Below are 57671 nucleotides of genomic sequence, written 5' to 3'. Positions count from 1 at the left end.
TTTTGCACAGCAATCATATTACCCCGGTCATCATACACATAACCGGTTATGTTGCCTTCCTCATCAATATCGCGGTAAGGTTCCATGTATTCCGTGTATTGATGAAATACGGAGTTACCCAACGCATCTGTTTCCTGTACGCATAAATCATTCTCGTCGTAGTGATAAGTTTTTTGTTCACCCAAAGAATTGGTTACTACATTAAAACCTTTATGATATTCAATACGCCCTTCCAGTATGCCGCCATCGCTCCAGGTGTGCACGCATCTTGCACCTGTTTTTAAACCATCATATTTCCAGTAAAAAGTTTGGCCGTTCCTATCAGTTTTTTCAACCATTAAATGATTCTGATAAACAATGGAAGTAGTTTGTTCTTTCGCATCGGTTATGGCAGTAAGATCACCAACGTCGTTGTAACCATATTCAACCATCGTTCTTTTAAAACCTTTATGCTGCGCTGCAACTTTTGTGATGCGGTTGAAATTATCCAGCGCCAATAAAATTTCACGGCCGGCCGTATCTATAATTTTATTAAGAATATAATCAGCGTTATAATAAAATTTTAGTGAAAGGCCTGCTGCGTTGGATATAGTTGAAAGTTTATAAGTATTACGCTGTGTTCTTTTGAAAGTATGCAGCAACTGGGTTTTATGATTGAAAAGTTCATACGTATTCCGGTCTTTGCAGGTAAGTGTAAGCTTCTCAAACCGGTGATAAAAACTTTCATGTTCCGAAACAATCAAAGGAAAACCTGCCGCTCTTCCATCGGGCAGTGTGATACCAATAGCGTTATCATCCTGAAATATTTGTAAGGTTTGATCGTAATTTAAATGTGTGCCATGCCCAAGTAAGCCCACATAGCCTGAATCCGAATACCATCTCCTGCTCCATTTAAGGGGTATAGGACCAGGCATTTCAAAATCAATGCCTTCGTATAACACACTTCCGTTGATAAGATTAACCGGTTCAAAGCCATGTTTACATAAGAAATCGCCTAAACTTTGTGTGCACTTGAATTTTTTAAGTACACCATGATTCAAAGCGGTTAAAGCTTTTTTTATCAATGCACCGCCCACCTTCATCAATGCGCTAAATCCATACGACATTACAAGCGCCATCAGCATTCCCATTAAATCGGGAACATACGGTCCGCCAACAATTACCGGCTTGCCGCCAGGTATGGGAATGGTAGCAGAAGTGGGTGCGTATAAAGATGGAACCGGCTTGAATTTTTTGCCGGCTGAAAGTGAAAGCGGAATGCCGATATCGTTACACGTCATCAGCATAAAACCGCCTGCACTGAAATAAGAGCCTTCTGCTTTTACACGCGGGCTGCCAAAGAAATTTTTTGCATCATGGCCAATCATGGGCGCCATGGCAAACGGCCCGCCCATGGGTATATGCGCCTTTGTGCCAAGCATGCCGCTGGTGCCTGAATTGCCCCTTGGGATAGAATTTACATTTACCGTTGCACCTATCTTCGGTATCCAGTCCATCGGGTCGAATACCAGGCCAATAAAAGGATGCGGCACAGGAACCGGCGCACCTAATATCACTATCATATGCACGTCAATTCCTATAACCGGTAATAAATGTTTATTCGCGGGCAGCATAATTCATAATATCTATTGTACAACAAATGATTCGCGCATTTTTATGGATGATGCGCCAGGCTTTTTAACTTGCTCTCTCCAGTCGTCGCCATAAATTGTTTTAAACTCGTTATCGGTTTGTTTGGCTTCTTCCCATTGCTGGTTATCTTCCAGCCATTTTGCATAATCATAAGCTATAACAGCAAAACTGCTGTTCTCCAGTTCTTCTTTCTGCATAAAATTTTTAATGGAATAAGCTTTTTTTAAAAGCTCCTTATAACGAAGCGGCTCATTTTTTTTGCTGAGATTATATGCCTGCCAGTAAGGCGTTAGTGCCATTGCCGCCAATTGATACTCCATCGCAAGATCGCCTTGTTTTTCATAAGCGGTTATAGCCTCTTTCATTTTTTTCTGAGCCTGTTTGCTGGCGCCTGTATATCCGTAAAACTGTATGATGAGCGGCCTGCAGGTTGCTGCTTCTGTTTGTAAACCCTGCTTTGCAATGGTTAAACCTGAAGATAATAATGCATCAATTTTATCATGCACTTTAAAATTAAACAGCATGCCCGCATAAATGATATGCGCAGTGGCAAACATGCTTTTTATACCGCTTCTTTGTGTTACAGTTAAACCTTTTTCACCCCATTTATTTAGTTGTGTTATATCCTTGTGCTGAACGGCCTTGCCCATCTCCAGCATGCATTCCCTGAATTGTATTTCGGGCGAATTAGGATCACCCATTTTGGTGATTTTACTAATGGCCCCATCAAGATCGAGATTGATGTGCAATGATTTAGTTACATCGGGAAATCTTGTAAACACATTGTCAAAAAAATATTCGCCAATATGATCAAAAAGCATAAAGGTTATGCTATCAGGAATATCTTTCTTTAAAAGAGAAGCCAGCCAGCGTTTCAAACCTTCCATGTCGTGAATACTGTACGGGAATAATGCTACTACAAGCCGCATATTATTGCCTATCATTTTTGCATGAAAGGCCGTAAGCATTTTTATAAGCTGATCAGTTTGATCTGTATTATTGTGTTCAGCTTTTTCCGCCAAAAAGCTTTTAGCATTCCAATCAGTAGTCTTCTGGGCTGCCGTTAGTTTCTGCTGTGTTTTTTCATCGCTTTCATAAATATCAATCCAATCTTTTATCAGGTTGAAGGCATAGGTTCTTTCATTTTTGAAAGGCGTTAACATGGTTACGAGCACTTCGGGTAAAGCGCCATGTTCAGTTGATTCAAGCTTCAAAAATCCTTCGAATAATCTTGCCTGGTCTGGCTGAATAAGCCAGCGTGCTATTTTTATCTGAGGGCAAGGAGAAACTTCATCTATCCATTTTTGCTGTATTTGATGAATGAGTCCGGCTATTGGATTATGTTCAGAAGCCATATGCTTTAATTAAGATTTACGACACCGCCTTTTACGTTGGTCATAGCAGAACCTTCCACATCTACCGTGGCGCTTTGAAGTTTAAGATTCGCATCGCCTTTTACAGTTGTAGCAGGTGAAGCCACTTCAACTGCAGCGCCGCTTTTTACATCAACTTTCGAATCGCCGTTTACTTCTGCAGTAGCGCCTTTAACGGTTGCTGCCGTGCCTTCTGCTTTAAATGAAGCCGTGCTTTTCATTTCAGCTTTTGTGCTGCCGCTAACGGTGATTTCAGTGCCTGATATTTCAATCTTTCCGCCGGAATCCATTGTTATTTTTGAACTGCCGCATTCAAGTGTAATGTTTGATGTGCAGTTGACATTTATTTTACCGCCGCCGTCAAGTGTAACTTTATTACCTGCAGCATCAATAATATTGATTGCATCGCCATCCAAACTAACAATGCTGCCGGAAAGCGCAGTAAGGCTTTTTACTTTATTGCCCTGGCCACCGCCACCGCCCGTTTTTCCATGAAACATACTGCCTAATACAAAAGGCCTGTCAGGATCATTATAGCGGAAACAAACCAGCACCTGGTCGCCGGGTTCGGGAACCACTACAAGGCCGCGGTTTTTTGCGCCGCCTTTGCCGCCGCCGGCATCGGGCGTCATCACACGCAGCCAGTCCGTCATTTCATTGCCGGCCTGCTGCCATAACATCTGTACACGCACCCGGCCCATATTATCGGGGTCTTTGTTATCTTTTACTGTTGCAATCTGCGGTTCAGCTAAGGGCACTATTACATTGTCAACAGGTATTACATCTATGCCTGAAGGGATGCCTTCAAAACTGTTATAATATTTTCCGTTGCCGGAAACATGATGTTCTATAGCCGTTATTAAGAATTTGCCGCCATCTTCTTTTTTAAAATCGGCGCCGGATAAAACAGATACCTTTAAATCGGCAACAGCGCCAATGCATACGCCAGGATTATCGCTGGTGGCATTGAGCACTTCAAGATTGGCAGCCATGGCCGTTTTCTTTTGCTTCAAAAAGCTGTCAAGATCAGATTTGCTTTCTATTCTTTGTTTGACAGGCAGGCTAACCGGCTCGGAGAAAATTTTATTCGATTCGTTTAAAACAAAGCTGGCATATTCATCAAGGCCATCAATAGTGGAAGGCGCATCGGCTGTAATAAGTTTATCATCTTTTGACAGGTAAGAATAACCGCTGAAAGTTAAGGGCAGAATCTGCAGCTTCATTTGCATGCTGCGCACATCAATCCCGTAAATTATTTCAATATTCGGCGAACCGGAAGGCTTGCCGAAATATAATTTTTGCCCATCATAATAAAACCATTCACCAAACTGTGAAGACAGCCGGTTTAAAAAATGAAAAGCGCTTTCGCGGTATTGGGAAACATAGGGTATCGGCGTTTTATATTGAGGGCTGTTGTTTACACTGCAGTTTACCTGCGATAAACTGCCGGTTAATGCATCAACAACCTGCTGCAGTTTTTTATTGTAAAAAGAATTGAAGTTCTGGCCATTTTCCAAAAGTATGGTCGGGCTATATCCTTTTATTACAAGATCGCTGGAGAAATTATCAGCCTGCTCAATATCAATGCCGCAAACGAGGCCGTGAAATTCATAGGCAATTTCAAGTGTATTGGCATAGAGCAATTTTATAACCGCAGATTTACCGATAAGCTTTTGCGCATTACTTAAACTGAAGGAGCCGGTTTTCTCAAGCACATCATATTTTATCCGGATAGAAAAAGTATGGTGCTCATTAAATTTCTGGTTAATCGTTACAGTGCTGTAATGTTCTATTTTCTGATCTTCAATTTCTATATCAGCAATTACTTTCTCCATAAAGAATGTTACGGTGAGTTAAAATAAATGCAGGCTGCCATTTCAAGCGAAATGCTGCAGAAGCCTTAATACAAATAAGCTGATTCCTCTCATGCAAAACCATGAGAGGAATTTAAAAGATGTGGTAACCAGGTTTATGAAGGCCAATCGTTTTTGTGTTCTGCATTGCCCATTTTAATTGTTTGTGCAGAAACTGCAAAGTCAATTTGCATAGGTTGTTTGCCCGTAACATCAATGCCTTCTTTAAAATAAACGAAATACCCTTTTTCCCAGGATAATTCTTTCATTTTGGCATCTTCATCGCTTTTCTTAAAAGTTATGTTGCCGTCTACGGGTTTAAACTGGTTTACCAGCGATTCAACGATAGAAGTATCGTCGGTAGATTCCACTGTAAGATTAATGGTGCCTCCGTAAACGCCGGAAGAAGGCCTGCCCTTTGAATCAACGTCTCTACGTAATTCATAATCGCATTTGAGTACATCAAACTCTTTACTGCCGATTTTCAAGGTTGCTTTGAAAGCCATAGGTTATTTTTTAGAAGTTAATAATGGAATGAATCGGGAAATTCTTTGACAGGGAAACCATTCCCGGTTATTATATCACATATAGCCTGCCGCTGAATATATATTATCCTTTAATAAAGAAAAAAGCCCCGCACAATGTGCAGGGCTTTTAAAAATACCTGTATTAATTTATGCCATTAAAATAAGCTCAGCCTTATACCCAACTGGCTTGTCCATCTTGAACTGTTGTAAACGCCATCGCTCAGGTCATACACTTTGCCATCCCTGCCGGTAGGCGGCGTAAAAGTAAATGTGGGTGTAAGATCTGTGGGTGAAACATAACCTTTCATATTCAAAATAGCCGCCTGGTCATTAGACATAAAATATTGCTTGCCCCAATTCCTGTTTATCAGGTTGGTGAGGTTAAATATGTCGTAAGTAAGCTGTAGTTGGTATGTTTTACCGCCAATCTTTAAGTTGAAATCCTGTTGCAGTTTAAAGTCAACAATATTTACAAAAGGCAATCTTGCACCATTTCTTTCCGCATATTCACCACGATGTTTACTGAGGTATTTGTCGTTTCCGATATAATCATTAAACATCTGCCATTGCTGTTCCGGTGTATAATCGCCGTTTTGAACAAATGTAATTTCAGAAGCGCTTTTAGGAATGTAGATAAGGTCATTCGATTCACTGTTGTCATAATCACGTACCATGCCGTTTGCCATTACAAAGCTGTAAGGCGATCCGCTCTGTCCGTTATAAACCAATGACACGGTAGTAGCCAAAGCTTTGTTTGCATAAGTAAATTTCTTTGACACATAAGCAAAAATGCGGTGACCAAGATCAAAATCGCTGCGGGAAAGACCCATGTAATTCCTTCCGTTAACCGTTTCCATATAACGCCATTGTGAACTGTTTTGTGAGCTTGTTCCTTCATTCAATATCATGGAACGGCCATAAACATAATTTACATTAGCAGAAAAACCGTTTGCCCAGTTTTTATTGAGCGTAGCTGAAATATTATAAGAATAACCTTTTTTGCCATCATTATTTGAAAGCAGGTAAATACCGGTGTAAGGTGTGCTGCCATCTGCACGCACGCCTATTGATTGCGGGAAACTTCCGTTAAGTGAATATACATTTCTTTGATCTGCACCCGCAGATTTTTCTGTTGGCGGAAGTATATCCACACGGGTATATTTTATTTCGTTGATATTAGCCGTATATATTCCTTCAATGGTAGCCCTCCAGCCTTTGCCAAACGTTTTATCTACTGCCAATGAAGTTCTGAATACCTTATTCATTTTAAAATCTTTTGAAATAAGGTTGATTTCACCTGAAGGCACTGATACGGTTGCGCCAAAATCAGCAGCCGTATATTGATCAAATGCATCAGGCCTGAATTCCACATTACTGCCGCGAATACCGGCTATGCTTATACCATTGTTGTTATACACACCGCCAGGCCAAACAAGCGGCACACGGCCACTGAATGTACCAAGGCCGCCGCGGATAGTAAGTCCTGATTCAGGAATTTTATACGTAAATCCTACGCGGGGATTAATAGCCAGCTTGGGACTTGAAATCTGCCCTGATTTTGCACCTTGCAGGTCATAATACTGTGATATTTTGGATAAGGCTGTATCATTAAAGAATTTATCTTTCTGCGGTGTGGTAAGAAAACTGGTATTATCGAGCCTTACGCCAAAGGTTAATGTAAACCTGTTATTCACTTTAAATTCATCTGAAGCAAAAAGCCCTAAACGCAAGGTATTAAACTCGGCGGCAGCATTTACAGCAGCATCGCCGGTTACACCCGGATCAACCAGCGAATATGACCTGTTGTAAGTTGCAGCATTGCCTGCATAAAAATCATCAAGGCTATTAAAGATGTAAGAGCCATAGTTCTGCCTGATGAAGATGTTATAGGAATAACTCAACTCATCATCCGTTCCAAATGATAAAGTATGTTTGCCCTTGAATATTTTATACACATCAAACAAAGCATAATTATTTTGCTTTAAAAGATTGGCTGTAGAAAATTCTTCTGTTCCAAAATAAACATTATTGGAACCATCCTTTATTTGTACACGTGGAAATGCGCTACCCAGCGGCCCCCTGTCGTCTTTTACATTGGTAAAAGTGAGTAAAAGCCTGTTGCTGTTACTATTGCTGAAACGCGAATTCAATTCAACAGAGCCGGAATTGGTTTTATTAGGCATTACATAGCCTGCATTATAAAAATTAATAGTGCTGCTGCTGCTGCGGCTAACATTGTTTCTAAAGCCATCGGTGTGCCGGAAACTTACACTTAATTTATTGGCATCGTTAATATTCCAGTCAACTTTGGCAACCACCCTGTTTGCCTGAACCTTTTCCGGATTATCTAAATAACTGCCGGGGTTATAATTATAAGTCTTCTGCAAATAATTTGACAAATCCTGTATTTGAGCGCCTGTTATAGCGCCGCTGTAAGGGTCAATTTGGGGCTGCGGCCTTTCATCACGCTGCCATTCAACATTCGCAAAATAGAATAATTTGTTTTTGATGATGGCTCCGCCAACACGGGCGCCATAAGTTTTATTGCTGAAATCAGGAAGCTTTGTTGCATCCGCTTTATCGGCGCCCGGTGTTTTGCCTGACAGGTTTTGATTTCTGAAGAAATAGTAAACAGAAGCCTCTTCATTATTGGTTCCGCTTTTTGTAATAGCGTTAATACCGCCGCCTGTAAAATTACCAAGCGAAGCATCATAAGGAGAAACCACCACCTGGAACTGGTCTATTGCATCAATAGAAATGGGTGCAATACCAGCCTGGCCGCCATTTGTGCCGCTGGCTGCCAGCCCAAATGCATCATTATTTACAGCGCCATCTATATAAAACGAATTGTAACGGTTGTTCTGGCCTGCAATTGAAATACCGCCGTCTGCAGTTACTTTGGCCTGTGGTACATAACGCAGGTAATCACTCATATTACGGCCAACCGTTGGCAGGTTAGCCATTTTATCCCGGCCGATATTTGTTTCATCGCCGCCAGCTGCACCTGTTTTCTGATTGCTGTAAGCAGATACAACTACATCATTTAAAGTTGTACTTTGCTGGGAGAGCTTAAAATCGAGGTTTAAATATTCACCTAATGAAAGGTAAACGTCATTTTTTTCAGAAGAAGTATAACCTACATAATCCACCTTTACGGTATAAGGCCCGCCGGAACGCAGGTTAAATAAACCATAATCCCCTTTATCGGATACCATCGTTTTATACACGGTTCCTGTGGGTACATGGGTGGCTGTAACCGTAGCACCCTGAAGTTTAGCATTGTCTGTAGAAGTAACAGTGCCGGTAATATTACTGGTAGTTACCTGGGCTTTTACGAAAAAGGGGGAAAGCAGTACCAAAAGAATTTGGAAAGTTTTTCTCATTGCGCTTGAATTTTGCCGCAAAAGTAATTCTTGTAAGAAAGAAAAAGTTGTGTATTTTTTACATAATAATTTGATAACACACTTCCGGGCTTGAGTTTGATTTAAATTTAATAGTTTACGCATGTAACATTTACCAAATGTTTACAAAAAGAAAATAATTTCTTCACACAGGCATTACAACCGGGTAATATTTGATTTCAACCTTTGAAAAACCCGATTTCATGCAAAAGCGAAACCTCGAAATTGCTGTTTTAAGCGATCTTCATTTAGGTACTTATGGTTGCCGTGCACAGGAAGCTGTCAATTATCTCAGAAGCATTCAGCCCAAAATTCTAATATTAAATGGCGATATAATCGACTGCTGGCAGTTTTCCAAACATTACTTTCCTCCCAACCACATGCAGGTTATCAAAGAGATTTTTTCCATGCTCTCCAGAGGAACGCAGGTGGTGTATATAACCGGCAATCATGATGAAGTATTAAGGCGGTGGAGCCCTTTAAACATGGGCAATTTTTCATTGACCGATAAATTATTGCTTGAGATAAACGGCAAGAAAACCTGGATATTTCATGGTGATGTTTTTGATGCCACCACAAAAGGCAGCGCCAAACTGCTGGCAAAACTTGGCGGTAAAGGTTATGATCTTTTGATACTGCTTAACAACTTTATAAACTGGTGGCTTGTTTTGGCCGGCCGTGAAAAAATGAGCTTCAGTAAAAGGGTAAAGAACAGCGTAAAGAAGGCTGTGAAATGGATATCCAACTTTGAACAAACTGCCGCCGAGCTGGCCATTGAAAAAAATTACGACTATGTTATTTGCGGCCATATTCATCAGCCGCAAAACAAAATCATTCAAAACAAAGCAGGAAAAGTTACTTACCTGAACAGCGGCGACTGGATTGAAAATTTAACAGCACTTGAATTTGATAAAAACGAATGGAAGATATATCAATATAATGCCAAAGAATACGCTGCACAAAATTTTAGACCCAATACGCAAGAAATACCCGAGCTGAATGTAATCAGTAATGAAGTAACCATGTTTATTAATTCACTTAATTTCCCGGTTAATAATAATCCCAGGAAAAAAACAGGATAATTATAAGAAGCTGTTTGAATTATTTTACTAAGATTGATGATGAATAACGGTCAGACGCTTCAGCAAACTGTTTAATTCATATTTGCTATTTGAAAAGCGTCAGAGCGGTAAGTGATGACAGTGTTTGCTTTTTTATTAACTCAAACCACTTCTAAGTGAAAATTTTTTATGCGGTTCAGGCCACAGGCAACGGGCACATAGCAAGGGCCATAGAATTATTGCCTTATTTACAACAATACGGAACGGTAGATATTTTTTTAAGCGGCAACAACAGCAGCCTGCAAACCGGTTTGCCCGTGCGTTATAAAAGCAAAGGGGTGAGCCTTTATTATACTCAGGGCGGCGGCCTCGATTATATAAGGATGATGAAAGAATTTAGTGCGAGACGCGTGTGGAAAGAAGCGAAAGACCTGCCTGTTGAAAACTATGATTGTGTGCTGGTAGATTTTGAAAGCATTGCGGCATTAAGCTGCCGGCTTAAAAAAGTTTCCTGCATAGGCTTTGGCCACCAGGCAAGCTTTCAATCGGCAAAAGTGCCGAGGCCTGCAATAAAAAATATAGCAGGCGAATGGATATTGAAATACTATGCACCGTCAACTGTTTATACCGGTTTGCATTTTAAACAATACGACCATTTTATTTTTAACCCGGTTATTAAAGATGTTATTTTAAAAGCAGAACCGGATAATAAAAATCATATCACAGTTTATCTTCCGCAATACAATGATGACCTGCTGGTAAGTTATTTCAGGCAGTTGAAAGACGTGCCGTTTCACCTTTTTTCCAAAACTGCAAAATCACTGTCAATCCAAGAAAATATAATCATACAGCCGGTTAATAATAATGCGTTCAATAAAAGTATAATTAATTGCTTCGGTGTAATTACCGGCGCCGGCTTTGAAACGCCTGCAGAGATTCTTTACCTCGGCAAAAAGCTTTTATGCATTCCCATTAAAGGCCAGTACGAACAAAAATGCAATGCTGCCGCTTTAAAAGATTTTAATGTACCTGTTATTGAAAGTATTGATGAAAACTTTGTTGAAACAATCATAAACTGGTTGCAGCAGCATAAGCCAAAACAATTGCAGCTTACACATTCAACGGAAGATATAGTAGCATTTGTAATGCAGCAGGCAAAGAGATTAATCCATTAAATCCTATAAATGCATGTACTTCTATTCCACCGTTACACTCTTCGCCAAATTCCTTGGCTTATCCACATCATAACCTTTGGCAACACCAATATAATAGGCCAGCAATTGCAAAGGAATTACGCTCAGCATGGGCGCAACAATTTCATCCGCTTCCGGTATCATAATAAAATCATCAGATAGTGTTGGTGAAACGGTGTCGCCTTCTGTTATAATGGAAATAACCTTTCCTTTCCGCGCTTTTATTTCCTGCATATTGCTCACAATTTTTTGGTGATATGCATCTTTTGTCGCCACAAAAACAACAGGTAAAGTTTCATCCACCAGCGCTATCGGCCCATGTTTCATTTCAGCCGCAGGATAACCTTCAGCATGTATATAAGAAATCTCTTTCAGCTTTAATGCGCCTTCCAGTGCAACCGGAAAATTATAACCGCGGCCGAGGTATAAAAAGTCCTGGGCATCTTTATATTTTCCGGCAAGTGTTTTAATGTTCTCATTCTGTTCCAGCACGGTTGCCACTTTATCAGGAATGGCCATTAATCCCTTGCATAACACACGATAACGTTCTTCATCAATCGTTTGTTTTTGATGCGCGATTTTTAATGCAATCATTGTTAATACCGCCAATTGCGCTGTGAATGCTTTAGTGCTGGCCACACCAATTTCAGGGCCGGCATGTGTATAAGCGCCTGCATGAGAAACGCGGGCAATGGATGAACCCACAACATTTAGTACGCCTAAAATAATAGCGCCCTGCTCTTTGGCCTTTTCAATTGCCACCAATGTATCGGCTGTTTCACCACTTTGTGAAATAGCAATAATAACATCGCCTTTATTTATCACAGGATTGCGGTATCTAAATTCCGATGCATATTCCACTTCCACCGGTATGCGGCAAAGCTCTTCAAAAATATATTCGGCCACTAAACCTGCATGCCAGCTCGTGCCGCAGGCTATCATAATAATGCGCGAAGCATTCATTATTTGCTCAGCATATTGCTGAATGCCACTCATGGTTATCGTTCCCTTGTCTGCATCAAGGCGTCCGCGCAGGCAATCATAAATAGTTTGCGGTTGTTCAAAAATCTCCTTCAGCATAAAATGGTCGTAGCCGCCTTTTTCAATAGCGGCCAGTTCCATGTCAAGTTTCGTTATAAACGGCGTTTGCTTTTCATTGCCCAGGTTCTTTAATATCAGTTCATCGGCACGAACAATGGCAATTTCATAATCATTTACATACACCACTTCTTTTGTGTATTCAATAATCGGCGAAGCATCGCTTGCCAGAAAATGTTCATTCTTTCCAATGCCGATTACCAGCGGGCTGCCTTTGCGTGCGGCGATAATGGTATGAGGGTCATCTTTATCAATCAATAAAACGCAATAAGCGCCGGTAATTCTTTTTAAAGCATAGCGCAGCGCTTCTTCCAGCGTGCCTTCATTATTCTTTTTAATATCTTCAATAAAATTCAGCAGCACTTCAGTATCGGTATCGCTTTTAAATGTGTAACCCTTTTTCAGCAACTCATTTTTTATCTGCGCATAATTTTCAATAATGCCATTATGTATCATGGCAAATTTGCCGCTGTTGCTCACATGCGGGTGCGCATTGCGGTCGCTGGGTTCGCCATGCGTTGCCCAGCGTGTATGGCCAATACCAATATGCCCGCTCACATCTTTTCCAATCAGCAATTCTTCAAGGTCGGCAACACGGCCCTGCTTTTTATATACTTTCAAACCGCCATCAATTAATGCAACACCGGCGCTGTCATAACCACGGTATTCCAGGCGTTTCAAGCCTTTCAGCACCACAGGATAAGCATCTCTTGAACCGATGTAACCAACTATTCCGCACATAATAATTAAATTTTTTTGCCTGCAAATTATTTGATGAATACTTATGTAACCAGCTAATGAACTTCGGTTGAGCACGGTTGTGTCACTCCCTTGTACTACATATTTTTATGGAAGCTTAGGCGCGCTGTTCATAGTTGCCTGTATATAATTAATTCAAACAAGTGCTTAGCATTATATTTGAAAAAAATAATCAACACGAAAATATGCAATCATCACCGGAAAAATTTCCTAGCATAATTTTAGAAGACGAACGTGTTTTATTAAGGGCGCTTGAAGAAAACGATTACGAGAATTTATTGCCTTTTGCAATGAATGAAAAAGGGCTCTGGTTTTATTCTTTGGTAAGGCCGGAAGGTGAAGATGGTTTAAAGAGATATATAAATATTGCACTTAATGAAAAGGCTGCGGGCAAAGAATTTCCTTTCATTGTTTTTGATAAAAAAGCAAATGAATATGCCGGCAGCACAAGGTTTTATGATATAAATTTCCCTTATAAAACAGTACAGCTTGGTTATACCTGGTATGGGAAAAAATTTCATGGCACAGGTTTGAATAAGCATTGTAAATTTTTGCTGCTGCAATTTGCTTTTGAAAAACTGGGCATGGAAAGAGTTGAATTTCGCGCCGATGCAAGGAACGAACGAAGCATTGCCGCTATGAAATCCCTTGGCTGCAAGGTAGATGGTATTCTACGCAGCAATATGCCCACCATGGAAGGTGATGTGCGGCGGGATTCGATTGTATTAAGTATTTTAAGGAAAGAATGGTTTGATGCAGTAAAAGAGCAGCTAAAAAAGAAACTTTAAATTTAATAATAACTTATGGAAAATGTAACCGGTATTGGCGGCGTATTTATTAAGGCAAAAGATCCTGATGGCCTGGCCAAATGGTATAAAGAAAACCTGGGTATTGATTTTATGGAAGGCAATTATGCGGCGTTTCCATGGACAAATGAAAAGCCAGATAACCCCGGCACTACGGTTTTCTCTTTTTTTAAAGAAAGCAGCGAATATTTTAGCCCGTCGCAAAGCCAGTTCATGATTAATTTTCGCGTGAAAGATCTGCACACTTTGCTGCACTCATTAAAAGAAAAAGGCATTTGGGTGGCCGACAAAACAGAAGATTACGATTATGGAATTTTTGGCTGGACAATGGATCCCGAAGGCAATAAAATTGAACTGTGGCAACCAAAAGATGAATCATAATTAAGTATTCATGAAGATAACCAAAACGGAAATTTATAAGTACAGCATTCCTATGGTGCCCTTTACCATTGCAACCGGCACCATGCATTTTGCACAGAATATCTTTATCCGCATTCATACCGATGAAAATATAGTTGGCGTGGGTGAGTGTTCGGCCTTTCCTATGATTGTTGGTGAAACACAAGCCACCTGCTTTGAAATGGCAAAAGATTTTGCGCATTTATGGAAAGGCAAAGATGTACTTGACATTAATGCAAGAATGCATGAGCTGCATGCATTCACGGCATATAATTACACCATTAAAAGCGCCTTTGATATGGCGTTGTATGATATAGCTGCAAAGCATTCCAATCTTCCTTTATATAAATTTCTTGGCGGCACAAAAAAGAAAGAATTAAAAACGGATGTTACTGTTGGTATCAATTCACCGCAGCAAATGGCATTGCAGGCAGAAGCATTTGTGGAGCAGGGTGTAGAAATTTTAAAGGTGAAACTTGGCAAAAATGCGGCACATGATATGGAAGCCATTGGTTTAATAACAAAAACCGTTGGTAATAATATAAAGCTGCGCATTGATGCTAACCAGGGCTGGCATTATGAAGATGCTTTAAAAGTATTAACGGCATTCAAAGATTATAATATTGAATTTTGTGAACAGCCCATGCGCCGTTATGATGATGATAAATTACCAAAGCTGGTGCAGCTTTCGACTGTAAAAATTATGGCGGACGAAAGTGTGTTTGATCATTATGATGCCGAACGAATAATAGCCGCCAATGCCTGCAGTTATGTGAATATAAAATTTGCTAAAAGCGGCGGCATACTTGAAGCTATAAAAATCAATGAAGTTTGTGAAGCTAATAATATTCCCTGCATGATGGGTGGCATGCTCGAAAGCCGTGTGGCCTTAACAGCCTTTGCACATTTTGCTACGGCGCTTGATAATGTAAAGTTTTATGACATGGATACATGCCTGCTTGGTCATAAAACAGATCCGGTTACCGGCGGCGTAACCTATAATAATTTTTGTGTTGAACTGCCGGATGGAATTGGCATTAGCGCAGATGTGGATGAGGGGTTTTTGAAAGGATTGGAAAGCACAATAGTTTAATTAATAAGGGAAGACGATTTTATCTTCCCTTATTTAATATATCATATTATACAGCGGGTTCCTCCACCAAATCAAGTTCTACTCTTAAATTATCAATAATAAATTCCTGGCGCTGCTGTGTGTTCTTGCCCATATAATATTCAAGTAACTGCTGAATGTGTTCGCCCTGTTCCAGTATCACCGGCTGCAGGCGCATATCAGCAGCAATAAAACGTTCAAACTCTTCCGGCGATATTTCGCCCAGGCCTTTAAATCGTGTTATCTCCGGCTTACCGCCAATCTTTTTAATGGCCGCCTGTTTTTGGCTTTCATCATAACAATAGATTGTTTCTTTTTTATCCCGGACGCGGAATAAAGGTGTTTCCAAAATATGCACATGGCCGCGTTTTACAAGATCGGGAAAGAACTGCAAAAAGAATGTCATTATCAGTAAGCGTATATGCATGCCATCCACATCTGCATCGGTGGCAATTACAATATTATTGTAACGCAATCCTTCCAGCCCATCTTCAATATTCAATGCATGCTGCAATAAATTGAACTCTTCATTTTCATACACAATTTTCTTTGTTAATCCATAACTGTTCAACGGTTTCCCACGCAAACTAAACACAGCCTGCGTTTCCACATTGCGTGCTTTGGTAATAGAACCGCTGGCACTGTCGCCTTCCGTAATAAATATGGTTGAATTATTCTGCAGTTCTATAAAGGCATCTTTATTTTTTGATGGCGGTTCATCATTTAAATGCACATGGCAATCGCGTAATTTTTTATTATGCAGGTTGGCTTTTTTAGCTCTTTCATTTGCCAGTTTTTTTATGCCAGCCAGTTCTTTTCTTTCACGCTCACTTTGCTCAATGCGTTTCTTTAAAGCATCTGCTATCTGCGAATTCCGGTGTAAAAAATTATCTAATTCCCTTGATAAAAAGTCCTGCACAAAATTCTTCATGCTCGGGCCGCCTTCATACACAGTTTGCGAGCCCAGTTTGGTCTTTGTCTGACTTTCAAAAACAGGTTCCTGCACACGTACAGAAATGGCTGCGACAATACTCTGCCGTATATCCGCCGCTTCATAATCTTTCTTAAAAAAATCACGTATTGTTTTTACATACGCTTCACGAAAAGCCTGCTGGTGCGTGCCACCCTGCGTTGTGTATTGCCCGTTTACAAATGAAAATAAATCCTCACCATAATCGTTGTTATGGGAAAGTGCCACTTCAATATCTTCACCTTTTAAATGAATAACGGGATAACGCAATTCATCGGGATTGGTTTTGCGCTGCAACAAATCGAGCAAACCATTTTTACTCACATAACGCTTGCCATTTAAATTAATAACAAGACCGGCATTCAGATAACAATAATTCCAAAGCTGGTTATCTAAATATTCATGTATAAAATGAAAATTCTTAAACACCGTTTCGTCCGGAATAAAGGTTATCAGCGTGCCGTTATCTTCTGTGCTTTTTGCTTCTTTATGTTCTTTAATTAAAACACCTTTTTCAAACTCTGCTGTTTTTACTTTTCCCTCGCGAAAACTATCCACTTTAAAATAAGTGCTCAGCGCATTCACTGCTTTTGTGCCCACGCCATTCAAACCCACACTTTTCTGAAATGCTCTGCTGTCATATTTAGCACCGGTATTTATCTTGCTTACCACATCCACCACTTTACCCAAAGGAATGCCACGACCGTAATCCCGTATAGTAACGGTTTTACCCTGTATATTGATGTCGACATGTTTGCCGTAACCCATCGTGTGCTCATCAATACAGTTATCAATCACTTCTTTAATCAGCACATAAATACCATCATCCGGCGATGAGCCATCACCCAATTTACCAATGTACATACCCGGCCTCAAACGAATATGTTCCCGCCAGTCGAGGCTGCGAATACTCGCTTCCGTATAATCAAAATTCATCTCTGCCATAATATTTTCGAATGCCAATTTTCAATTGGCTAATTTTTATTGTTATGTAACCAGCAGTTGATACGTTGTGGCAGTCCGCCGCGGCGGATCACTCCCTGCAACTGCATGAATACTATTAAGCAAACCCAGTGCGGGCAAAAATAATATTACACGCACCAAAGCAATTTAAAGTTTTCAAAAAAAACGCTGTACGCATAGTAATACACGTATGTTTATAAGTTGCGCTTGCTAAAGTGGTACGAAGGTTGCAAACTTGCAGCAATCAAAGAATATTTTATGAAGAACCTCGCACTGGTTGCCGCTTTCCTGTCATGCATTTTTGTTGGTAACGCACAGCATATTAAAGTTTTAACCTCAAAAGAAAAGGTATCATTACGCGGCTTAAGCGCTGTTGATGATAATGTAATATGGGCAAGCGGCAGTAACGGGCAGGTGGCAAGAAGCACAGACGGCGGTAAAAATTTTGAATGGATAACCGTAAAAAATTATGAAACCCGTGACTTTCGCGACATAGAAGCTTTTGATGCCAATACGGCTGTAATTATTGCCGTGGATACACCGGCCCTTATTTTAAAAACAAAAGATGGCGGCAAATCGTGGGCCCAGGTTTTTCGCGATGACCGGCCGGGAATGTTTTTAGATGCCATGGATTTTGCAGAAGATGGCAGCGGCGTTGTTGTGGGCGACCCCATCAACAATAAATTATTTATTGCCATGACAACTGATTACGGCGACAAGTGGGTTCCGCTTAAGGAAACAGACAATGAATATACGGCAGCCAACGGCGAAGCCTTTTTTGCATCCAGCGGAACGAATATTAAAATGATGGGCAACAAAAATCAACCTTTTATTTATTTCGTTACCGGCGGCACCGATTCAAGATTATTTGTGAATGGTTCGCCTGCAGGGTTGAATATCGTGCATGGCAAGATTTCTGAAGGCGCAAATTCTGTTGATGTTGATCCCGCCATGAAAAAGATCGTTATTGTGGGCGGCGATTATGCAAATGATACACTTACTAAAAACAATATTGATGTGTTTACAATAGATGGCCAGCGATTGCTGCATGCGCCGGTGCAAATGCCGCCGCATGGTTACAGAAGCTGCGTAGCTTTCCTAACGTCTAATGTGCTCATTACCTGCGGTACAAGCGGTGTTGACGTTTCAATGGATGGCGGCTTAAACTGGAAGCTTATTTCAAGCGAAGGCTTTCATGCGTGTGCCAAAGCAAAAAAAGGCAAGGCTGTTTTTTTAGCCGGTAAAGATGGAAGAATTGCTAAAGTGGTGAACTAAGAAACGTATCACACGGAGGTTGCAATCTTTTTCCTAGCTGCACGCTGCACCAGCCACATTATGGTAAAGCTTGGAATAAAATCGGTGCCGGGCAATATTTCTTCCACAAAATTAAAGATGGCACCAAAGCCGCCTTTCCATCCGCCAAAGGAGATATAAAAAATAATGGCGGAAACGGGCGCCCACAATGCATCTCCAATTTCGCCTAATACGGGAATGGAATACGTGGCATAGCCAATAATATCCATCACAATGCAAAAGAGTAAAGAAGGTTGTTTCATTCGCTCCTATTTATTTCTCCAGTGGTCTCATGGAACGCCCTTAATATACATTCCCTTTGTGTAAGAAACGTTTGCCGGGGCGTTTCATACATTAAAGATGACTCAAAATTTAAAACGCCGCTGTGTGCAGGCTATTGTTTAACCAAAGGTTTTTATAAATCCGCTAGTTTAAAACAGTTTTCCATTTTTCGGTTTCCGCATATTCTTTAATAAGATCATTTCTTTCAACCAGGAAGCGGGTAAGATATTTTGTAAGTACAAGTTTATTGGCCAGCCTGCCTAATAAACCCAGCGGCGCACCAAATTCAAAAACATCTTTCATTATAACAAACCCATTTTCCTGCTTAAAATAATGATCGTGTTTTATGTATTTAAAAACGCCTTTTATCTGCTCATCCCTGAAATGGAACGGTCTTTCAAAAGCCGTAATTTTTGAAGTCAATTTTTGCTTTATACCAAAATGAGTTGCCTGCCAGGTAACCGTTTCATTTAGTTCTATCAGGCCGCTTGTTCTGCCAGCAATTGCCTTTTCTTTCGTTTGCGCTGTGGAAATGGTATGCAAATCAATGCTGCGGGAAAGATCGAAGCAAATTTCGATGGGCGCATTAACGCGGGTTTGTAAATGAATAACAGGCATACTAGAAAATTGCAGAAAAGCAAATAAAGCATTAATTGCCACACACAGAGATGATGTATGCGTAATTCGTAACTTTTATTTTTCTGTGCATCTCATGCACCCAAACTACGCTTAAAATTGTGCGTCTTTAAACAAATTCGAAAAACGGGCAAGCTTATAATTGTTTAATTTTGCGGCGTAAATCAATCACTTCATCGTTCATATACACTGAATGGAAATTACCGCAAAAACAGCCGAAGAACTACGTCTTACAGCCGAAGAATTTGAACTGATAAAACAAAAACTCGGGCGCACGCCCAACTTTACGGAGCTCTGTGCCTTCAGCGCTATGTGGAGCGAACATTGCAGCTATAAAAATTCTATTAAATGGCTAAAAACCCTGCCCCGCGATGGCGGCCGCATGCTCGTTGCCGCCGGTGAAGAAAATGCCGGCCTCATGGATTTGGGCAACGGCTGGGGCGTGGTATTTAAAATAGAAAGTCATAATCATCCATCTGCTATTGAGCCGTTCCAGGGTGCAGCAACCGGTGTGGGCGGTATTCAGCGGGATATTTTTACCATGGGCGCCCGGCCCATCGCATCGCTCAACAGCCTGCGTTTCGGCAATTTAAAAGAAAAGAAAAACCAGCGCCTGCTGGCGGGTGTAGTACATGGTATTGGTCATTACGGCAACTGTTTTGGCGTGCCAACCGTGGCCGGCGAAACCTATTTTGAGGATTGTTATGCTACCAATCCGCTGGTAAATGCGATGAGCGTTGGTATTGTGCAGGTTAATAAAACTGTAAGCGCCACGGCTAAGGGCAAGGGCAACCCTGTATTTTTTGTGGGAAGTGCAACTGGGAAAGATGGTATTGGCGGCGCATCTTTCGCCTCCGCTAATATTACAGAAGAAAGCACGGAAGACCTGCCGGCCGTTCAGGTGGGTGACCCTTTCCAGGAAAAGAAATTGCTGGAGGCCTGTTTGGAAGTAATTGATACCGGCGCCGTTGTGGGCATGCAGGATATGGGCGCTGCAGGCATTATTTGTTCCTGCAGCGAAATGAGCGCCAAGGGCGAAGTAGGTATGCGCATTGATCTGGATAAAGTGCCCACACGCCAGCAAAACATGAAAGCCTGGGAATTGCTGTTAAGCGAAAGCCAGGAACGCATGTTGATCGTGGTTGAAAAAGGTAAGGAAGAAGCTGTATTGAAAGTGTTTGATAAGTGGGATTTGCCCTGCAGCCAGATTGGCGAGGTGACCGATGACGGCTTGCTAAGCTTTTATCAAAATGGTGAACTGGAAGCACAAATTCCTGCATATGATTTAGTGCTGGGCGGCGGCGCCCCGCAATATGAACGTGGATATAAAGAACCCGGTTACCTTAAAGAAGTTGCTCAATTCAACATAAATAATGTAAAGGATATTGAAAGCAATACCGAATTAAAATCTCTTGCAGAAAAAATAATTCAATTGCCCAATATTGCCAGTAAACGCTGGATTTATGTGCAGTACGACAGCATGGTAGGCACAGCCAACGCCAGCACCAATGCACCCAGCGATGCGGCTGTTGTTTTGGCAAAAGGCACCGGTAAAGCGCTGGCCGTTACCGTTGATTGCAATGGCCGTTATGTAAAATCAGATCCGCATAAAGGCGCTATGATTGCCGTGGCAGAAGCAGCCCGCAATATTGTTTGCAGCGGTGGTGAGCCTATTGGTGTAACCAATTGTTTAAACTTTGGCAATCCCTATATTCCCGAAGTGTATTACCAGTTTGTAAAAGCCGTGCAGGGTATGGGTGAAGCCTGCCGCAAATTCAATACTCCGGTTACGGGTGGTAATGTTAGTTTCTATAACCAGAACCCCGAAGGGCCGGTTTACCCCACGCCTACAATTGGCATGGTGGGTGTGCTGGATAATGCTGATGATAAGATGACGCTTGATTTCAAAAATGATGGCGATGTGATCGTTCTCATCGGCACACAAAAAAATGATATTGGCAGCAGCGAATACCTGCATAAAATAAAATGCGTTGAATTATCGCCGGCACCTTATTTTGATATTGATGAGGAATTTGCTGTACAGAAATTCATCAGTTCCATCATAAAAGAAAAAGTTATTACAAGCGCCCACGATATAAGCGAAGGCGGTTTACTGGTTACACTGCTTGAAAGCGGCTTTAACCGTAATCTTGGTTTTGATGTAGCCGGCGATACTGAAGGTTTAAGAACGGATGCTTTCTGGCTGGGCGAAGCGCAAAGCCGTGTTGTAGTAAGCTGTTCAAAAGAAAAACTACAGGAGCTGAAACATAAAGCCGCTTCTGCAGGAATAGATATTGCAGTATTGGGCGCGGTTACATCATCAGCCATAAAAATTAATGGCGAAGATTTTGGTGATATAAAAAACTGGAAGAACAGGTATGATACGGCCATTGAAAAAATATTAAACAATTAGTGGAAAAACAACCATTGATATTAATTACGGGTGCTGCCGGTTTTATCGGCAGTTGTGTTGTTCAGCTTTTTAATGAACAAGGCAGGGAGAATATTGTACTGGTAGATAAGTTTACCGACCTGCAGAAAGAGCGCAACTGGAAAGATAAAAAATATAAATACCTCGTTGACCGCGAGCTTTTGCTGGAATGGCTTGATGAGAATAAACCCAATATAGAATTCATTATTCATTTGGGCGCCAGGACTAACGTAAGGGAGAAGAGCAATACCGTGCTGCAGGAAATGAATGTGGAATATTCAGAAGATGTATGGAACTATGCAACGGTGTATAATATTCCATTGGTGTATGCATCATCCGCTACTACTTATGGCAATGGCGAATTAGGATTTAATGATGATGATAAGCTCATCGGCGATTTTCAACCCTTGAATGAATATGCTGCCAGCAAACACAATTTTGACAAATGGGCTGTTCAGCAGTTAAATGCACCGCCATATTGGGCCGGCCTTAAGCTCTTCAATGTTTATGGCCCAAATGAATATCATAAAGGCGAAGGTTGCAGCATAGTATTAAAAACCTTTAAACAAATACAGGAAAATAATACTGTAACATTATTTAAAAGCAACAGCGAAAGCTTTGAAGATGGCGGCCAGTTGCGTGATTTTATTTATGTAAAAGATGTGGCCAAACTTATATGGTGGATGTATAATGCCATGATAGAAAAACAATGGCCCCCTGAGAAGAACGGCCTTTATAATGTTGGTACGGGCAAAGCCCGCAGTTTTAAAGACGTTGCCATACTTGTGTTTAAAGCTTTAGGCAAAGAGCCTAACATTATTTACACTGAAATGCCGGAAGATATTGCCAGTGGTTTTCGCGGATTCAGTGAAGCAACAACTGTTAAGCTGAAACATGCAGGTTATAATGAACCATTTACTTCGCTTGAAGAAGGCATTGAAGATTATATAAAGAATTACCTTGCTGAAAGACCTGCATAACCCTGTTCAATCAAGATTCAGTAAAAAACGGTTTATATTTTTCACTATGGAAGGGCCTTCATAAATAAAGCCCGTCCATACCTGCACCAGCGAAGCGCCCGCATCCAGTTTTACTTTGGCGTCTTCTCCCGTAAAAATACCACCGCTTGCAATTACAGGAATTTTATTATCTGAATTTCTGATTAAATATTGCAGCACTTCATTTGATTTTTCAAATACAGGTTTGCCGCTTAATCCGCCTGCTTCCGAAGCTTTTAGCTTTGAACTTTCAGCTTTCAGCCCTTCTCTTGAAATGGTTGTATTTGTGGCAACGATGCCATCAAGCTTTACTTCAAATGCAAGGGCAATAATATCATCAAGCTGTGCATGGTTCAGGTCAGGTGCAATTTTAAGTAACAGCGGTTTTTGTTTTGAATAGGTATAATTAATGGTTTGCAAATGTGCCAGTATTTTTCTCAGCGAATCTTTCTCCTGCAATTCGCGCAGGCCGGGCGTATTGGGTGAGCTCACATTCACCACAAAATAATTAACACAATCAAACAATTCACGAAAACAAATATCATAGTCTTTCCAGGCATCTTTATTAGGCGTTACTTTGTTTTTGCCAATGTTCCCTCCTATCACAAGACTATTATCTTTAAGCCTGTCAACCTCCTCAAGCCATTCATAAAGGCGCTTTTTAATTGCATGTACGCCATCATTATTAAAACCCATACGGTTGATCAATGCTTTATCTGCAGGCAGGCGAAACAAGCGGGGTTTATCATTGCCTGGCTGCGGTTTGGGCGTTACAGTTCCTATTTCCACAAATCCAAAACCTAGCGCTTTAAGTTCTCTTAAATACAAGGCATTTTTATCAAAGCCTGCTCCCAGGCCAACCGGGTTTTTAAAGTTTAAACCAAAAACATTTTTTTGCAGGGAAGGGTTATTATCCTCAAAACTCCTTTCAATAATTTTTTTGGCAAATGGAATATTACAAGCCGTTTTTAAGCTGTTCATTGCAAAATAATGAACCGCTTCAGGATCAAAATTAAACAGCAGCTTGCGCACAGCAGAATAAAACATATTGCGAAGATAAGAACGTGAAACGTCAAACGTGAAAAGGCTAAAAGATTGACTTCTTCTCAACCAATCAACCTATCAACTTTTCAACCTATCAACTATTCAACTTAGGCGGCTTCGTTACATACTTATTATTTTTTATTAAAAACCGGTAAGGCAGTAAAGCATCTTCAGCCGCATAATCAACACCAATACGGGTTGCAGTAATTATATCTTTTTTTGTTAAAACATAATCATCGGCTGCAATAAAGAAATGGTCGCTTCTCAAATCAATACCGGTATGATGCGTATAAATGCCCAGCGCTTTTGAAACATTGCCCGGGCCGCTCGTTAACGTATAATCCAACTTTTTTTTACGGGTACGCGCAAGCATGACATCAATACCAATAAGCGGTTCTGCTGCACGAACAAGCACTGCATTGGGTACGTCTTTCAAATTGGTCACCACATTAAATAAATGGTGAATTCCATAACATAAGTACACATAAGCAGCGCCACCATTGGCATACATAATTTCGGTACGTTTGGTGCGGCGGTTATTGTAAGCATGCGAGGCTTTATCAACAATTCCGTTATAAGCTTCTGTTTCGGTAATGCGGGCAGCCGTAAGTTGTTCATTAAAATAGGTAACGATTATTTTACCCAACAATTCCTTTGAAATTTTTACAACATCTTTGCGCATATAAAAATTTTCATTTAACATTTTCAACGATGCTAAAAATTGCTGTTCTTTCGTTGTAAGCCTGTCTGTAACCATCAATTGAATTACATTTAATATCTAAAATTAGTACCTGTTGCTTAAAGAGATCATTATATCCATACAGAGTTATTACAAAGCGCATTATTTTATACGTGAACATAAGCTTTGGAAATGGATAATTATTCCCGGTATTATTTACTGTATCCTCTTTGTAATTTCCCTATATTTTTTTGGGTTAACGGCTAACAATTTTATAGAATGGCTTAGTTTAAAAACCGGCATAAAAGCATGGCTTGCTGAAAACGGTTCGGGCCTGCTTGGTTTTCTTTTTGCATTCGGAGGCATAATGCTCTGGCTTATACAAATGCTTTTTTATTTTTCATTATTTAAATATATATGGCTGATTCTTGGCTCACCTGTATTTGCTTATTTAAGTGAAAAAACCGCATCGATTATTGAGGAAAAAGAATTCGAGTTTGATGCAAAGCAATTCATTAAAGATATTTTCAGGGGAATAAGAATTGCGTTGCGTAATTGTTTATGGCAATCTGTTTACATGATTTCAATATTAATATTATCATTGATACCAATTGCCGGATGGCTTACGCCCTTACTTGCTTTGCTGGTTGAATGTTATTATTATGGCTTTTCCATGCTCGATTATAGCTTTGAAAGAAAAAAGATAAGTGCATCAGACAGCATATATTTTATCGGCAATCATAAAGGCCTTGCTATTGGCAATGGGTTAATGTTTTATTTAATACAGGTTGTACCGATAATAGGCTGGGTGCTTGCACCAACATACGCCGTAGTTGCTGCAACGCTAAGCCTGCATGAAGCAAAAGATATTATTCCTTCAAATACCGAAGCCTGATGCCAACAGCAACCATTTATCTCGTCCCCATTGTTTTGCATGAAGATGAAATTGCACTGCAAACAATTCCTTCCTATATAATTAATGCCGTTAAACAATGCAATATTTTATACGCGGAGAATGAACGCACTGCAAGAAGATTTTTAAAAAAAATATGGAAAGAGATTGATATTAATGCTTACACCTGGCATACAATTCATAAGGCTGAAACGGAAGTGCAGCAAAGCTTTAAGAACGATATAGCACAACATAAAACAATTGGTATAATGAGTGAAGCCGGCTGTCCCGGCATTGCCGATCCGGGACAAATGCTCGTGCATATTGCACAGCAAATGCAGGCAAAAGTGATACCACTGGTTGGCCCTAATTCTATCATTCTCGCATTAATGGCCAGCGGCATGAATGGTCAAAGTTTCCAGTTTGTTGGTTATTTGCCGGTGGATGCACACGAACGCAAAAAGAAAGTTATTGAACTGGAAAATGAATCCATTAAAAAAAGGTGTACACAAATTTTTATTGAAACACCTTATCGAAATAATCAATTGGTAAATGATATTCTCACAACTGCAAAACCTGAAACGCAATTATGTATTGCTGTAGATATAACAGCTTCAACAGAATCTATTCAAACCAAAAAAATAAAAGACTGGAAGAAAGAAAAAATTGAACTGCATAAAATGCCGGCGATCTTTTTGCTGTATGGTAACGGCTAAATCAATTCCTTTTGAATTCCTCTATTTTAATTAACAGAAGTCAATAAAATCTTTATGCAAAAAAAGAGAGGCTTCCTTTCAGAAAGCCTCTCTTTTATTACATCAATTATTTATTAATACCCGGCATTTTGTTTTAAAGCGCCGTTACTTCTGTCAAGCTGATCCTGTGGAATCGGGAAGTAAGTATCCTTATCTTCATCGAAAGTAATGCCTTTATTATTGGGCAAGTATTTGCCTTCAAAAGCGGAATAGCTTTCTATTGCTTGTTTAGCAATTCCCCATCTAACAAGGTCAAAGAAGCGATGGCCTTCCATAGCAAGTTCAAGCCTCCTTTCAAAACGCACCGCATTGCGTGCGTAGTCTGCATTGGGAAATGATGGATATAAGCCCACTTTATAAGCTGCAGCAGGCTTACCATTCACTGTTACCCCTGGCAATTTAGCTGCTCTTGCACGCACATCATTTACCATTATTAATGCATAACCAAGATCGCCTGTTTCAATAGCACATTCCGCAGCCATCAAATACACGTCAGCTAACCTGATAATGTTGACATTCAATCCTGTTATATAAAGAGCGCCTGATGCAGTATTAGAGGCAAAATCAGCAGCGTTAATCATATCTTTTATACCCACAAACGGGCCTGCATAAGCGGGGTCACGAATCCAGCCATCACCAGCCATTACTCCCCAATCCCTGTAAGGAACACCCCTGCGGCCTGCTGTATAATCCAGCCGCGGATCAAAAGCGATATTTTGGTCTACTTTATAGTTGTCCTTTTCAGTTCCGGATAATCCAAAATCAGATAGATAAGGGTTGTTCCTGTAACTGTTATCAAGGTAAGGTAACCCATTTGCATCTACCCTATAGGCATTAACCAAATCAATAGAAGGCTGGTTAAATCCGCAACAATTAACGGGGGCACTTCCATATAATCCGCCCAACATATCACCCACATTGCCATTATCGCCACTTTTATCAGCGTTAATAACATTTTGCACTGTAAATATAGATTCAGGTCCGTTTTCTGTGGCAATATTGAAATTGTCATCAAACGGAATTGAAGTAAGTGTAGGCCTTGCAGCAATAACTGTTTTAAATAAAGCAAGTGCTTCGGCATATTGTTTCTGATACAAATACACTTTGCCTAAGTATGCCTGTGCCGCTATTTTTGTAGATCTTCCAACATCGCCCAATGGTGGGGAAGCAGGCAGATTGTCTGCGGCAAACTTAAGGTCTTCAATGATTTTAGGCATCACGTCTACATCATTAGTGGCAGCAGCCGCATCAGGAGTTGACATGGTTTCATCTATGTACGGGATATTTTTGAATATCCTGTACAAAAAGAAGTAATAATGTGCTCTCAGCATTTTTGCTTCTGCCTGAATTTGTGTTGCCCTTTCATCACTAAATTTATCGGTTGATCCGCTTTGTACCTGGGCCAAAACAGCAAGTGTATTATTACAGCGAATGATACCTTCATAGTAATTTCTCCATGTAATAGCCAAATTATCATTTACACTCGTTGGTACGTGGTGCTCAATATCATTCATAAAACTCTGGTCAGAACTGTTACTGCCTTTATGAGCATCATCAGCAGCTACTTCACCAAATAACCACATACTTGGGGCCGGCGCATAATTACCCCATGTTCCATTAATGTTTCCGTTCATTAATCCATAAGCACCTATAAGAAGATTTTCAACTCCTTTTGTTGTTGTAATCTGGTCGGTTATAAGCTGCCCTTGCGGTGTTTGATCAAGAAAGCTATCCTTGCAGGAAACGACCGAGATAATAAAACCTGCTATAATTATATTGCGTATTCTGTTCATATTTTATTTTTTAAAGCTTCACGTTAGAATTAAAAAGTTACGTTTACACCAAGTAAAAACTGCCTTGACATAGGAACTACACCTATATCAACACCAGGTGCACTGTAAGTGCTTGAAATCTGGCTTACTTCCGGATCCATTCCGCTATATTTTGTTATAACGAAAAGATTTGTGGCGCTTACATAAGCTCTTAAGTTGCTGATAGCATTTTTAAGTGCTCCCTCTATTTGGAAATTATAACCAATTTGAAGATTCTTCATCTTAAAGAAAGAACCGTCCTGAACATAGTAGCTGGATGACTGCATTTCAACATTGGGGCGGCCTCTGTATGGAGATGGTATCATACTGCCTGTGTTGTTCGGACTCCATGCGTTCAGCATTCTTGTTGTAACAGCACCGTCAAATCCACCGAAGTCGGTGTAATAGCGGGTCATGTCGAAGAGGTCATTACCTGAAGAAGCATTAAAGAACATAGATATGTCAAAGTGCTTATAAGAAGCATTAAATCCTAATGAGTATATAAACTTCGGCATTGGGTTTCCGATAATAGTACGGTCATTAGCATCTACAATGCCATCAGGCTTACCGTCTGGTCCGGAAATATCAGCATATTTTGGTCCACCAACCCTTGCATCTTCGTAAGAAGGACCTTTTGTTACATCTTCCTGGTTTTGATAAATGCCAATCATCTTATAACCATAAAAAGAACCAAAGGCGTAACCAGGGTATAATATTGATGTGGTAATCGCTCTTATTGTATTATACTGGACAAACGGTATACCCGGTGCTAATTCCACAATTTTGTTTTTGTTAGCAGAAACATTACCCGTCAGGTCAAACCTGAAAGCATCTTTGCCTGCTCCGGTATAATGATAAGTCAAGGATACTTCTACCCCTTTATTATTCATCTTACCTATATTAAGATAGGGAGATGAGCCACCTCCAACTGCAGAAGCCGGTTGCGGTACAGGGTACAGCATATCCTTTGTATCTTTATTATACCAGTCAACACTACCTTCAAGTTTATTATTGATTATGGTGAAATCAAGACCAATGTTCAGAGACTGGGCCTGCTCCCACTTAACATTCGGGTTGTCGTAGGAATTTACCCATAAACCGCTTTGCGGTGCGCCACCACCAATAGGATAATAAGAAGTATTGATACTTGCCTGGTACCTCCTCAAATATTGAAATGAAGGAATATCCTGGTTACCGGTTATGCCAAATCCTGCACGTATTTTAAGGTCATTCAGCCAGGAAACGCCTTTCATAAACTCTTCCTGTGACAACCTCCAGGCAACACTTCCAGCCGGGAAAACAGCATATCTTTCGTCGGGGCTAAAATTAGAAGATCCATCGCGACGTACGGTCCCGGAAACCAGGTATCTGTCTTTAAAAGCATAATCAATGCGTCCAAATAGAGAATACAATGAGCTTGCATAAGCTGAACTACCGGAACTCGTGCTTGATGCAGTACCCAAAGTATAATAATCAGTATTTCCGTAAAGGAAATAACCGTTTCCATAACCATCAAGCGTTCTGCCCTGGTTTTTGATCGCTTCTGTTCCGGCTAAAACTGTAAGGGTATGTGCATTGTTGAAAGTTTTTCTATAGGTAAGCGTATTGGTCCATGTCCAGCTGCTTGCATAGCCCTGGTGCTCGTCTATAGAATTCCTGTCGATGCTGCCTTCCGAAAATTCGGGGTTTGGTACAGTAAAGCCCTGCCATTTGAAATTGTTGTACTGCATCCCGAACGTCGTTTTTAAATTCAGCCCTTTTATAATCATCAGGTCTGCATAAGCACTACCAAAAAACTGGTTATTATTACTTATGTTGTTTCTTGATCTGTATAAAACAGCCAGCGGATTTTCGGAATTACCCAGTTTATCACCCCTTGTACCTGCAAAATTTCCCATGATATCATAAACAGGAATAATGGTTTGCATGCGGTATACCCAGCCGATAGGAGAACCTTCGCCCTGGTATTCACCGGAAACATTCCTGTTTGTGGCAAAACCCTGGTTTTTGTCGTAAGAGTACTGCATGTTCTCTCCTATTGTGAGGTGGTCATTTAAAGTATTAAAACTTGTATTTGCCCTAACAACAGCTCTCTCGAAACCGGTGTATTTTATAGTACCTTCCTGTTTAAAATAATTTCCGCTTACGGCATAAGTAGAATTGTTCCCACCTCCCAGGATACTTAACTCATAGTTTTGCATAGGTGCATCTTGTGTTATAACACGCATCCAGTCTGTACCCTGCGGATTTGTTTTTGTAATCTGGTAAAAAGTAGAAGAATTCTGTGAATAATTGTATTTGGAAGGATCAGCATCTGCGGCTGTAACATCATGCCCTGTTTTAGTGCCTGCCACCAGGTATTCAGCAATATCCGGTGTTGTGGGAGATGTTCCATAATTAGTCCCCGTTGTTGATGTTAATCCTGGGGTTTGGCCTGCATTTATGAACTGCTGATAAAAATAATTTGCATACTGGGTAGGATTCATAAAATTGGGATAGCGGCTGCGATTGGGTGACTGAGTTCCATAATAAGCATTTAATGAAACTTTTGAAGGAACACCTTTTTTGCCTTTGCGGGTTGTAATAATAACCACACCATTATTAGCCCTTGATCCATAAATAGATGCTGCAGAGGCATCTTTTAACACCTGCATACTCTCGATGTCCTCAGAGCTAAGCCAGCTTAATTTGCCTTTATACGGCATACCATCAATAATAAATAAAGGATCATTATTATTGATAGTACTAAAACCCCTTATTCGTATTTGGGGAGTTGAGCCCGGAGCACCATCGTTTATGATCTGTACACCGCTGGCCTTACCCTGCATAGATTCTATCGGGCTTGCTGCAGGCTGGGATTTTAGTTCATCCATGTTAACAACGGCCACTGAACCTGTCAGGTCTTTTTTACGCTGAGCAGAATAACCGGTAACAACAATCTCTTCCAGCGAAGAGGCTGATTCTGTAAGTTGTACATCAACATTTCCTGAAGAGGCATCAACTTCTGCGGGGGCATACCCAACAGAACTAATAACGAGAATCGTGCTGCCGGCAGGCAGGTTGATGGTGAATGAACCGTCTGCAGCGGAAGCCGTTGCAGTATTAGTGCCCTTTACGGTTACGGTGGCAAAGCCAACCGGTGTACCGTCTTTGGCATTGGTAACTTTACCCGTGACTGTTTTTTGCGCAATTGCTGAAAAACTTAATAAAAAGAACAATAGAAAACTGGCGCCAAAGCGCATGCAATCGTTTTTTTGTCTCATAAGAATTGATAAGAAGTGATGAATAAATAAGCTATAAGACAGCTAAGATTAACATTTCATTGCATCTATCCAAAAAAAAATATAAAAAATGTACTTTTTAGATAAAAATAACCTTCTATTAATCAATAAAGTAGATGAAATTGAATAAGGAGATGGACAAAATAGTATCATTTTAAAAAGACCTTTATTTTTCATCTGCTAACAAAATCTAGAAATCTTTAAATCAACACATACCTTCAATCTTCAAATATTCATCATGCTTTATCTAAAAAAATGTGTGATCGTTTTTGCGGTTATCCTCACTGCTCTTTTCGTTTTTACCAGGTGTTCTTCCGGTGAAAGTGCTGGCAGGGATTCACGGGGTAGCCAATATGCAGGCTCAGAAAGTTGTATTTCCTGCCACCAGGACGTTGCCAACTCCTATGTACATAACAGCCATTATAAAACTTCCGGTAAAGCTGATTATAAGTTTCTAAAAAGCATTATTAATGCTGCCAATAACACAATCAATTTCCAAAACAATCAAAAAGTAATTATAAATAATAAAGACAGCGTATTTTACCAAACGGGTTATAAAAATGACCAGAAAGAATTTTCAAAAAAAATAGATATTAGTTTCGGCGCGGCAATTAAGGCCCAAACGTATGGATATTGGCAAGACAGCCAGCTGTATCAATTGCCCTTAACCTACCTTACAAATGAAAAGCTATGGACAAACAGTCCGGGATTTCCCATTGATCATCCTTATTTTACCAGGATTATACCCAGCAGGTGCCTGGAATGTCATACGTCGTTTGCCCGGGTTAACGAACAAAGGGAAGGCACTTTATTGCAAATAAAACAGGTTTATGATCCAGCCTCCATTATATATGGCATTGATTGTGAACGATGTCATGGCCCTGCAGCACAACATGTAAAATTCCAGGAAGAAAATCCCGGCGTTAAGGAAGCGAAATTTATTACATCTATCAAATCGCTGACAAGGCAACAGCAGGTAGATTTGTGCGGTACATGCCACTCAGGCGATCCTATAAAAATTAAATCTATTTTCAACTTTGTACCGGGCGACACTTTATCCAGGTATTATCTTTTTTATAATCCCGCCTCCGGCGAACCGGATGTACATGGCATGCAATTACAACTATTACAGCTTAGTAAATGTTTCCGTCAAAGTAAAATGACCTGTATAACCTGCCATGCGCCACATCAATCGAAGGAAGATATGGAAGCGCAGATCAATCAATGCGTATCCTGCCATCAGCAAGTAAACCATAAAATTGACATAAAGGTTTCTGCGAATAATTGCATCACCTGCCACATGCCCTTACGTTCATCAAAAAGCCTCGATTTTAATAATGAAACAGAAGCCAATAACATCCACTATATGCTGAGAACACACCGGATTGCCGTTTACCCTAAAAACGAATGGAAATGAGTTAAGGGCTATCAACATCTTCATATTTCTCAACCCATTCCACCTCCTTATCTTTTTTAAACCAGGTAAGCTGTCGTTTGGCGTATTGGCGGGTATTCGATTTGATTTTTTCAATGGCTTCAGCCAGGCTGCAATTTCCTTCGAGGTAATCAAATACCTCTTTATATCCAACGGTTTGCAGCGCATTCAGATTCTTATAAGGCAGCAACGATCTCACTTCCTCCACCAACCCTTCCCTGATCATTTCATCTACCCGCGAATTAATATTTTCATGCAATTGCTGTTTAGGCAGGTTGATGCCGATTTTCTTTACTTGGAAATGCCGCGTTTTCTTCTCCTGTTTCCTCAATAGAGTTATTGAAATGCCGGTTGATGTTATTACTTCAAGCGCCCGCATTAAGCGTTGGGGATTTTGCTGTTCAGCCTGCTGCCAGAATACCGGGTCTTTCTCCTTCACTTCGTTTTGCAACCAGGCTAAACCCTGCAGGTTGTATTGCTGGATGATGGTTTCCCGGATTGATGGGTCAATTTCGGGCATGGCATCCAGCCCTTCGCAGAATGCTTTTATATACATGCCTGTACCGCCCACCATTATCGCTACATTATTATTGGCAAATATTTCTTCAACAGCTTGTAAAGCATAGGTTTCAAACACCTGCGCATTTACATTATCATGAATAGAATGAGAGTTGATGAAATAATGTTGAATGGATTGCAGCGCTGCTTCGGGCGGTTTGGCTACGCCAATGTTCAACTCCCTATAGCATTGCCTTGAATCAGCAGAAATAATACTTGTTTTATAATGTGCAGCCAATTGTAATGACAATGCCGTTTTGCCTGATGCCGTTGGCCCAACAATTATAATTACGGTTTTCTGCATGTTTTAAACTGCTGATTAGAAAATGTAAAGTCAATGGAATAGCGCCTGGAAGGCCGGTGCAATCAACTTCAGGTAAAAATAATTTTAATGATGGATTCTGCCATTATGAAAAATCCTGAATAAAAGCCTGCACATTCTTTTCTGTTGAGAAGAATCCGGCAAGACGCTCAATCACATCTTCCACAACGGCATCCGGGCAGCTTGCACCGCTGGTAATTAAAATGCGTAACGGCTTTTTGGAGGGCATATAACTTTGAGTAAGGTATTCCTGCTTGGTGCGCCAGTTGCAATGCATAATCTCTGTTGAAGACAAAATTTTATCGGCGCTGCTTATAAAAAATGTAGGCAGTTTTTCTTCACATAATTCCACAAGATGCGAAGTATTGCTGCTGTTGTAACCGCCAACTACTATGGCTATATCTGCCGCTGTATTCAGCAAATCGGCTACGGCCGTTTGGTTATCGTTGGTGGCATAACAAAGCGTATCCCTCGTATCTGCAAAACGCTCCTGAATATTTTTATCATCAAGGTTATAATGTGTTTTTACAACCTGTTTTAAATAGTCGGCAATAGCCTGCGTATCAGTGGCAAGCTGCGTGGTTTGATTCACCACACCAAAACGCTGCAGGTCTTTTGTAATATCAAAGCCATTGGAGTAACGGCCATTAAATTCCTTATAAAATTCTTCCGCCGGTTTTTTACCTGTAATATAGTTGGCCAGTTCAACCGCTTCGTTCATATCATTCACAATAACCGTTGGCGTTTTAGATGAAGCATGTGAAAATGTTGCCCTTGTTTCTTCATGCTTTGGTTTGCCATGCACCACAATACTGTACCCCTTACCGGCAATTTGTGCGCTTCGGTTCCAAACCTTTTCTACAAAGGGACAGGTGGTATTATATTTTTCGGATTGAATGCCTTTGCGCTGCAACAAGGCTTCAATTTCAAGCGTAGTACCGAAAGCCGGGATCAGTACAATATCATCTTCTTTTAATGTTTCAAAGGGGATAAGCTGTTTGCCATAAGTATCCTGTAAAAACTCAATTCCCTGTTCTTTAAGATCGGCGTTTACCTGCGGATTGTGAATCATTTCACTCAGCAAAAAAATTCTTTTACCGGGATTTTCTTCAATGGTTCTGAAAGCTATTTCAATAGCATTTTCAACACCATAGCAAAAGCCAAAATGCCTTGCGAGATAAATTTGCAGCGGGCCAAAATCAAGCAGCGTGGGTGTGAAATCTTTCTTCAGTTTATCCTCACGTTTCCTTTTATTTTTTATAGCTGTAATAAGCTCACTGCGGTATATATTGGGAACTGCAAATTGCTTCATAAACTGCGCAAAGTTAAGATTTGCTGAGAGATAAGAAGTTAAAAGAACACACAGGAGTTTAACTGTTCACGGAGTTTACTCCTATTCGGCCAACTCGTAATCATGAACCGTATTTGTTCAACCTACAACAGCCTGTTTTGGAATAATAAACGCAATCAGTTCATCCAACGCCACCCCCGCCCTGCTGCAGGCATCATTTATTTCATCCCGCGAAACGTTTGCCGCAAAAGATTTTTCTTTCAGGCGTTTCTTTACACCTTTTACATCCATGCCTTCATACCCGTTTGGCCGCATTAAGGAATAAGCATGGATCAACCCGCTTAATTCATCAAAAGCATAGATCATTTTATCCATTGCGGTTTGTGGTTCCACGCCAAAATGCAATGGGCCGTGGCTGGCGATGGCATGAATAATTTCAGGATCGATATTCCTGCGCTCCAGTTCTTCAATAATTTTTCTGCAATGTGTTTCCGGCCATTGGTCCCAGTCTGCATCATGTAACAAACCGGCAAGTTCCCAGCGCCATGCATCGGCATCAGTTAAACCTTCTCTTTCTTTAGCCCATGCATACATTACCGCAGCCACCTGTTTCATGTGCAATTGCAGGCGCGGGTTTTTCACCCAGTCATTCAACAAATTATACGCATCTTCTTTTGATAAAACTTTGCCTGCATTGGCCGGGTTACCAAAAGTCTGACGGCCTAAGTGTAACGACATAAACAATAAATTTTAAGAACAAACTTAACAGATGGGGCTGTTATCTTCTATATAAAAATCAACAACTGTTGCGGCTATTCATTGCAAGTCCGGCACCGGCCATTACACAACCCTTCACCGGGCTTTCCATTTCTATCCGGCAGCCCTTCAGCAGTTGATTATGCATCAACAGGCAAATACATAAAACAACACATCAATTATTAATGCAGGTGACTAAAACTTCTTACCAGCATAAAAGGTTTTGAGAAACTGAACGCCGCCCGTGAGGTGCGCCCAGGCCGTACTAAAATAATGACCGCAGAGCTGGCGGTAATTTTCGCTTTGCTTTTTAAGCAGACTGCGGGCAGTATCCCGCGTTTGGGTGGCCATGCCGGTGCCGGCATCATTGGCCAGCACAATATTTTGCTGCGCCAGGAATGCGGAGAAGAAGTTGAAGATGTGTGAGGCACCTGGTGTGTGCCCGGACGTAAAACCCAGATTGCCGGAAGCTGGTATTTTTAATTACCTGCCTTTTGGCCTCTGCCCTGTAAAAAATATAATATTGAACCCATAACCGGCAGGAAAATAACGACGATAACCCAAACAGTTTTATTTACATCTCTTTTAAAATTGCTTTTTAAGATATCAACCAGGGCAATAAGCGGAAGCACTAAAACAATAACTATAAGGATTAATTCGTAAAGGGCAAGGTTTCCCATTTTATATATTTAATTGTTGACGGCGTTGCAACTGTTTTTGATAGGATGTACCAAAGAAACAACATTTTGCTGAAAAAAGTGAGCGATGCCTGGCACTTGTAAGTGTCTTGCGGCCAATCTTAAAGTGCTGTAAAAAATAAATCAGGAAAATGCACAAATGAAACTGCTGCAACTGAGCATGCGAAGCGCTGTAAAGGATTTATGCATGATCATTAAACTGCAGCTTCAATTAATCGTTAGCCGTTCACACCATCATTCCACAATCCGCAGCTTCGCATAATTCAGCATGATCTTTTTTTCGCCGTTCAATTCAAACTTTACGGTTGCAATGGGATTATGGGCACTGCCTTCCAGTTTGGTCACTAATCCATAACCAAATTTCTGGTGCTCCACTTTCTGGCCTTCCTGCAAATTGGTGGTGTCGCTAGGCACAAAATCTTTTGATGGAATATGCTGAACCGTTTGCGGCGGCTTGCTGATTAACCCGGTGGGCAATGCCGAAGATTTTGATGCCGGTGGCTGGCGGTTTGCGTTTGAGAATTGGGTATTCCCTTCAAAGCCACGGTGCATTCTTGCAAATGCGGAACCCATATTGTTTATACCGCTGTGATTTCTTGCGCCGCCGCCTGCATACGTGCGATCTAAAAAGGCTTCGGGCAATTCGTCTAAAAAGCGGCTGGGTTCATTTTGGGTTAAGCTGCCAAAACGATAGCGTGCATTGGCATGGGTTAAAAACAAATGCTTCTCGGCCCTGGTTACCGCCACATAAAACAAACGTCTTTCTTCTTCCAGTTCTTCGCGTGTATTTATACTCATGGCATTTGGAAATAATGTTTCTTCCAAACCGCCCACAAATACCACCGGAAACTCCAAACCTTTGGCGGCGTGTATCGTCATCAGCTTTACCACATCAGCATTCTCATCTTTTTCATCTGCATCGGTTAATAATGTTATCTGCTGCAGGTAAGCGCCAAGACGTTTATCGCCCACTTCACCCTCTTCATTGTCCGGGCTTTCGGTAAATTCTTTTATGGAGTTGAGCAACTCCTGCACGTTCTCATACCTGGCCAAACCTTCTGTGCTTTTATCGTTAAAAAGCTCTTTTACAAAATTGGTATGCTTGCCCACCTGCACCGCAACATCGTATGCATTCTTTTGTTCCAGCATGCTTTGAAAGTAGCGGATCATGGTTACAAAATTCTGAATGGCTTCAAGCGTGCCTGCTTTAAAACCAAACTCTGAAGCACGGTTAAGCACATCCCAGAAAGTTATGTTTTGATCGTTGGCGAAGATGACGATCTTCTCCACCGATGTTTTACCAATGCCGCGAATGGGATAATTAATGATGCGCTTTAATGCTTCTTCATCCCGCGTGTTTACAATTACCCGCAGATAGGAAATAAAGTCTTTAATTTCTTTTCGCTGGTAAAAGCTGATGCCGCCGAAAATTCTGTAAGCAATACCCATGCGGCGAAGGCTTTCTTCATACGAACGGCTTTGTGCATTGGTGCGGTAAAGAATGGCAAAATGTTTATTGTGATAATGATTGCGCAGCTTTTGTTCCTGAATGGTATCGGCCACATATTTACCTTCATCATTATCCGTCATGGTGCGCACCAGTTTAATTTTTTCACCATGCGCATTCTCTGTCCATAAACTTTTTGGCAGTTGCCCCTTATTATTTTTAATGACTTCATTGGCAACATTTAAAATGCTTTGCGTGCTGCGGTAATTCTGCTCCAGCTTAATCACTTTCACATCATCATAATCCTGCTGAAACTGCAAAATGTTTTCAATGGTGGCGCCGCGGAAACTGTAAATGCTTTGCGCATCATCGCCTACTACACAAATATTTTCGTTTACAGCGGCGAGCAATTTCGTTATCTGGTACTGAACGGGATTGGTGTCCTGGTACTCGTCAATTAAAATGTATTTGAATTTATGCTGGTATTTGTGCAGCACTTCGGGAAAGTCGCGCAGCAGTTCATACATCTTAAATAAAAGATCGTCAAAATCCATTGCGCCGTTCTTGAAACAGCGTGCCTGGTAAGCTTTATACACCTGTGCCAAAGCGGGGCGGTTGGCGCGCATATCTTCCTGCTGTAAATAATAATCTGTTGCATATTCATCAGGCCCGACTAATGCATTTTTTGCAGATGATATGCGGTTATGTACAACGTTTGGTTTATATAACTTATCGTCGAGGTTAAGCTCGTTTACCACTGTTTTTATAACAGAGCGGCTGTCGTCTGTATCGTAAATGGTAAAGTTGTTTGGATAACCAATGCGATGTGCTTCAGCTCTTAAAATTCTTGCAAACACGCTGTGAAAAGTGCCTATGTAAAGGTTGCGGGCTTCGTTGTTGCCGAGAATTTTTTCCACGCGCTCTTTCATTTCGGCGGCGGCTTTGTTAGTGAAAGTGAGCGCAAGAATATTAAATGCATCAATTCCGTTTGCCATTAAATGTGCAATACGCGTGGTAAGCACTTTTGTTTTGCCGCTTCCCGCCCCGGCAACGATCATTAAGGGACCGTTAATATGGGTTGCTGCCTCACGCTGCGGCTCGTTCAATCCTTTCAAATAATCCTGCATGGGCGCAAGTTAACTTCCATCCTAAAAAAGGGAATAAAAAATTATTGACAGCCTAAAATATTTCAAAATTTTAAGGGTAATTTTATAGAGGTACTGATACTCCATTTCAAATAACAAAATGGTTCCTTACAAGGATGCCGGTTTAGGGCCGGCCTTTAATGCATAAAAAAAGAAGCCAGCGGTTTGGATTGCATCAGCTTTAACAAATCTTCCCGTTTCATGGGTTTAACAAGGTAATCAATCACTGGTTCATATGTTAATGCCTGCTCTTTATCGGCGTTATTTACGGAAGATGTAACCATTACCACCCGGATGTTTTCTTTATAGGGAAAATCTTTCAAAGCGTTAAGCAGGCCCCAGCCATCCAGCACGGGCATGGTAATGTCAAGAAATATCAGAATTATTTTTTCTTTTGAAATCAGCTTTTCCAATAATTGCAGCGCTTCTTCACCATTTGCACAAATATGAGTTGAGTATATAATGCCCAGTTGTTTCAGCAAGGCCCCGGCTATTAAACTAAATATGGGGTCATCATCCACTATCATCACAAGAAGATGCATTTGGTAGGTGTTTTAAATAAACTTTATCTGCACCGCTTTATCAATAATAGGCCGCAAAACGTTATCTAACTCTATAGCTGATTGATTAATGGCTCCTAATAAATCGTTCGTTTCAATGTCTCCTGCCGGGGCATTTTGAATAAGGTCTGCAAGTGCCATGATGCGTGCCAATGGCGCCCTTACCAAATGTGATTGCATCCAGGCTATTTCCTGTAATTTCCTGTTTTGTAATTCTATAGCCTGAACATAGTTTAATTTTTCGGTGATATCCTGGATGATCATTACTTGCGATATTTTGCCGCTCAGCTCAATACGCTTACAAAGCACAACAACATATATAACCTCGCCATTTTTCTTTCGATGTAAGATAACATCTTTTGAAAACAGCCCGGCATGCGGGGGTAATGCAATTGATCCCTCCTCTTGTGAAAGCGGAGCCTCTACAACTATAGCTGATGTGGCTAAAGAAGTAAATTCGCTATGCGTATATCCGTAAAGATCAATTGCGGCGGCATTTACATCTATAATTTTATTTGTATCGGGATCGCACACCCATATAGGCTGAGGGCTAAGGTGAAACAGGTCGCTGTATTTTTTTTCTGATTCAGTTATCTGGATAAGATGCAGTTCCTGCTGGGCATACAGGTTTTGCAAATCCATTTCAGCAACCTTTATTTCTGTAATATCAAGGCAGGCGCCAATCATTTTGGTGGTAGCATCATCGCTGTTATCAATCAGCCTTGCCCATGATTTCAAATACCGTATTTCCCCGTTCGGGCGCTTAATGCGTTCTTCAAATACCGCACCTTCTCCTGATTGCTGTATATGTTGTAATGTATTGATAACTTTTTGCCTGTCTTCTTCAAGCAGGGCGGCTAAGAAGTTTTCGGTGCTTGGAAAATACAGCTTTGCATCAACTCCGTAAATATCATATAAAACATCTGACCATTGCAGCTCGTTGGTTTCTACATTCCATTGCCAGCTGCCAAACCTGGCTAACTCCTGCACCCTGTTCATCATTTTGTTTGCTTTCGTTAGTTGCTCTGATTTTAAAGCATTCTCCAGGATGAGCTGTAACAGCTTAACGGCCCGTTCAATAATTGTTCGTTCTTTATCGCCGGGCTGCCGTACCTGTTTATAATACATGCCCAATACCGCAATTACATTATCGCCGGAATCGATAACAGGGTAAGACCAGCAGGCCTTAAAGCCTAAAGCCAAAGCCAAATAGGCATAGTCCTCCCACTCCGGGGCATTGGCAATATCACTTATATATACAGGCTTCTTGAAATAAGCGGCTGTGCCGCAAGACCCTGTGTTTTCGCCAATTGGAATATAGTTAATTGCATCAAGATAACTCTGCGGCAGCGAAGGGGCAGACCAGCGCAACAAGCGCCTATCCTGGATCTTATGTATCGAGCAATACAGCCCCGGGTAAAGTGATTCTATCCCTTTGAGATATTCAGATAAAATATCGCTTACAGGCAGCTCCCGCGCTTCATTCAATGCCAGTATGCTTCTTTCCAGCTTATCCGTTTCTGCCAGTGATTTACTTTCAGTAACATCCTGCATAATACCGTAAATATGCACGCTTGCATCCTCTGATACATCGGCCTTACCGGTTACCAGCAACCATTTCTTGTTGCCTTTGGCTGATATAATGGGTAATGTATCGCAAAAGGTCCCTCCGTTTTCCTCTAACTTTTTAAGAGCAAGTTTTATTCGCTCCCTGTTTTTTTCATTCTCAAAAAAGTTAAGCCATTCGTTTATGCCAGGCTGAAAGGCGGCATCCGCCTCAAAAATATCCAGCAGCCCCTGCGAGCAGGTAAGTGTCTGCCCCGGCTGTTTTATTTGCCAGGTGCCTATGTTTGCTGCGTGGAGGGTTTTATCCATGAGGTCTGAATACATTGCCGCTTCGGTCTTGTCTTCCAGCGTGCATACAATATATTCAACCACTCCTTCTTCATTAAACACAGGTGTATTATTTGCCTCCAAGTATTTTATATTCCAGGCCTCTGTTTCAGCAGGCTGTGATTTGTATTTTTTAGGCAACGACCGTACAGCGCTTTTTTTTAGAAGTACTTCATTAAAAGCATCATTCCAGCCGGTAGTATTTTCATAGGGATCTATTGGGAAAATTTCGAAAAAGTCTTTATCAATCAGGTTTTCACGGCTGCTATTTACCAAATGCAAACAAGCATCATTTACATCCACAATGGTGAAAGATGGCGGATCCGGTTTTAAAATCAGGGAAGCATCTGAAAGCATCCGAAACGTAGTTGAATAAATTTTTTTTCCTATCATTTCAGTTCTTTGACAATAAAACTACACGTTACCTTATTCCAGCTACAGGACAGTTAGAACCAGGGCTTTCCAAATGTAAGAATATTGCAATTTAGCAAATTTTTTATCGCAGTTTGCATCGCAGCAGGGTGTTATTGGTAGCAATTGGCTACCTGCCCATTAAAACAGGTCTGTAAAAAAACGCAGCGCAACTGTTTTCATCTATAACGCCACCACTGCCAGCACAGGAAAATGGTCTGAGGAAAACCTGCCATTCCAGCTTTCTGAAATGGTGCCATGCTTCAGCACGCTTACTTTATTTTTTATAAAAATGTGATCAATGGCTTTATCACTCACTTCTTTTGATTTAAAAGCATTGAATGTGCCGGTTGGCCCGTAATGTGGTGTTTGAGAAACCGAAATAGATTCTGTAAGATGGTTCGCGCTGGTTTTATCAACAATAATTTTTATAGGCTCATCGTCTTCCGTTGCATTAAAATCACCGGTAACAATTACCGGCAAACTACCCGCCAGCTCCTTTATTTTCTGCAATAATAATTTAGCGCTTTCTGCCCGGGCCACTTTACCTATATGATCGAAATGCGTATTAAAAGCATAGAATTTTTTATGCGTGATTTTGTCTTCAAAAAAGCACCAGGTAACAATCCTTGGCAACGCTGCATCCCAACCTTTGGATCCTGCTTCAGCCGGCGTTTGCGAAAGCCAGAAAGTAGCTTGCTTTAAACAAAGCAATCTTGCTGTATCATAAAATATAGCGCTGTATTCGCCTTTTGTTTTGCCATCATCGCGGCCAACGCCTGCATGTTTATAATTGGGAAGCCGTTGCTGCAAATCCTGCATCTGGTTATCCAAAGCTTCCTGTACCCCAAGAATATGTACGTTGAAAAATTTAACCTGCGAAGCCGCAAGGTCTTTTCTGTAAGGCCAGGCATTTAAACTGTCGCCGGTATTGTTATAACGAATATTAAAAGACATTACATTCAAGGGCTGCGCTTCTGTAAACATGGTGATAAAGCAAAATGAAATGAATAAAACAAATTTCAACAATCGCATAACTTATTATTTGGGGCAATGTTATATAATTTTGAACGAATGCCACAGAGGTCTAAAAAACTGCTGGTGATTTAATGAAAAAATCATCTGTGCATTTGTGGCAGCAATAACAAAAAATGAAATTTCAATTTATCAACATAGGCAAGCCGCATGATGAAGCTTTAAAAAGAGCAATTGATGATTTTACCAAACGCGTAAATAATTATTACAGTGCTGAATGGCTGATCATTCCGCCGGTAAAAAATGCTGCGGCATTGCCGGAAGCCGAATTGAAAAAGCAGGAAGCAAAAATTATTTTAAACAAAATAAAAAACGATGATTTCTTAATGCTGCTGGATGAAACCGGCAAACAATTAACATCGGTTGAATTATCAAATTTTATAGAACAAAAAATAAATGCAGGCGCGAGAACTATTGTGTTTTTAATTGGCGGTGCTTTTGGCGTAAGCAATGAAATAAAGCAGCGCGCCGATTTTATATGGAGCTTATCCAAACTTGTTTTTCCACACGGGCTGGCGCGCCTGATATTGGCCGAGCAGGTTTACCGCGCATGCACTATTTTGCGCAATGAAAAGTATCACCATGCATAAAAGGTTTACGTGTAAGAGCTAAGGCGAAAGGTGTACTCTGCTTGTAGCTTGCAGCCTTCTTAAAAAAAATAAGACATGTCAATAACAATTATCATCATCATCATAACAGGTATTATTTCTTTCCTCGCTTTTAATAACCAGGATTTAATGGATAAGCTTATCTTTTATCCGCCCGATATTACCAAACGTAAACAATGGTACCGTTTTTTCAGCAATGGTTTAATTCATGCCGATATTGGCCATTTGCTTTTTAATATGTTGTCGCTCTATTTTTTTGGTGATTATGTAAACGATGGTTTTTCTCAAATTTTTGGCAGCGCCGGCACGCTGCTTTATTTGGTGATGTATATTTCTGCACTTGCCATTTGCCTTATACCGACCTACATGAAAAACAAAGACAATTATTATTACCGCAGCCTTGGTGCCTCGGGCGCTGTATCTGCCGTTGTGTTTGCAGGCATATTATTATATCCCGATGCTAAGCTTAGCCTGTTATTTTTACCCATACCCATACCCGGTTTTATTTTTGGGCCATTATATCTTATCATTACGGCTTATCTTAATAAACGCGGCGCCGGCAACATCAATCATTCTGCGCATTTGTGGGGCTCGCTGTATGGTGTTGCCTTTGTAATTGCCTTAAGCTTTGCATTGAATACAGGGTTCAATCCTATTAATCATTTTGTTGATGCTATACGCGATAGTTTAATGCGATGATTTTTTGGTTACCAGCTGTCGAACCTTCCTCATCACGATTGTGTCACTCCCTTGTACAGTTGATTCATTGCGCAGCATCAGCGTTCCTGCGCAGCAGTAAAACTTATCTTCAGCACTTCCTGTGTTGATGATGTTATTTTAAAGCGTTCATCAATCCGGTAACCAATAACCCAAATGATTTTTTTATTCATTTCAATAACCCATGCATTTTCTTTTGCAGTAGCCGATAATTTCTGGTCAATAAAAAAACGGGAGAGCTTCTTTTTTTTCTTCATACCGAGCGGGTAAAAATAATCGCCCTGTTTCCATTTGCGCAATAACAGGGGATATTCGATTTGTGTGGCATCTAAGTAAGCAATGCTGTTATTAGCTGCAAGCTGCAAGCTGTTAGCTGCAAGCTTCTCAAAACTCAAGCTGCCTCTTTCAAAATTTATTGTTCTGTTGGCTGCTTCAATCAGAATATGGTTAGCTGCTGAAGTTTCAATTGGTGCAATAATAAAATGTTTACGGTTTTTTATTATCCGGTGTGTGGCTGATGATACATAGCTGCTGTTAGCTGCATCGAACAGCTTTTTTATTTCAGTTAATTGTTGTGCATGAAAATTATAAGGCTTTATTATTTCCCATAAAACAGTATCCAGTGGTTTTGTTTGCTGCAATCTTAAAATGGGTATATGAATTTCATTGCCTTTGTACTCAATCAACTTCTCTTTATGCATTTCAATTGATTGTTCATATAAAGCCGACACTTCTTTAAAACGCTGAATATTGCCCTGCAGGTTTTGTCTTGCATTTTCAAACTGTTCTTCCGCCAGCGGAATTATTTTATGCCTGAAAAAATTGCGGGTGTATTTATCCTGTAGGTTGGACGAATCTTCCACCCATGCTAAATTATTTTCCTCTGCGTAAGCGGCAATTTGTTTTCTTGTGGCAAACAATAATGGCCGAATAATTTTTCTTTCTTTATCATAAGCCAGCATGCCCGTTAAACCATGAATGCCTGTGCCGCGAAACAAATACATCAGCATGGTTTCAATATTGTCGTCTGCGTTATGCGCTATGGCAATTGATAGTTGACAGTTGGCGGTTAACAGTTGACTACGTAAAGCACTAAACCAATCATACCGCAGTTTTCTTGCGGCTTCCTGTATGGAGACTTTGTTGTCTTCAGCATATTGTTTTGTATGGAACTGTTTTATGATAACTTCTTTATTATATTTTTCTTTTAAGGTTGTCATAAACAGTTCATCCCTTAAACTTTCTTCCCCGCGCAACAAAAAATTGCAATGCGCTATTATAAAATCATAACCCGATTTATAAAAAAGATCCGTTAAAACAATACTGTCAATACCGCCGCTTACCGCCAATATGAATTTGTTATTGGCAGGAGACAAGTGCGGAAAGCTTTCCTTTAAATGTTGTTGGAACTGTTGAAGCAACATGCGGCAAATGTAGTTCAAGCGTTCACTTGTTCACAAGTTCAGGGTTCATTTGTTTGAAGGTTTAAAGTTTAATGTCTCGCCATGAAAATATGCAGCACAAGTGAGTGACACAACCGTGCTGCCACAGAGTGCCATCGCTGGTATCATAACAATTGAATAAAAAGCTTTCAGCTTTTTATAATTTCAACGGAATCTTATTGCTGGTTTTGCAGGCTTCATAAATAGCATCAATAATCTTTAAATCTTTTACGGCTTCTTCACCATCAACCGGCACAACAGGCTTTTCATTATTGAGAATGATGCCGGCCATTGCATCCATCTGCACGGTTTGATGCGTTACAACAGGCGCATCAATTTCTCCTTTATTCGTCCGGCCTCTTATAGGGCCATAACCAGTTGCGGGCAGCAATTCGGCAAAGCCTTTTTCCCCATTAAGAAAAAACCTGTCGAGGTTATTCATACTGTAAGTTGAAAGACAGGAAGCCACAGCGCCGCCAGGAAAACCGAGTTGAAACTGTATGGTTTCATCAACACCTTCCTTAAATTTTTGTGGGTTGTTTTTGGTTTCCTGTGCCGTAACCCAAACGGGATCTTCACCAACCATATAACGGGAACCGTTTATTGAGTAAATACCAATATCCATCATGGCGCCACCGCCCGCCAGCGTTTTGTTTAAGCGCCACTGCGTGGGATCGCCGATTGTAAAACCACTCAGCCCCTGGAAGAATAATACCTTGCCAAAGTTGCCTGCATTGCGCATGCGGATTATTTCAAGTGTATGCGGCTCAAAGTGCATGCGATAACCTACCAGCAGTTTTACATTGTTGGCTTTGCAGGCATCAACCATTTCCTGTCCTTCCTTTGCATTAATGGCCATGGGTTTTTCACATATTACATGTTTGCCGGCCTTTGCAACGCGGATAACTTCATCATGATGAAGGGCATTCGGTGTTATAACATACACCGCATCTATATCAGGATTGTTTTTAATAGCGTCAAAGTTTTCATAGTTGTAGCAATTTTTTTCCGGTATATTATATTTTTTCTGCCAGTCGGCAATCTTAGATGGCGTGCCACTGATAACGCCAACGAGCTTTGCCCGCTTGCAATCTTTCATGGCTTCGGCTACGCGTGTGCCATAACTGCCCAAACCCATAATAGCTACGCGTAATGTTTTTTCATCGTTGTTTGTTGTGTTCATACATGCTGCATTTAAAATGTTTAAAACAGGGAGGCTCGCTGCTGTAAGCGATACCTGCTGAATAAAGGAGCGGCGCGTTTTCATGATGGCTTATTGTTTTAAGTTTTAATAATGGCGGGCCGGAGACCCGGCGCATAGTGCTGCGAAGTCCGGAGACCTCGCAGGGCAGAACTTTTTATGTGGCAATATAAAAATTTCTGTTTAACTATTTCAAGATGTGTGTGTATTGATGTCAGCATAAATGCATGGTTGTAGTTATAAATGCCCATTCTCTTTAAGGGCATAAGAGAGTTACTGGTGGCGTATTATATGAAGCAGGAGCTTAAAATTTCAATTAAACAGATGGTTTGGTTTTTGTTTTTACAACAAATGATTTTATTCATTTAAAAGTTTATACTATGAAATCTCTACAGGGAAAAAAGGTTGCCATACTTACGGAAACAGGGTTTGAAGAAGTTGAATTAACCAGCCCGAAAGAAGCGCTCGAGGCAGCCGGTGCGGAAGTACATATTGTATCGCCTCAAAAACAAACAGTAAAAGCATGGAATCATGACCATTGGTCAATTGAACTGAATGTAGACAGGCAGGTGGATGATGTGAAAGAAGAAGATTATGATGCATTGGTTTTGCCCGGTGGTGTAATGAATCCTGATAAGTTGCGTACCAATAAAAAAGCGGTTGAGTTTGCAAAAAACTTTATTGAATCCGGCAAACCTGTTGCTGCTATTTGTCATGGCCCGCAAACTTTAATAGAAACGGGTCTGCTGGATGGCAGAACACTTACTTCCTATCCATCCCTTAAAACAGATATTGAAAATGCCGGTGCAGACTGGGTTGACCGCGAAGTGGTTATTGACAATGGCCTCGTTACAAGCCGCAGGCCCGATGATCTGCCGGCCTTCAATAAAAAGATGATTGAAGAAATACATGAAGGCGTGCATGTGCCTGCACCTGCGCATTAAATAGTGAGTATGGTTTTTTGAAGGATAAGCCCCGTTTGCATTAACGGGGCTTTATTTTTGTTGATGGTTTTTTAAAAACTTAAGATGGAAACTATCACGGCGATTGTTGAAACACCAAGGGGCAGTAATGCAAAATATAATTACGATGAACAGCACAGCGGTTTCAAATTAAAAAAGCTTTTGCCGGCCGGAATGGTATTTCCTTTTGACTTTGGCTTTATACCTTCTACCAAAGGTGGCGATGGTGATCCACTTGATGTAATCATCATTTCAGAAATAAAGAGTTTCCCGGGCTGTATTATGGATTGCCGGCTGATAGGCGCCATAACAGCTAACCAATCTGCTCAAGGCAAAACTGTTCGCAACGACAGGTTGCTTGCTGTTCCGCTTGCCTCGCAATTATTTCAAACCATCCGCTCAATACACGATTTACCTAAAGAGATAGTAACGCAGCTTGAAAGTTTCTTTATCAATTACAATAAACTGGAAGGGAAAATATTCAAGCCAATAAAACATATAAGTTCGCAACAGGCTTTAAAACTTATAAAACCAAGATAGATATGAATGTAATAAATTTTTTATTCGGAGAAGGAGAACATCTCGAAATGCATCAAATGTGTGTAAGGGCGTTTATCATGTTTATTGTAATGCTTGCGCTGATAAGGTTTGCAGGCATGCGCACATTTGCCAAACGTTCTCCGTTTGACACGATTGTAACCATTATGTTGGGCGCTATACTGGCAAGGGGTGTTGTGGGTGCATCCGGTTATGTTGATACAATTGTTGCCGCAGGTGTAATGGTTGTTATGCATCGCCTTGTTGCCTGGCTTTCTGTAAAAAGCCGCAAGTTTGAAAAACTGATTAAAGGCACTTACATTAAGCTGTATAATAATGGAGTACTTTTACAGGATGCGCTTGAAGGTACCGGCATGAGCGAAAACGACCTGCATGAAAGCCTTCGCCTCGAAACCAAAAAGCTTACGCTGGCTGAAATAGATACGGCATTTCTTGAAACCAATGGAAGGATTAGTTTTATATTAAGAAGGGAAGAAAAAACAGATTGATATTTTGCATAGCGCTTTGTTTGATTTATGAATTAACTTTAGCCCTCATCAATTGCTTACCATGAAATTGTCTTCCGTTTTTATCTTACTGCTAATGATTACAATGCATGCTGCTGCACAAAACTCAATCGGCATTTTTGAAAACCAGTTTACGATTGGCGATGCCAGGCAGGGAAGCGCTGTTTATGATGCCCAGGAACAGGAATATACCATAGAAGGTTCTGGCAATAATATCTGGTTTAACCATGATGGTTTCCAGTATGTATGCAGGCAACTAAATGGTGATTTTATTTTACGCTGCAATGCTTCTTTCATCGGCAAAGGTGTGGAAGAACATAGAAAACTTGGATGGATGATACGTGCTTCTTTAGACAGCACTTCAGCCTGTGCAAGTGTTGCCGTGCATGGCGACGGTCTTACTTCGCTTCAATATAGAAAAGAGAATAATGACAGCATGATGGAAGTGAAAGCAAAGCTTACCGGCGCTGAAGTGATACAACTGGAAAGGCGTGGCAACACTTACATTATGTCTGTGGCCCGCAAAGGTGAAACATTTACAGAAGATAGTATTCAGCTTGAACTTGGCGATAAAGTGTATGCCGGTTTATTTGTTTGTTCACACAATCCTACGATTACAGAAAAGGCTGTTTTTTATAATGTGCGCATTGTAAAACCTGCACCACCCACACTTGTTCCGTACAGGCAGTACTTAGGCAGCCAGTTGGAGATAATGAATGTAGAAACAGGCAAAAGCCGTATTATTTACCAGTCACCAAAATCTTTGCAGGCGCCCAACTGGATGAAGGATGGTAAATATTTATTGTATAACAGCGAAGGACTCATTTATAAATTTGACCTTGCTGCCAATAAACCTGCTGTTTTAAATACCGGCACTGTAAATAAAAACAACAACGATCATGTGCTCTCTTTTGACGGAAAAATGCTGGGTCTCAGCAGCGGCAGTCCCTCAAATATTTTTACAGTTCCGATTGAGGGCGGCGAACCAAAGCCTGTTACAAAAACAGGCCCTTCTTATTTGCATGGCTGGAGCACGGATGGAAAAACGCTTGTATTTACCGGACAGCGTAACGATGATTTTAATATTTATACCATTCCGGCAAATGGCGGTAAAGAAGTGCAGTTAACAACAGCCAAAGGATTGGATGACGGCCCGGAATATTCACCGGACGGCAAATACATTTATTTTAATTCTGTCAGGAGCGGTACCATGCAGTTGTGGCGCATGCACACAGACGGGAGCAACCAGGAACAACTAACCGATGATGAATTCAATAACTGGTTTCCGCATATTTCGCCTGACGGCAAATGGATTCTGTTTATTTCCTTTGGAAAAGATGTTGACCCTTCAGACCATCCTTTTTACAAGCATGTTTATATAAGACTGATGCCGGTTGAAGGTGGTAAACCAAAAGTGCTTGCGGCTGTATACGGAGGCCAGGGCACCATGAATACACCCAATTGGAGCCCTGACGGAAAGTATATTGCCTTTATAAGCAACAGCGATTTTTTGTCGCCGGTTTACGCGGGTGAATAAAAATTATCCCGAAATCTTAAAGGCGATTTTCTGTTTGTTCAGGAATGCAACATTATGCCCGTTTTGAATGGCAGGCAGCCATTTTGGCCCTTGTTTAAGCACACGAACGGCCTCTGCGCCGGCGCCGTAACCGGGATCATTTAATGCTTTTATATCAGATAAATTTCCGTCTTCATCCACAATAAAGGAAAGTGTAACTGTGTAAATGCCAGCAGGCGCTTTTCTTTTGGCAAGTACGCTTGCATCCAGTTGTTTCGCCAGGTAACTTCCCCATGCCTCGGCACCGCCGGGGAATTGAGGTTCAATTTGGGCAGTGGTAAAAATGGGTTTAGTGTTTGAATCTTTTACATCAATTGATTTGTTGTTATTGCTTGCATTGTTCCCGGTTTGACTTTTTGATGTTATTTCTATTACGCCATTCTTGCCTTTATCACCATATTTATCTGTTGCTGCTTTATCTTTCAAAACATCTATTGACTGTATATTTTTTTTGTTGAACTTATCATATTCTTCTTTGCTTGAAATTTTACCATCAATAACATATAAAACATTATCGGGCACTTTCAACACGATTGGTTCTTTAGCTGCATTCTTAGAAGTTATTTCTATTACGCCATGCTTCCCTTTATCGCCATATTTGTCAATGGCTGGTTTATCTTTCAAAACGTTTACTGATTCTATTGTTTTTTTGTCGAGCTTATTATATTCTTCTTTGCTTGAAACTTTTCCATCAATTACATATAAAACATTATCGGGCACTTTCAACACGATTGGCTCTTTAGCTGCATTCTTAGAAGTTATTTCTATTACGCCATTCTTTCCTTTATCGCCATATTTATCAATGGCTGATTTGTCTTTTAAAACGTTTACTGATTCAATATTGGTTGCTTCATTCTTTATAGCTTCTTCCTTTGAAACAATTTTCCCATCTAACACATACAATGGCTCCTGCGATTGTTTCGCAGACGTTTTTAAAGTAATCAATACAACTCCATTTTTTGCTTTTGGGCCATAGATTACACGGGATGCAGAATCTTTTAAAACATCAATACGCTCAATATCTGCTTCACCAATTAGTTTGATTTCCGCTTCAGAAGATGGCTTCCCGTCTACAACATATAATGGTTGTTTGTCGGCAGTAACATTAAGTATGTTTGCAGGTATGGTATCCCTTATACTGGTTGCTGCGTGGTTTGCATAAGCTGCTATTCCTTCGAGAATATTTTTCGCTATCAATTCAATCTTTGCATCATCTTTTAAATTCGCTGCGTCATCTTTATTGGTTATGTAACCGCATTCAATTAAAACTGAAGGAATGTTACTGTTTTTTAATACCCATATGCCGGTATTGCGTGTTTGTAAAGATGGCGCTGCTGTAAAATCCTTGCTTATATTTTGAAGAATAGCAGAGCCCAATATTTTGTTTTTATCTGCAAACCTTTCATCAGCCCGCGAAGAAAGCAATACTTCAAAGCCTGATTGATCCGGATGTTCTTTATCATTAGTGTTTACATGAATCGAAATAAACGCATCTGCATTCTGCGAATTGGCAAAATCAGACTTCTGCTTTGGATCCATAAACACATCGCTGTTGCGGGTAAGTATTACATGAATATTATATTGAGATGAAATATCTTTTATTTTCTGTGCAATTTTTAAAGCAGCATCTTTTTCATACATGCCATTGCCTAATGCGCCGCGGTCTTTTCCGCCATGCCCGGCATCAACCACCAATACAAATGGTTTTGCCAAAACGGTGGGTGGAATAGTATTGTTTGAATTTCTTGTTTTTACAGTAAATGCAAACAGGCAAACGAGGGCTGTGATTAATGGTAAAACCATTAACCTTCTTGCATAACTAAACTGGGGTTTCTTTGAGGTGGTAAGCATAGTTAATCGTCTTTTAATAGATGAGTAAAAAATGGATTGTGCGGGTAAAAGGTTGAATTTTCCAAACTGTGCGGTCAATAACATTTTTGCAAACGCATCGGCATCGGCATGTTTTACCGCTTCTTCATCGGCAATAAATTCGTGTATTAAATACAGCTCTTTTTTTATAAGGTGAAAAAAGGGGTTCATCCAGTAAAAACACAGGGTAAACTGCATGTATAATTTATCCCAGGAATGTTTTTGGCGGATATGGGTAATCTCATGCTGCAATATTTGTTTGCCGGTTTCATCTTCCAGGTTTATATCATTGCGCCAGAAAATATCTTTCAGAAATGAGAACGGCGCCGATGAAATATCGGTATGCACAAAATCAAAATCTGTAAATTGTTGCACTGGATATTTTTTCTTCAGCAGCTTTATTTTTAGGATTCGGCTGCATAAAACGGCCAATGAAAAAATACTTGTTGCCGCGAGGCAATACAGGGCCAGTTGCTCCCAGTTAATACCTGCTTTGCCGGTTACAATAATTTCATTTTCACCGCTGCCGTAAATAATTTTATACAGGTGAATGGTTTGATCTGAGTCGCTGAAAAAAGTAAACCATTCCAGCTTTAGCAAAGGCAAAATAATACTTATGGCAACGGCCATTAAAAGATAAAAACGGTTATAATAGTGAAAGCGTTTATTGCGCAACGCAATATGATAGTACAAAAAAAGAAGTCCGCTAATGCTGGTTACCTTCAGCAGGTAAATACTTAATTGCTGCAGCATATTATTTCTTTTTTAGTTGTTGAAGTAATAATTCAAGTTCTTCCACGCTTAATTTATTTTCTTCTACCAGGAATGAAACGGCTTTGCTGAAAGAGCCGCCAAAATATCCTTTCACCAAACTGCTCATCGTGCTTTTTGAATAGGTCTGTTTTGATATGGCAGGGGAGTATTCATTCATCCTGCCGAAAGTTTCTGTAATCACAAATTTTTTTTCAATCAATATTTTTAAAAGCGTAGCCACGGTGTTTGGATGCGGCTTAGGATTAGGCATGGCTTCCACTATATCTTTCAAAAAACCCCTATCAATTTTCCAGAGCGCCTGCATAACCTGCTCTTCGGCTTTGGTTAATGTTTTCATATAACTAAATATTTAGTCAAATGTAAAACTATATTTTTAGTTATACAACTATTTTTTTAGTTAATGTTATTATAATGCTGAAAAAAAATTATTGTGGATTTAAAAAACGTTTCCGGCAATTTTGATTTGAATAATAGTTGTAAAAACTATTCTATCATTATATTCACGTGCCATATATTTTTTCATTAAAACACGTCTTCATGCATTACCGGCATCTTTTCAGCAAGCAGTTTTTTTTAATGCCTGTCAGCTTTTTAATAACCTGCTCCGTTGCTTGTTCCCAAAACAAATCTCCGGCGCCTGCAATTCAATTTACGAAACAGATGATTGCTGCAGAAAGCTTTGAAAGTGTAGATGTATTTGATGTGAATAATGATGGAAAACCCGACATCGTATCCGGATCGTTTTGGTATGAAGGGCCTGAATTTTTTAAGGCGCATTACATAGGGCCGGTAAAACGTTATAATGAATACTGGGATGACTTTTCTACAATCCCTTTAGATGTAAATGGTGATGGGCTCATGGATTTTATTACCGGAAGCTGGTTCAGCAACAGCCTTCACTGGAAAGAAAACCCGGGCAATAACACAGGCATATGGGCGGATCATTTAATTGATTCTACCGGCAACGTGGAAGCGGCACAAGGCTGGGATGTGGATAAGGATGGTACAATAGAAATAGTGCCAAACAATCCCAATTTCCCGCTGAAATTTTATAAGCTGGAAAAAGATGCTGATGGCAAAGGTTTGGGAAAGTTTACCAAAACAGAAATAGCTCCTAAACAGGAGCATGGATTAGGTTTTGGTGATATTAATGCAGATGGCCGTGGTGATTTTATTATAAGCGATGGCTGGCTGGAAGCGCCGGCTGATGCGTTAAAAGGAACATGGATATTGCATAAAGAGTTTAACCTGGGGCAAACCAGCGTACCTGTGCTGGTGGAAGATGTGAATGGCGATGGAAAGCATGATATTATTGCAGGCCAGGGCCACGATTATGGCCTGGACTGGTATGAACAAACTGCAGACAAATCCGGGAAAAGAAACTGGGTTAAACATGCTATCGAACCAAACAATTCTATGTTTCATACCATGCAGTGGGTGGATATTGACGGTGATGGCAAACCGGAGCTGATAACCGGAAAACGTTACCGGGCGCATGATACAGACCCGGGTGTGCACGATCCGGCGGGATTGTATTATTATAAATGGAACGGGGAATCATTCACCAAACAAATCATCAGCTATGGCCCGTTAGGTGAAGGCAAGGGAACCGGACTATACTTTGCAGTTGCTGATTTACGCGGCACCGGGCGAAAAGATATTGTGGTAGCGGGCAAAGATGGCTTATATGTATTTTATAATGATGGCCCGGCTGCGGCACCCAATAAAGAAAAATAGTTTTTTGCTTTAATCAATTATCCAAATAATTAAAAATTGTTGTTGTGTTAATATTTTGAGCAGTGAATGATGAGTTATGAGTAAACGCTCTTCACTCACCATTATGTTAACACCACTTACGGTTTTATTTTTACATTTGCCGCTTGTGATGAATGCAGCAACCTTTAAAATTGATATTTCATGTTTGAGCCTGTAGTTACTGTAAAAGATGCTAATATATACCAGGGAGATAACCTTGTTTTAAGTGATGTAAGCTTTACGATTGAGCGCGGTGAATTCGTTTACCTTGTTGGTAAAACGGGCACCGGCAAAAGCAGCCTGTTGAAAACACTATACGGCGAGTTGTCGCTTAAAGAAGGCGATGCCACAGTTGCCGGGTATAACCTGCGTGGTATGAACTGGAAAAAAGTTCCGTTTCTGCGCCGTAACCTGGGTGTTGTTTTCCAGGATTTTCAATTGCTTACTGATCGAAATGTAAACGAAAACCTGCGCTTTGTTTTGAAGGCAACAGGCTGGAAAGATGAAAAGCTGATTGAAGAAAAAATTGCCGATGTGCTTGATAAAGTTGGTCTTAAAAGCAAAGGCTTTAAGATGACCTTTGAATTGAGCGGCGGTGAGCAGCAGCGTATTGATATAGCAAGGGCATTGCTTAATTCCCCCAAACTTATTTTGGCTGATGAACCTACAGGCAACCTCGATCCGGAAACCAGTGATGAGATCATGCAGTTGCTTGTAAGTATTTGTAGAGATTATGGCACATCGATCATTATGGCCACGCATGATTTTATGGTGATAAGCAAATATCCTTCCCGCATGCTTAAAACTGAGCGCGGTAAAGTGTTTGACAGCGCAGTGGCGGAAGTATAAAAGTTGTTAAGTTATTTGGGTTAAGATTGATGATGAATAGCGGTTAGACGCTTCAGAAAATATCTTATTGATTTTAATGCTGCAAAGCCAGACCGGTAGCCGGAGATAGCATTGTTTCTATAACATTCATGAGCAAATTGGTGGCAGATAAGGTTGAGCAGGAATTGTAAAAGCGAAGCGAAAGCTGTTACAGACACAACTTAATTCACAACTGCTATGGCCATGCCATCATGATCTTTTTCACCTACATTTTGCATGATAACTGCCGTTACTTCTTTGGTTGCTGCCAGGAATTTATTAAAGCGCTGCACTCCTGTTACGGCTTCGTCCTGCGATGCCTCATCCAATATTTTTCCTTCGCGTATAACATTATCTGCAATAATAAGTGTTCCCGAGTGCGACAATTTTAAAGCCCATTGAAAGTATTCCGTATAGGGTTGCTTATCTGCATCTATAAAAATCATATCAAAAACTTTTTGCTCCTGCTGTAATTGCGGCAGCAGGTCAAGGCCGTTGCCAACTCTTATTTCAACTATATTATCCAATCTGGCGCGTTTGATATTTTCTCTGGCAACATCAGCGTGCAATTGTTCATACTCAAGGCTAATGAGTTTGCCATCCGCAGGTAAACCTCTTGCCATCCATATTGTGCTGTAACCTGCCAGTGTGCCCAGTTCCAGTATGTTTTTTGCCCTGCATAACTTCACCAGCACTTGCAAAAATTTTCCCTGGCTGGCAGAAATGCTTATCTGCGGAATGTTGTTCTTTTCTATTGATGCAACAACTGCATCCAATGCCTCATCGTTTTGCGCAAATAGTTTACAGATGTATTGGTCTACGGCTTCAAATAGTTGCTGGTTCATGTTTTAATATTGTAGGTTATGTCTCTAAAGATATGTGTGAACGATATATTATACAGCTGCCTGGGTACACCAGTCTTTCATCAATTCACAAACACCTCATCTACAAACACCCAGGCTTTCTGTCCTTTGCCATCATGCCACCCGGGTAAACTGCGTACAGGCATTACAAGCAATTTAATACACGTAACTGTTGTTTTATTAAAACTGCATGTAATGGCAAGATTTTCCTGGGTTGATTCTTTCGTGGGTTGCTGTGGTTTTATGGTGGTTAACAGCTTTAAATGATTTTTATCAGCGCCCCCCCAAACCGTAACCTGCACCGGTGGAAAAATGTAAGCACCAATTTGCTGTAGCATGCTTAAAGTAATGCTATTTGCTTCAACTGGTTTATCAAACAACAGCATTACTTCCATCGGATTTTCGCGGTAGCCCAACCATTTACCGCTTGCAAAATTAATATCGCTTTTTATGCCATCAATGATAGTGGCAGCACCATCGCCTTTGAATTTATCATCCACTTTCGAAAGTAATACTGCACTGTCGGCGTGGTAAGTGCCTTTAAAGAAATGCTGGCTGATGATATCGCTGCTTATCCAGCCTGGTTTATAAGCTTTAGCTTTTAAGGTAAAATCAGTATTAATATCAATAACCTTATTATACACCGCTGAAGAAAGGCTATCTGGCTCTTTTCCATCTGTTGTATAACGAATAACCGCGCCGTGTATATAATGTTTCAGTTTTAAGGGAATCGGGTTTGTGATAACAAAATTGTCGTTCTCTAAAACAGGCGGCGTAAGTTTTAAAATAGTGCTGTCACCTTTGAAACCGGTTTGATATGTAATGTTTTTGTTTTTTTCTTCCAGTGACTGAATATCTTTTTTGTCAATTTCTGTATTCCATAAGTAAACAGCTCTTAGTTTGGGCAATATTGTAAGCGCTGCTACCTGATTGGGTTTTACCGGCGTACCGGATAATGATAAACTTTTTAAGAATTGCAGTTTATTTAATTCCTGTAATGTACTGCCGGTGATGGATGTAAAATTGAGATTAAGGTGACGCAGGTTTATAAATTGTGCTATGGTTTTAAGATCGTCATCAGTAACGGGCATGTTGTCAAGGTTCAATTCAACGATCTGTGTCTTTAAAGGCTGTAAAGCTTCCAATTCTTTACTATTATAAAAAGGCTTGTTAT

47 protein-coding genes (1 of these 47 running past the window's edge) are annotated in these 57671 nt (G+C 40.6%); 20 read left to right on the top strand and 27 right to left on the bottom strand.

Features of this window, described 5'->3' with window-relative positions:
• From ACTHN6_RS03870 to ACTHN6_RS03850, 5 genes are all read right to left on the bottom strand, one after another.
• Nucleotides 1-1613, bottom strand: the 5' portion of a protein-coding gene (locus tag ACTHN6_RS03870; protein ID WP_440434401.1) for an RHS repeat-associated core domain-containing protein. It extends 2449 nt beyond the left edge of the window; only the first 1613 of its 4062 coding nucleotides appear in the window; its start codon is at nt 1611-1613; the stop codon falls past the left edge of the window.
• Between the two features lie 12 nt (nt 1614-1625).
• Nucleotides 1626-2987 (bottom strand): hypothetical protein, encoded by a 1362-nt coding sequence (locus ACTHN6_RS03865; protein WP_440434400.1) that lies wholly within the window; start codon nt 2985-2987, stop codon nt 1626-1628.
• Between the two features lie 5 nt (nt 2988-2992).
• Nucleotides 2993-4840, bottom strand: coding sequence for a phage baseplate assembly protein V (locus ACTHN6_RS03860; protein WP_440434399.1), 1848 nt, complete (start codon nt 4838-4840; stop codon nt 2993-2995).
• A 134-nt stretch (nt 4841-4974) separates the two neighbouring features.
• The gene (gene tssD, locus ACTHN6_RS03855) at nt 4975-5364 is read right to left on the bottom strand and encodes a type VI secretion system tube protein TssD (protein ID WP_440434398.1); all 390 of its coding nucleotides are present in this window, start codon (nt 5362-5364) and stop codon (nt 4975-4977) included.
• Between the two features lie 176 nt (nt 5365-5540).
• On the bottom strand, nt 5541-8768 hold the full coding sequence (locus tag ACTHN6_RS03850; protein ID WP_440434397.1) for a TonB-dependent receptor: 3228 nt from the start codon (nt 8766-8768) through the stop codon (nt 5541-5543).
• Nucleotides 8769-8989: 221 nt separating this feature from the next.
• Here ACTHN6_RS03850 and ACTHN6_RS03845 point away from each other — a divergent pair, with 221 nt between their 5' ends.
• Together ACTHN6_RS03845 and ACTHN6_RS03840 are read left to right on the top strand one after the other, a co-directional pair.
• On the top strand, nt 8990-9868 hold the full coding sequence (locus ACTHN6_RS03845) for a UDP-2,3-diacylglucosamine diphosphatase (protein WP_440434396.1): 879 nt from the start codon (nt 8990-8992) through the stop codon (nt 9866-9868).
• Nucleotides 9869-10023: 155 nt separating this feature from the next.
• Entirely contained in the window at nt 10024-11022 is a 999-nt protein-coding gene (locus ACTHN6_RS03840) for a glycosyltransferase family protein (protein WP_440434395.1), read from the top strand.
• A gap of 21 nt (nt 11023-11043) precedes the next feature.
• On the opposite strand, the gene glmS is transcribed toward ACTHN6_RS03840, so the two are convergent.
• On the bottom strand, nt 11044-12879 hold the full coding sequence (glmS, locus tag ACTHN6_RS03835; RefSeq protein WP_440434394.1) for a glutamine--fructose-6-phosphate transaminase (isomerizing): 1836 nt from the start codon (nt 12877-12879) through the stop codon (nt 11044-11046).
• Between the two features lie 203 nt (nt 12880-13082).
• Between glmS and ACTHN6_RS03830 the strand changes: the two genes are divergently transcribed.
• The 3 genes from ACTHN6_RS03830 to ACTHN6_RS03820 are packed head-to-tail and all read left to right on the top strand — an operon-like array spanning nt 13083 to nt 15195.
• Nucleotides 13083-13685 (top strand): GNAT family N-acetyltransferase, encoded by a 603-nt coding sequence (locus ACTHN6_RS03830; protein WP_440434393.1) that lies wholly within the window; start codon nt 13083-13085, stop codon nt 13683-13685.
• A 15-nt stretch (nt 13686-13700) separates the two neighbouring features.
• Nucleotides 13701-14084, top strand: a complete 384-nt coding sequence (locus ACTHN6_RS03825) for a VOC family protein (RefSeq protein WP_440434392.1) — start codon at nt 13701-13703, stop codon at nt 14082-14084.
• Nucleotides 14085-14094: 10 nt separating this feature from the next.
• Nucleotides 14095-15195 carry a mandelate racemase/muconate lactonizing enzyme family protein gene (locus ACTHN6_RS03820; RefSeq protein ID WP_440434391.1) on the top strand — a complete coding sequence of 367 codons (1101 nt, stop codon included), beginning with the start codon at nt 14095-14097 and terminating at the stop codon, nt 15193-15195.
• Between the two features lie 46 nt (nt 15196-15241).
• Here the strand turns inward: ACTHN6_RS03820 and ACTHN6_RS03815 are convergent, their stop codons facing one another.
• On the bottom strand, nt 15242-17128 hold the full coding sequence (locus ACTHN6_RS03815; protein WP_440434390.1) for a DNA topoisomerase IV subunit B: 1887 nt from the start codon (nt 17126-17128) through the stop codon (nt 15242-15244).
• Nucleotides 17129-17404: 276 nt separating this feature from the next.
• Between ACTHN6_RS03815 and ACTHN6_RS03810 the strand changes: the two genes are divergently transcribed.
• Nucleotides 17405-18421: a WD40/YVTN/BNR-like repeat-containing protein gene (locus ACTHN6_RS03810; protein WP_440434389.1), complete on the top strand. Its 1017-nt coding sequence runs from the start codon at nt 17405-17407 to the stop codon at nt 18419-18421.
• A gap of 8 nt (nt 18422-18429) precedes the next feature.
• Here the strand turns inward: ACTHN6_RS03810 and ACTHN6_RS03805 are convergent, their stop codons facing one another.
• Together ACTHN6_RS03805 and ACTHN6_RS03800 are read right to left on the bottom strand one after the other, a co-directional pair.
• Complete coding sequence (locus ACTHN6_RS03805) at nt 18430-18702, bottom strand: hypothetical protein (RefSeq protein ID WP_440434388.1); 273 nt, start codon at nt 18700-18702, stop codon at nt 18430-18432.
• Nucleotides 18703-18865: 163 nt separating this feature from the next.
• Entirely contained in the window at nt 18866-19339 is a 474-nt protein-coding gene (locus ACTHN6_RS03800) for an SRPBCC family protein (RefSeq protein WP_440434387.1), read from the bottom strand.
• A 211-nt stretch (nt 19340-19550) separates the two neighbouring features.
• Between ACTHN6_RS03800 and purL the strand changes: the two genes are divergently transcribed.
• Both purL and rfaD read left to right on the top strand, forming a co-directional pair.
• Nucleotides 19551-21770: a phosphoribosylformylglycinamidine synthase subunit PurL gene (gene purL, locus ACTHN6_RS03795; RefSeq protein ID WP_440434386.1), complete on the top strand. Its 2220-nt coding sequence runs from the start codon at nt 19551-19553 to the stop codon at nt 21768-21770.
• Complete coding sequence (gene rfaD / locus ACTHN6_RS03790; RefSeq protein ID WP_440434385.1) at nt 21770-22768, top strand: ADP-glyceromanno-heptose 6-epimerase; 999 nt, start codon at nt 21770-21772, stop codon at nt 22766-22768. Before purL ends, rfaD begins: the two co-directional genes overlap by 1 nt.
• 6 nt (nt 22769-22774) lie before the next feature.
• On the opposite strand, the gene ACTHN6_RS03785 is transcribed toward rfaD, so the two are convergent.
• Entirely contained in the window at nt 22775-23833 is a 1059-nt protein-coding gene (locus ACTHN6_RS03785; RefSeq protein ID WP_440434384.1) for a quinone-dependent dihydroorotate dehydrogenase, read from the bottom strand.
• Between the two features lie 91 nt (nt 23834-23924).
• Nucleotides 23925-24587: a DNA-3-methyladenine glycosylase gene (locus ACTHN6_RS03780; protein ID WP_440434383.1), complete on the bottom strand. Its 663-nt coding sequence runs from the start codon at nt 24585-24587 to the stop codon at nt 23925-23927.
• 37 nt (nt 24588-24624) lie between these two features.
• Here ACTHN6_RS03780 and ACTHN6_RS03775 point away from each other — a divergent pair, with 37 nt between their 5' ends.
• Entirely contained in the window at nt 24625-25404 is a 780-nt protein-coding gene (locus tag ACTHN6_RS03775) for an EI24 domain-containing protein (RefSeq protein ID WP_440434382.1), read from the top strand.
• Complete coding sequence (locus ACTHN6_RS03770; protein WP_440434381.1) at nt 25404-26117, top strand: SAM-dependent methyltransferase; 714 nt, start codon at nt 25404-25406, stop codon at nt 26115-26117. The genes ACTHN6_RS03775 and ACTHN6_RS03770 overlap by 1 nt, the downstream gene beginning before the upstream one ends.
• 113 nt (nt 26118-26230) lie before the next feature.
• Here ACTHN6_RS03770 and ACTHN6_RS03765 read toward each other — a convergent pair whose 3' ends face one another.
• Complete coding sequence (locus ACTHN6_RS03765; RefSeq protein ID WP_440434380.1) at nt 26231-27949, bottom strand: RagB/SusD family nutrient uptake outer membrane protein; 1719 nt, start codon at nt 27947-27949, stop codon at nt 26231-26233.
• 29 nt (nt 27950-27978) lie between these two features.
• A complete protein-coding gene (locus ACTHN6_RS03760) occupies nt 27979-31230 on the bottom strand; it encodes a SusC/RagA family TonB-linked outer membrane protein (RefSeq protein ID WP_440434379.1) in 3252 nt (1083 codons plus the stop codon).
• Nucleotides 31231-31486: 256 nt separating this feature from the next.
• Here ACTHN6_RS03760 and ACTHN6_RS03755 point away from each other — a divergent pair, with 256 nt between their 5' ends.
• Nucleotides 31487-32665: a multiheme c-type cytochrome gene (locus ACTHN6_RS03755; RefSeq protein WP_440434378.1), complete on the top strand. Its 1179-nt coding sequence runs from the start codon at nt 31487-31489 to the stop codon at nt 32663-32665.
• 1 nt (nt 32666) lies between these two features.
• Here ACTHN6_RS03755 and miaA read toward each other — a convergent pair whose 3' ends face one another.
• The 3 genes from miaA to ACTHN6_RS03740 form a co-directional block, all read right to left on the bottom strand.
• Entirely contained in the window at nt 32667-33545 is an 879-nt protein-coding gene (gene miaA / locus ACTHN6_RS03750) for a tRNA (adenosine(37)-N6)-dimethylallyltransferase MiaA (protein WP_440434377.1), read from the bottom strand.
• Between the two features lie 103 nt (nt 33546-33648).
• A complete protein-coding gene (locus ACTHN6_RS03745; RefSeq protein WP_440434376.1) occupies nt 33649-34875 on the bottom strand; it encodes a 4-hydroxy-3-methylbut-2-enyl diphosphate reductase in 1227 nt (408 codons plus the stop codon).
• A gap of 117 nt (nt 34876-34992) precedes the next feature.
• Nucleotides 34993-35592, bottom strand: a complete 600-nt coding sequence (locus ACTHN6_RS03740) for an HD domain-containing protein (RefSeq protein ID WP_440434375.1) — start codon at nt 35590-35592, stop codon at nt 34993-34995.
• A 291-nt stretch (nt 35593-35883) separates the two neighbouring features.
• Here ACTHN6_RS03740 and ACTHN6_RS03735 point away from each other — a divergent pair, with 291 nt between their 5' ends.
• Nucleotides 35884-36036 carry a hypothetical protein gene (locus ACTHN6_RS03735; RefSeq protein ID WP_440434374.1) on the top strand — a complete coding sequence of 51 codons (153 nt, stop codon included), beginning with the start codon at nt 35884-35886 and terminating at the stop codon, nt 36034-36036.
• Between the two features lie 53 nt (nt 36037-36089).
• Here the strand turns inward: ACTHN6_RS03735 and ACTHN6_RS03730 are convergent, their stop codons facing one another.
• From ACTHN6_RS03730 to ACTHN6_RS03710, 5 genes are all read right to left on the bottom strand, one after another.
• Complete coding sequence (locus ACTHN6_RS03730) at nt 36090-36290, bottom strand: PLD nuclease N-terminal domain-containing protein (RefSeq protein ID WP_440434373.1); 201 nt, start codon at nt 36288-36290, stop codon at nt 36090-36092.
• Nucleotides 36291-36542: 252 nt separating this feature from the next.
• Nucleotides 36543-38882, bottom strand: coding sequence for an ATP-dependent helicase (locus ACTHN6_RS03725; protein ID WP_440434372.1), 2340 nt, complete (start codon nt 38880-38882; stop codon nt 36543-36545).
• Nucleotides 38883-39037: 155 nt separating this feature from the next.
• Nucleotides 39038-39442, bottom strand: coding sequence for a response regulator (locus ACTHN6_RS03720; protein ID WP_440434371.1), 405 nt, complete (start codon nt 39440-39442; stop codon nt 39038-39040).
• Between the two features lie 12 nt (nt 39443-39454).
• Nucleotides 39455-41746 (bottom strand): PAS domain S-box protein, encoded by a 2292-nt coding sequence (locus ACTHN6_RS03715; protein WP_440434370.1) that lies wholly within the window; start codon nt 41744-41746, stop codon nt 39455-39457.
• 201 nt (nt 41747-41947) lie between these two features.
• Nucleotides 41948-42799: an endonuclease/exonuclease/phosphatase family protein gene (locus ACTHN6_RS03710; RefSeq protein ID WP_440434369.1), complete on the bottom strand. Its 852-nt coding sequence runs from the start codon at nt 42797-42799 to the stop codon at nt 41948-41950.
• Between the two features lie 116 nt (nt 42800-42915).
• Between ACTHN6_RS03710 and ACTHN6_RS03705 the strand changes: the two genes are divergently transcribed.
• Together ACTHN6_RS03705 and ACTHN6_RS03700 are read left to right on the top strand one after the other, a co-directional pair.
• Nucleotides 42916-43389, top strand: a complete 474-nt coding sequence (locus tag ACTHN6_RS03705; protein ID WP_440434368.1) for a 23S rRNA (pseudouridine(1915)-N(3))-methyltransferase RlmH — start codon at nt 42916-42918, stop codon at nt 43387-43389.
• Between the two features lie 75 nt (nt 43390-43464).
• Nucleotides 43465-44106, top strand: coding sequence for a rhomboid family intramembrane serine protease (locus ACTHN6_RS03700; RefSeq protein WP_440434367.1), 642 nt, complete (start codon nt 43465-43467; stop codon nt 44104-44106).
• A gap of 77 nt (nt 44107-44183) precedes the next feature.
• Here ACTHN6_RS03700 and tilS read toward each other — a convergent pair whose 3' ends face one another.
• Together tilS and ACTHN6_RS03690 are read right to left on the bottom strand one after the other, a co-directional pair.
• Nucleotides 44184-45548, bottom strand: coding sequence for a tRNA lysidine(34) synthetase TilS (gene tilS, locus ACTHN6_RS03695; protein WP_440434366.1), 1365 nt, complete (start codon nt 45546-45548; stop codon nt 44184-44186).
• A 175-nt stretch (nt 45549-45723) separates the two neighbouring features.
• On the bottom strand, nt 45724-46833 hold the full coding sequence (locus tag ACTHN6_RS03690) for a Gfo/Idh/MocA family protein (RefSeq protein ID WP_440434365.1): 1110 nt from the start codon (nt 46831-46833) through the stop codon (nt 45724-45726).
• A gap of 314 nt (nt 46834-47147) precedes the next feature.
• Here ACTHN6_RS03690 and ACTHN6_RS03685 point away from each other — a divergent pair, with 314 nt between their 5' ends.
• From ACTHN6_RS03685 to ACTHN6_RS03670, 4 genes are all read left to right on the top strand, one after another.
• Entirely contained in the window at nt 47148-47711 is a 564-nt protein-coding gene (locus ACTHN6_RS03685) for a type 1 glutamine amidotransferase domain-containing protein (RefSeq protein WP_440434364.1), read from the top strand.
• 84 nt (nt 47712-47795) lie between these two features.
• A complete protein-coding gene (locus tag ACTHN6_RS03680) occupies nt 47796-48269 on the top strand; it encodes an inorganic diphosphatase (RefSeq protein WP_440434363.1) in 474 nt (157 codons plus the stop codon).
• Between the two features lie 2 nt (nt 48270-48271).
• The gene (locus ACTHN6_RS03675; RefSeq protein WP_440434362.1) at nt 48272-48775 is read left to right on the top strand and encodes a DUF421 domain-containing protein; all 504 of its coding nucleotides are present in this window, start codon (nt 48272-48274) and stop codon (nt 48773-48775) included.
• Nucleotides 48776-48869: 94 nt separating this feature from the next.
• The gene (locus ACTHN6_RS03670; RefSeq protein WP_440434361.1) at nt 48870-50330 is read left to right on the top strand and encodes a TolB family protein; all 1461 of its coding nucleotides are present in this window, start codon (nt 48870-48872) and stop codon (nt 50328-50330) included.
• Between the two features lie 3 nt (nt 50331-50333).
• Here ACTHN6_RS03670 and ACTHN6_RS03665 read toward each other — a convergent pair whose 3' ends face one another.
• Both ACTHN6_RS03665 and ACTHN6_RS03660 read right to left on the bottom strand, forming a co-directional pair.
• A complete protein-coding gene (locus ACTHN6_RS03665) occupies nt 50334-52991 on the bottom strand; it encodes an N-acetylmuramoyl-L-alanine amidase (RefSeq protein ID WP_440434360.1) in 2658 nt (885 codons plus the stop codon).
• Between the two features lies 1 nt (nt 52992).
• Nucleotides 52993-53349, bottom strand: coding sequence for a BlaI/MecI/CopY family transcriptional regulator (locus tag ACTHN6_RS03660; RefSeq protein ID WP_440434359.1), 357 nt, complete (start codon nt 53347-53349; stop codon nt 52993-52995).
• 323 nt (nt 53350-53672) lie between these two features.
• Between ACTHN6_RS03660 and ACTHN6_RS03655 the strand changes: the two genes are divergently transcribed.
• The gene (locus ACTHN6_RS03655; RefSeq protein ID WP_440434358.1) at nt 53673-54749 is read left to right on the top strand and encodes an FG-GAP repeat domain-containing protein; all 1077 of its coding nucleotides are present in this window, start codon (nt 53673-53675) and stop codon (nt 54747-54749) included.
• 180 nt (nt 54750-54929) lie between these two features.
• The gene (locus tag ACTHN6_RS03650; RefSeq protein WP_440434357.1) at nt 54930-55616 is read left to right on the top strand and encodes a cell division ATP-binding protein FtsE; all 687 of its coding nucleotides are present in this window, start codon (nt 54930-54932) and stop codon (nt 55614-55616) included.
• Between the two features lie 200 nt (nt 55617-55816).
• Here ACTHN6_RS03650 and ACTHN6_RS03645 read toward each other — a convergent pair whose 3' ends face one another.
• Nucleotides 55817-56479 carry an O-methyltransferase gene (locus tag ACTHN6_RS03645; RefSeq protein ID WP_440434356.1) on the bottom strand — a complete coding sequence of 221 codons (663 nt, stop codon included), beginning with the start codon at nt 56477-56479 and terminating at the stop codon, nt 55817-55819.
• 80 nt (nt 56480-56559) lie between these two features.
• Nucleotides 56560-57671: FN3 associated domain-containing protein (locus ACTHN6_RS03640; RefSeq protein ID WP_440434355.1), on the bottom strand; the 1112-nt coding region annotated here is incomplete at its 5' end.

Source organism: Parafilimonas sp. (assembly GCF_051953455.1).
Classification (GTDB): Bacteria; Bacteroidota; Bacteroidia; order Chitinophagales; family Chitinophagaceae; genus Parafilimonas.
This window is presented reverse-complemented; position numbering and strand designations above follow the sequence as displayed.

What these genes read in the sequence shown, in the direction of transcription:
- glmS (WP_440434394.1), bottom strand. Translation starts at nt 12,879, where the DNA reads ATGTGCGGAATAGTTGGTTACATCGGTTCAAGAGATGCTTATCCTGTG.
- ACTHN6_RS03720 (WP_440434371.1), bottom strand. Translation starts at nt 39,442, where the DNA reads ATGCATCTTCTTGTGATGATAGTGGATGATGACCCCATATTTAGTTTA.
- ACTHN6_RS03765 (WP_440434380.1), bottom strand. Translation starts at nt 27,949, where the DNA reads ATGAACAGAATACGCAATATAATTATAGCAGGTTTTATTATCTCGGTC.
- ACTHN6_RS03845 (WP_440434396.1), top strand. Translation starts at nt 8,990, where the DNA reads ATGCAAAAGCGAAACCTCGAAATTGCTGTTTTAAGCGATCTTCATTTA.
- ACTHN6_RS03825 (WP_440434392.1), top strand. Translation starts at nt 13,701, where the DNA reads ATGGAAAATGTAACCGGTATTGGCGGCGTATTTATTAAGGCAAAAGAT.
- ACTHN6_RS03820 (WP_440434391.1), top strand. Translation starts at nt 14,095, where the DNA reads ATGAAGATAACCAAAACGGAAATTTATAAGTACAGCATTCCTATGGTG.
- miaA (WP_440434377.1), bottom strand. Translation starts at nt 33,545, where the DNA reads ATGCAGAAAACCGTAATTATAATTGTTGGGCCAACGGCATCAGGCAAA.
- ACTHN6_RS03780 (WP_440434383.1), bottom strand. Translation starts at nt 24,587, where the DNA reads ATGGTTACAGACAGGCTTACAACGAAAGAACAGCAATTTTTAGCATCG.
- tilS (WP_440434366.1), bottom strand. Translation starts at nt 45,548, where the DNA reads ATGTTGCTTCAACAGTTCCAACAACATTTAAAGGAAAGCTTTCCGCAC.
- ACTHN6_RS03805 (WP_440434388.1), bottom strand. Translation starts at nt 18,702, where the DNA reads ATGAAACAACCTTCTTTACTCTTTTGCATTGTGATGGATATTATTGGC.
- tssD (WP_440434398.1), bottom strand. Translation starts at nt 5,364, where the DNA reads ATGGCTTTCAAAGCAACCTTGAAAATCGGCAGTAAAGAGTTTGATGTA.
- ACTHN6_RS03865 (WP_440434400.1), bottom strand. Translation starts at nt 2,987, where the DNA reads ATGGCTTCTGAACATAATCCAATAGCCGGACTCATTCATCAAATACAG.
- ACTHN6_RS03680 (WP_440434363.1), top strand. Translation starts at nt 47,796, where the DNA reads ATGGAAACTATCACGGCGATTGTTGAAACACCAAGGGGCAGTAATGCA.
- ACTHN6_RS03660 (WP_440434359.1), bottom strand. Translation starts at nt 53,349, where the DNA reads ATGAAAACATTAACCAAAGCCGAAGAGCAGGTTATGCAGGCGCTCTGG.
- ACTHN6_RS03830 (WP_440434393.1), top strand. Translation starts at nt 13,083, where the DNA reads ATGCAATCATCACCGGAAAAATTTCCTAGCATAATTTTAGAAGACGAA.
- purL (WP_440434386.1), top strand. Translation starts at nt 19,551, where the DNA reads ATGGAAATTACCGCAAAAACAGCCGAAGAACTACGTCTTACAGCCGAA.
- ACTHN6_RS03650 (WP_440434357.1), top strand. Translation starts at nt 54,930, where the DNA reads ATGTTTGAGCCTGTAGTTACTGTAAAAGATGCTAATATATACCAGGGA.
- ACTHN6_RS03705 (WP_440434368.1), top strand. Translation starts at nt 42,916, where the DNA reads ATGAAATTTCAATTTATCAACATAGGCAAGCCGCATGATGAAGCTTTA.
- ACTHN6_RS03850 (WP_440434397.1), bottom strand. Translation starts at nt 8,768, where the DNA reads ATGAGAAAAACTTTCCAAATTCTTTTGGTACTGCTTTCCCCCTTTTTC.
- ACTHN6_RS03725 (WP_440434372.1), bottom strand. Translation starts at nt 38,882, where the DNA reads ATGCAGGATTATTTGAAAGGATTGAACGAGCCGCAGCGTGAGGCAGCA.
- ACTHN6_RS03740 (WP_440434375.1), bottom strand. Translation starts at nt 35,592, where the DNA reads ATGTCGTTACACTTAGGCCGTCAGACTTTTGGTAACCCGGCCAATGCA.
- ACTHN6_RS03755 (WP_440434378.1), top strand. Translation starts at nt 31,487, where the DNA reads ATGCTTTATCTAAAAAAATGTGTGATCGTTTTTGCGGTTATCCTCACT.
- ACTHN6_RS03675 (WP_440434362.1), top strand. Translation starts at nt 48,272, where the DNA reads ATGAATGTAATAAATTTTTTATTCGGAGAAGGAGAACATCTCGAAATG.
- ACTHN6_RS03715 (WP_440434370.1), bottom strand. Translation starts at nt 41,746, where the DNA reads ATGATAGGAAAAAAAATTTATTCAACTACGTTTCGGATGCTTTCAGAT.
- ACTHN6_RS03690 (WP_440434365.1), bottom strand. Translation starts at nt 46,833, where the DNA reads ATGAAAACGCGCCGCTCCTTTATTCAGCAGGTATCGCTTACAGCAGCG.
- ACTHN6_RS03735 (WP_440434374.1), top strand. Translation starts at nt 35,884, where the DNA reads ATGACCGCAGAGCTGGCGGTAATTTTCGCTTTGCTTTTTAAGCAGACT.
- ACTHN6_RS03645 (WP_440434356.1), bottom strand. Translation starts at nt 56,479, where the DNA reads ATGAACCAGCAACTATTTGAAGCCGTAGACCAATACATCTGTAAACTA.
- ACTHN6_RS03770 (WP_440434381.1), top strand. Translation starts at nt 25,404, where the DNA reads ATGCCAACAGCAACCATTTATCTCGTCCCCATTGTTTTGCATGAAGAT.
- ACTHN6_RS03785 (WP_440434384.1), bottom strand. Translation starts at nt 23,833, where the DNA reads ATGTTTTATTCTGCTGTGCGCAAGCTGCTGTTTAATTTTGATCCTGAA.
- ACTHN6_RS03800 (WP_440434387.1), bottom strand. Translation starts at nt 19,339, where the DNA reads ATGCCTGTTATTCATTTACAAACCCGCGTTAATGCGCCCATCGAAATT.
- ACTHN6_RS03685 (WP_440434364.1), top strand. Translation starts at nt 47,148, where the DNA reads ATGAAATCTCTACAGGGAAAAAAGGTTGCCATACTTACGGAAACAGGG.
- ACTHN6_RS03700 (WP_440434367.1), top strand. Translation starts at nt 43,465, where the DNA reads ATGTCAATAACAATTATCATCATCATCATAACAGGTATTATTTCTTTC.
- ACTHN6_RS03815 (WP_440434390.1), bottom strand. Translation starts at nt 17,128, where the DNA reads ATGGCAGAGATGAATTTTGATTATACGGAAGCGAGTATTCGCAGCCTC.
- ACTHN6_RS03710 (WP_440434369.1), bottom strand. Translation starts at nt 42,799, where the DNA reads ATGCGATTGTTGAAATTTGTTTTATTCATTTCATTTTGCTTTATCACC.
- ACTHN6_RS03655 (WP_440434358.1), top strand. Translation starts at nt 53,673, where the DNA reads ATGATTGCTGCAGAAAGCTTTGAAAGTGTAGATGTATTTGATGTGAAT.
- ACTHN6_RS03730 (WP_440434373.1), bottom strand. Translation starts at nt 36,290, where the DNA reads ATGGGAAACCTTGCCCTTTACGAATTAATCCTTATAGTTATTGTTTTA.
- ACTHN6_RS03860 (WP_440434399.1), bottom strand. Translation starts at nt 4,840, where the DNA reads ATGGAGAAAGTAATTGCTGATATAGAAATTGAAGATCAGAAAATAGAA.
- ACTHN6_RS03670 (WP_440434361.1), top strand. Translation starts at nt 48,870, where the DNA reads ATGATTACAATGCATGCTGCTGCACAAAACTCAATCGGCATTTTTGAA.
- ACTHN6_RS03745 (WP_440434376.1), bottom strand. Translation starts at nt 34,875, where the DNA reads ATGAAGCAATTTGCAGTTCCCAATATATACCGCAGTGAGCTTATTACA.
- ACTHN6_RS03810 (WP_440434389.1), top strand. Translation starts at nt 17,405, where the DNA reads ATGAAGAACCTCGCACTGGTTGCCGCTTTCCTGTCATGCATTTTTGTT.
- ACTHN6_RS03665 (WP_440434360.1), bottom strand. Translation starts at nt 52,991, where the DNA reads ATGCTGCAGCAATTAAGTATTTACCTGCTGAAGGTAACCAGCATTAGC.
- ACTHN6_RS03760 (WP_440434379.1), bottom strand. Translation starts at nt 31,230, where the DNA reads ATGAGACAAAAAAACGATTGCATGCGCTTTGGCGCCAGTTTTCTATTG.